This is a genomic window from Yimella sp. RIT 621, from assembly GCF_004146205.1.
In the GTDB taxonomy this organism is placed as follows: domain Bacteria; phylum Actinomycetota; class Actinomycetes; order Actinomycetales; family Dermatophilaceae; genus Yimella; species Yimella lutea.
Genome location: NZ_SEIP01000004.1, coordinates 1 through 57671 on the forward strand (window position 1 = coordinate 1; position 57671 = coordinate 57671).

The following is a 57671-nucleotide window of genomic DNA, read 5'->3' on the forward strand; positions in this document are numbered from 1 at the left end:
ACGGCGGAGCAGAGGTAGACGGCGGTGGTGTCGTCCTGCAGCGCGCAGAAGGCGTGACCGAGTCCTTCGGACAGGTAGACGGCTTTGCGGGAGTCGCTGTCGAGCAGGACGCAGTCCCATTCGCCGTAAGTGGGGGAGCCGACGCGGATGTCGATGATGTAGTCGATGAGGGCGCCGGAGGCGGCGGTGATGTATTTGGCTTGTGAGGGTGGTACGTCGGCGTAGTGGATGCCGCGGACGGTGCCGGCGCTGGAGACGGAGATGTTGGTCTGCAGGACCTGCATCTGGTGGCCGAGGTGTTCGGCGAGTTTGTCGGCGCGGAAGCCTTCCATGAATACGCCGCGGTCGTCGGGGAACTGGCGCGGGGTGATGACGTAGGCGCCTTCGATGGCGAGGGGTTCGATGTTCATCGGGCGAGTCGTCCTTCGCGTCGGGGTTCGGCGAGGATGCGGTGTAGGTAGAGGCCGTATCCGCTTTTGGTGAGGTCGTCGGCGTGTTGTCGCAGAGTGTCGTCGTCGAGCCAACCGTTGTGCCAGGCGATTTCTTCGATGCACCCGATTTTGAGTCCTTGTTGTTCTTCGACGACGTGAACGAATTGGGAGGCGGACATGAGGCCGTCGAAGGTGCCCGTGTCGAACCAGGCGGTGCCGCGGGGTAGGACGGTGACTTGCAGGGTGCCTTGTTGGAGGTAGGCGTCGTTGATGCCGGTGATCTCGAGTTCGCCGCGGGTGCTGGGTTGTAGGTTGCGGGCGATGTCGATGACGTTGTTGTCGTAGAAGTAGAGACCGGGGACGGCGTAGTTCGATTTGGGGTAGGTGGGTTTTTCCTCGATGGACACGGCGCGCATGTGTTCGTCGAATTCCACGACCCCGTAGGCGGTGGGGTTGGGGACGTGGTAGGCGAAGATGAGCCCGCCGGTGAGGTTGTTGTGGTCGCGTAGGCGGGTGCCGAGTCCAGTGCCGTGAAAAATGTTGTCGCCGAGGACGAAGGCGACGTTGTCCTTGCCGATGAAGTCGGCGCCGATGATGAAGGCTTGGGCGAGGCCGTCGGGTGAGGGTTGTACGGCGTAGGTCAGCTCGATGCCCCATTGGGATCCGTTGCCGAGCAGGCGTTGGAATTGCTCGGCGTCGTGGGGTGTGGTGATGATCAGGATTTCGCGGATGCCGGCCATCATCAGGGTTGACAGCGGGTAGTAGATCATCGGTTTGTCGTAGATCGGCATGAGTTGTTTGCTGATGCCGCGAGTGATCGGGTGCAGTCGTGTGCCTGACCCGCCAGCGAGAATGATTCCCTTCACCCGCGGCAGTCTATGGGTTGGCCGGTAGGCTTGCGCGGGCGTCTGTTCCGGCGTCGAGTCGAGCGTGGAGTGGGGCTTTTTTCGTGCGGATCGTGGTGACCGGTGGGGCGGGGTTCATCGGCAGCAATTTCGTTCAGCTGACGCGGCGGACGCGGCCGGATGTGCGGGTCACGGTGTTGGACAAGTTGACCTATGCGGGGTCGAAGGCGTCCCTGGACGGCGTGCTGGATGAGGTCGAGTTCGTCCAGGGCGATATCGCGGATGCTGACCTGGTGAACGGTGTGGTGGCGGGTGCGGATGCGGTGGTGCATTTCGCGGCGGAGTCGCACAACGACAATTCGTTGGCTGACCCGCGCCCGTTTCTGGATACGAATGTGATCGGCACGTACACGTTGTTGGAAGCGGTCCGTGCGCATGGGGTGAGGTATCACCACATTTCGACCGATGAGGTGTACGGCGATCTGGAGTTGGAGGACCCGGGCCGGTTCACCGAGGCCACGGCGTACAACCCCTCCTCGCCGTATTCGTCGACCAAGGGTGCGTCGGATTTGTTGGTGCGGGCGTGGGTTCGGTCGTTCGGGGTGCAGGCCACGATCTCGAACTGTTCGAACAATTACGGTCCGCGTCAGCATGTGGAGAAGTTCATTCCGCGGCAGATCACGAACCTGATCGATGGGGTGCGCCCGAAGCTGTACGGGCAGGGTTTGAATGTGCGCGACTGGATCCATGTCGATGATCACAACAGTGCGGTGTGGGCGATCTTGGATCGTGGCCGGATCGGTGCGACGTATCTGATCGGTGCTGATGGTGAGGTCAACAACCTGGACGTGGTGCGCAAACTGTTGGTGCTGTTCGGGCAAGAGCCGGACGCGTTCGATCAGGTGACCGACCGGGCCGGGCACGACCTGCGGTACGCGATCGATTCCACCCTGCTGCGCACCGAACTGGGGTGGGAACCGACCTACCGTAGCTTCGATGAGGGTTTGGCCGCGACGGTCGAGTGGTACCAGGCCAACGAAGCCTGGTGGCGTCCGGTGAAGCAAGCGGTCGAGGACAAGTACGCCCGCACCCAACAGGTCCTGTCCACCGGCACTTCGACCGGCACTTCCCCGGGTCCCATGGGTGCTGATCGATGAGGTGGGTGTTGCTGGGCGGGCACGGGATGCTCGGTCAGGACCTGCAGTCGGTGTTGGCGCAGGCGGGAGAGCATTTTTGGGCTCTGGGCAGTGCGGACTGCGATATCCGGGTTCCGGGAGCGGTGACGCACGCGGTGCGGGACGCTGACATGGTGGTGAACTGTGCGGCATGGACCGCGGTCGACAAGGCCGAGGAGCACGAGGGCGAGGCGTTTATGATCAACGCGGTCGGCGCTCACAACGTCGCGGTCGCGTGCGCGGCTGCCGGTGTCCGACTGGTGCATGTCTCGACCGACTACGTGATGCCCGGTGACGGTGACCAGCCGTGGCCCGAGGACGCTCCGCAAGCACCTGCTTCGGCGTACGGTCGTACGAAGGCCGCGGGCGAATGGGCTGTGCGGCAAGCAAGTCCGGACGCCTATGTGGTCCGGACGGCATGGTTGTACGGCGCCGGTGGGGGCAACTTCGTCAAGACCATGCTGCGGCTGGCCGGTGAACGCGACACGTTGACCGTCGTCGCGGACCAGGTCGGGCAGCCTACCTGGACCCGTGACCTGGCCGAACTCATCGTCCGACTCGTGAACTCCGGGGCCCCGGGTGGCTATTACCACGGCACCAGTTCCGGCTCGACCTCCTGGCACCGGTTCGCGCAGGAGATCTTCACCCTGTCCGGCCTCGAGGCCCGACGAGTCGCTCCGATCACCACCGATCAGTTTCCGGTACCGGCACCCCGTCCCGCGAACAGCGTCCTGGGCCACGACGCGTTCGACTCGAACGGGATCGAGCCCATCGGCCCCTGGAACGAACGCCTGGCCGCCGCACTGCCGGTCGTGACACGGGGCACGTGAGGGATGAACGGCCCCGTATGACGACCTTGGGCGAGCGAACGGTCACCGGTTCCACGCACATCAACTGGCGCCGGTCCCTTCAAGCACGCCTGCTGGCCGGCGACGTGCTCGGGATCGCCCTGGCGATGTGGTTGGCAGTCGTCATGCGCTTCGGCGATCCGCGCGGTGCGAAGGTCGCCGGGCTCGGCGACCTGTCGTACAGCCAGACCGGTATCGCGCTCGGCTTGGCGTGGTTGATCGCGATCGCAGCGTTCGGCGGTTACAGCATGAAGGTCGTGGCCGTCGGCTCGACCGAATACCGCGACCTGGCCCGTGCGACGTGGGCGTTGTTCGGCGGTGTGGCGATCTTCGCGACGCTGTTCAAGGTCGCGTTCGCTCGCGGATTCCTTGCTGTGGCCTTCCCGCTCGGTCTGATCCTGTTGTTGATCGGACGGGTCGTGCAGCGCCGGGTGCTGGTCCGGCGTCGGGGGCGTGGGGAGTGGGTCGAGCGGGCGCTCGTGGTCGGTTCACCGGTCGAGGTCCGCTACGTCGTCGACACCGTGCGGCGGACCCCGATCGCGGGTTATGAGGTCGTGGCGGTCGCGACCGCAGGTCAGTCCCGTGAGTTCCGGTTGGCCGACGGCAGCGTCCTGCCCGAGGTCGGCCGGCCGGAGGACGCCGCGAGGGCGGCGATGGTGGTCGGTGCCGATGTCGTGGTGGTCGCCGGTCAAAGTTCCACCGGTCCGACCTTCCTGCGTGATCTCGGCTGGGATCTCGAAGAAACCGAGTGCAATCTGGTGCTCGCCAGCCGCATGACCGATATCGCCGGTCCGCGAATCCACTGGAAGCCGGTCGAGGGTCTGCCGTTGATCAGCGTGGAGATGCCGCGCTACACCGGGATGAAGTACGTCGGAAAGCGAGCGTTCGACCTCGTCGTCGCGCTCTGCATGCTGCTGTTGGCGGCTCCGATCATGATCGTGACCGCACTTGCGGTGAAGCTCGAGGACCACGGTCCCGCGTTCTACCGGCAGGAGCGCGTGGGGGTCAACGGCTCCCGTTTCCGGATGACGAAGTTCCGCTCGATGGTCACCGATGCCGATGCCGAGGCCCGCCTGCAGTCGTTGCGCGAGGACCATGACGGCAACGAGATCCTGTTCAAGATGAAGGACGACCCGCGTGTCACGCGCACCGGCAGGTTCATCCGCCGCTACTCCATCGACGAACTGCCGCAGCTGTTCGACGTGATCCGTGGGCACATGTCGTTGGTCGGCCCCCGTCCGCCGTTACCCGCCGAAGTCGAGACCTACGACCAGCACGTGCATCGACGGCTGTACGTGAAGCCCGGCATCACCGGGCCGTGGCAGGTGGGTGGACGCTCCAACCTGACCTGGGACGAGAGTGTGCGCAAGGACCTGTACTACGTGGAGAACTGGTCGATGACCGGTGACCTGCTCATCCTCGTCAAGACAGTACGCGCCGTCCTGGCGAAGGACGGCGCGTACTGATCGAGCGTGATCGGGCGGGTCAGGCTCAGAGGTCGAGCCAGGACTGCCAGGCGGCGTGCAGCACGAGCCAGGCGATGAGGCCGTAACCGGCCTGCCCGGGCAGGCCGTCGGGTGATGCAGCAAGATCGGACTGCCACTGGTCGTGCCCGAGCAACGGGCGGAAGCAGTCGACGTAGGTGACGCCGCGGCGTGAACAGACGTCCGCCTGCGCATCGACCAGCACCTGCAGGCGCTCGTTGAACTCGTTGTCCTGGGTGGGCGCCGGCCCGACGACGAAGGTCGCGATGGCCGCGGACGACGCGTCGTCCAGGATGTTGGCGAGGTTCAGGCGCGAGCGTGCCGTCGAGAGGTCCTGCTCGATGTCGCCCGCACCGAAACCGATGACCAGGCGCCGCTCGTTCGCGGTGCGCCATCGCGGCTCGGACTCCTGTTGCCACCGGGCGAGAACCTCGGTCGAACTGTCGCCACGGACGCCCAGGTTGTACGCGGCTAGGTCGACCCCGGCGTGCGGGGTGCGGGCCATGACCCGCGAAACCCAACCGAGCGCCTTGGGGTCGCCGAGTCCTGCTACGTACTCGTCGCCGACGAAGCACACGCCGACCCGGCGTGGACCCTCGACCACCTGGAACTCGGCGCTCGGGTTGAACTCCGGCTGACGCCGTTCGTCGTTCTGGGTCACTCGATCCTCACTCGTCATTCGTCGTCATCCAGGCGAGCCAACCATGTTGCCAGCCGTTCGACCGGCACTTCGAACTCCGGGTTGAGGTCGACGAAAGCGCGCAGCTGATCGGCCAACCATTCCAGGCTGACCTCTTCCTCGCCACGCCGACTCGCCAATTCTTCGATTCCGCGGTCGGTGAAGTACATCCGTACTCGGCCGTTCCGGTCAGCGGTCGAACGCCGAAGCGACCAACTCGGCCAGCTGGGCCGCGTGACGCTTGGGCGATCCGGTCGCCGGCGATGCCGCGGCAGCACGTGACACGACGCGCAGTCCGCGGGTCTCGCCGAACTCGGCCAGAGCCTCCGGCAGGTTGAGCGCCATGAACGGCCACGCACCTTGGTTCTTGGGCTCGTCCTGCACCCACACCAGCTCGGCGTTCGGGTACTGGCCGATGATCTCGGCGATCTCCTTGGCGGGAATGGGGGCCAACTGCTCGACCCGGACGATCGCGGTCTTGGTGTCGCCACGCTTCTCGCGCTCGGCTTCCAGGTCGTACACGACACGCGCCGATGCCAGCAGCACCCGGTCGACCTGCGAGGCCTCGGGCTTGGTGGCGTCCGGCAGCACCGGCTGGAACACACCGCTGGTGAACTCCTCGGGTCTGCTGGTCGCCGCCTTCAGGCGAAGCAGTTGCTTGGGCGTGAACACGATCAGCGGACGGCGCGGACGCGCGTACGCCTGGCGACGCAGGAGGTGGAAGTAGCTCGCCGGCGTGCTCGGGTATGCGATCGTCATGTTGTCCTCGGCGAACATCTGCAGGAACCGCTCGATGCGGGCCGAGCTGTGGTCGGGACCCTGACCCTCGTAGCCGTGCGGCAGCAGCAGCACGACAGACGAGCGCTGCGCCCACTTCTGCTCCGAGGAGGAGATGAACTCGTCCATGATCGTCTGGGCGCCGTTGGCGAAGTCACCGAACTGAGCCTCCCAGAGCACCAGCGCATCCGGACGCTCGACGGAGTAGCCGTACTCGAACCCGAGTGCGGCGTACTCCGACAGCAGGGAGTCATACACCCAGAACCAGGCCTGGTCGGGGGACAGGTAACGCAGCGGCGTCCATTCGTTGCCGTTGACCTTGTCGATGAGGACGGCGTGACGCTGCACGAAGGTGCCGCGGCGGCTGTCCTGGCCGGCCAGGCGCACGGGGATGCCTTCCATCATCAACGAGCCGAAGGCGGCCAATTCGCCCATGGCCCAGTCGATCCCGCCCTTGTGGACCATCTCGTTGCGGCGGTCCATGAGCTTGGCGAGCTTCGGGTGGACGGTGAAGCCCTCCGGCGGCTTGACCCAGGTCTCACCGATCTTGTGCAGGTCGGACTCGCTGATCGCCGTCGAGCGGTTGCGGCCGTCGACCGTCGCGTCGTCGGCCGTCTGCGCGGACGGACGCTCCAGGCCACCGTGGCCCTCGGCGTCGGTGCCGGTCGAGGCGTCGGGGGTTGAGGGGGCGGCGGCCTGCTTCTTGGCCTCCTTGGTCTCCACGAACACCCGCTCCAGCTGCTGCTGGTAGTCGCGCAGGGCGGCCTCGGCCTCGTCCGGGGTGATGTCACCGCGGCCGATGAGGGCCTCGGTGTACAGCTTGCGGACGCTGCGCTTGGCCTCGATGAGGTTGTACATCAGCGGCTGTGTCATCGAAGGGTCGTCGCCCTCGTTGTGGCCACGGCGGCGGTAGCACACCATGTCGATGACGACGTCCTTGTGGAAGCGCTGACGGAACTCGTAGGCCAGCTCGGCGACGCGCACGCACGCCTCCGGGTCGTCGCCGTTGACGTGGAAGATCGGCGCCTGGATCATCCGGGCGACGTCGGTCGAGTAGGTCGACGAACGCGACTGCGACGGCGCGGTGGTGAAACCGACCTGGTTGTTGATCACGACGTGGATCGTGCCGCCGGTGCGGTACCCGCGCAGCTGGCTCAGGTTCAGCGTCTCGGCCACCACACCCTGACCGGCGAACGCAGCGTCACCGTGCAGCAGGATCGGCAACACGGTGAACGCGGTGCCGGCAAGGTTGATGCGGTCCTGCTTGGCGCGCGCGATGCCTTCCAGCACCGGGTTGACGGCCTCCAAGTGGGAGGGGTTGGCGGCGAGGTAGACCTTGGTCTTGTTGCCGGCGTCGGAGACGAACTCGCCCTCGGTGCCCAGGTGGTACTTCACGTCGCCCGACCCCTGCACCGAGTTGGGGTCCTGGGTGCCCTCGAACTCACGGAAGATCTGGCCGTAGGACTTGCCGGCGATGTTGGCCAGCACGTTCAGGCGTCCGCGGTGCGGCATACCGATGCAGATCTCGTCGAGACCCTCGTCGGCGGCCTCGCACATGATCCGGTCCATCAGCGCGATGACCGACTCGCCGCCCTCGAGGCTGAAGCGCTTCTGGCCGACGAACTTGGTCTGCAGAAAGGTCTCGAACGCCTCTGCGGCGTTGAGCTTGCGCAGGATGCGCAGCTGCTCGGCCGAGGTCTGCTTCTCGTAGGGCACCTCGACCTTGCCCTGGATCCACTGGCGTTGCTCGGGGTCCTGGATGTGCATGTACTCGATACCGACGCCGCGGCAGTACGAGTCGCGCAGGATGCCCAGCACCTTGCGCAGCTTCAGGAACGGCTCGCCGCCGAACCCTCCCGTGGGGAAGGTGCGGTCGAGGTCCCACAGCGTCAGGCCGTGGTTGGTGATGTCGAGGTCGGGGTGACGACGCTGCTTGTACTCCAGCGGGTCGGTGTCGGCCATCAGGTGCCCGCGCACCCGATAGGCATGGATCAACTCGTGCACACGGGCGACCTTGTTGATGTCGTCGTCGTGGCTGGTGTCGATGTCACGCACCCAACGGACCGGCTCGTACGGGATCCGCATCGCCTGGAAGATGTCGTCGTAGAACCCGTCCTCGCCCAGCAGCAGCTGGTGGACGACCTTCAGGAACTCACCCGAGACCGCACCCTGGATGATGCGGTGGTCGTAGGTGCTGGTCAGCGTCATGACCTTGCTGACCGCGTTCTTGTTCAGCGTGTTGAGGCTGGCGCCCTGCCACTCGGCGGGGTACTCCAGCGCACCGGCTCCGATGATCGCGCCGGCACCCTTCATCAGGCGCGGCACCGAGTGCACGGTGCCGATGCCGCCCGGGTTGGTCAGGGTGATCGTGGTGCCCTGGTAGTCCTCGAGTGTCAGGGTGTTGGTGCGCGCCTTACGCACCATGTCCTCGTACGCCGTCCAGAACTGCACGAAGTCCATCGCTTCGGCGTTCTTGATGTTCGGGACGACCAACGTGCGGGTGCCGTCGTCCTTCGCCAGGTCGATCGCCAGGCCGAAGTTGACGTGGCCCGGGCGCACCAGCACCGGCTTGCCCTTGTCGTCGGTGGCCAGCGCGTTGTTCATGTCGGGAACGAGCTTGAGCGCCTTGACGATCGCGTACCCGAGCAGATGGGTGAAGCTCACCTTCCCGCCGCGGCTGCGGGCGAGATGGTTGTTGATGACGATGCGGTTGTCGATGAGCAGCTTCGCCGGCACCGAGCGGACGCTGGTCGCGGTCGGCACCTCCAGGCTCTGCTCCATGTTGGTGACGATGCGGGCGGCGACACCCTTCAACGGCACCTTCTCGTCCTCGGCGTCGACGGACTGGACCGGAGCAACGCCACCGTCACGGGAGATCGGGCGGGCGTTGGACAGCTCGTGCTGCTTGGGGTCGAGGGTCGGCACCCGGCCGGGGTTGCGGTCGGAGCGGGACTTCTCCGTCTTGGCCTGCGGAGCGGCGGACGGGTCGGCGTCGGCGGCCTTGGAATCGCCCGGCTGGACGTTTTCGGCGTTGCCCTCGGCGGACCGAGCCTTGTCACTCTCGGAGCTGTTCGCGGAAGCGTCCTTCGACGACTTCGCAGCGGCCTTCTCACCGTTCTTGTCCGCAGTGTTCTCGGCGGTCTTCTCGGCGCTGCCGTTCGAGGAGCTCTTGGACGAGCCGTTGCTCGAGCCGGACTCGGTACTCGGTTCGTAGTCGGCGAAGAAACTCCACCAGGCCTTGTCGACCGAGTTCTTGTCCTGCAGGTACTGCTCGTAGAGCTCGTCGACCAACCACTCGTTGGGGCCGAAGCTTGCGAGCGGCTCGGAAGGCTGGGACACGCTGATGCGCCTCTTTCGTTTGTGTCGCCGATCGAATCGCCCGTGTGGGGTGACACACAGACGAACCCCAGCCTACGCCTGCAGGCTGGGGTTCGCCCGTGTGGGTCGAGTGCTGTTGCGATGTGTCTCAGGTGACATCGCGGCGGTTGGTCAACCACGTCCCGATGGCCACGAAGACGGCCGCGTAGAGCAGCAACATCAGCGTGCCCTGCCACCAGTTCAGCATCACGCTCTCGGGGTCGCCGTTGTACCCACCGAGGACCGCATTGGTGGCCTGACTCGGGAAGAACTTCACCACGTCGCGGCCACCGTCGATCAGTGTGCCGACCACCGACAGGATCGGTTCGAGGATGAACGCGATGCCGACGCCGACCAGGATCGCGGCGACCTGGTTGGGGATCATCACGCCCAGGCCGAGGCCGATGAGCGCCCAGAGGCCGAGTACGAGCAGCACCAGCAGGAGCGAACGGGTGAGCGTGCCTGCTTCGGGGAACGCCTGCATCCCACGCGCCGACAGGATCGTCGCGCCGGTGATGACCGATCCGGCGAGGAACACCAGGCCGTACAGCACACCGAAACCGAGCAGCGCGATCACCTTCGAGGCGATCATGACCGGACGTCGCGGTTCGGCCAACAGCGTGCCGGTGATCGTCTTGTGCCGATACTCCGAGCCGATCGTCATGATGCCGATGACCATCAGGAACACGTATCCGAAGCCGACACCGGTGGTGTAGGTGTTGATCGCGATCTGCAGGGGTGTGAACGTCGGCACCGGACAGCAGGTGGCTGGAGACCAGGATGGTCTTGCCCTCGGCCGCCAGGTGGCGCAGGAACCCGCGCAGCCAGCGGATGCCCTCGGGGTCCAGACCGTTCGCCGGCTCGTCCAGCACCAGGATGTCCGGGTCGCCGAGCAGTGCGCCGGCCAGTCCGAGCCGCTGACGCATACCCATCGAGTAGCCGCCGGCGCGTTTCTTCGCAGCCGCTGGGATGCCGACGAGTTCGAGCAGTTCGTCGGCGCGGCTCGTCGGCAGGCCGGCGGACGTGGCGAGCACACGTAGGTGATCGCGTCCGGTGCGTCCGGGGTGGAAGTTCGTGGCCTCGAGTGCCGAGCCGACGGTGCGCAGCGGGTCGGCGAGCTTGACGTACGGGACGCCGCCGATGGTGGAGCCGCCGGACGTCGGCCGGATGAGCCCCAGGATCATGCGGAGCGTGGTGGTCTTGCCGGCGCCGTTCGGCCCGAGGAAGCCGGTGATCCGGCCCGGTTCGACGTTGAAGGACAGGTCGTCAACGGCCCGGAAGCCCTTGAACGACTTGGTGAGGTTGTGCACCTCGATGCGTCCGCGTCCGCGTCCGGCTTTCGGCGCAGCGCTGGCTGGTGGAGCTGACACGTGGGGACCCCTGTCGACGCGTACCTGAACAGGACCCATCCCATCATCCGCTCGGGTGAGTCCGACCAACGGCCCCGCGGCCGTCCCGCGACGGCACTTCGACGGCACTTCGACGGCACTGCGACGGCACTGCGACGGCCCGGGCGGCGAGGCGGCGAACGCCCCACGTCCGAGGGGACGTGGGGCGTTCGATCGCAGACTTCAGCCCTTGGCCATGCCGTCCTTGATCAGGTTCATCACCGAGGAGTCGGCGAGCGTGGTGACGTCGCCCACCTCGCGGTTCTCGGCGACGTCCTTGAGCAGACGGCGCATGATCTTGCCCGAGCGGGTCTTCGGCAGTTCGGGAACGACCAGGATCTGCCGAGGCTTGGCGATCGGACCGATCTCCTTGGCGACATGGTTGCGCAGTTCCTGCACGGTGTCGTCGCCGTCGTCCTCGAAGCCTTCGCGCAGGATGACGAATGCGCAGACGGCCTGGCCGGTGGTCTCGTCCGTGGCTCCCACCACCGCGGCTTCGGCCACGGATTCGTGTGACACCAGGGCGGATTCGATCTCCGCGGTCGACAGTCGGTGACCCGAGACGTTCATGACGTCGTCGACGCGGCCGAGCAGCCAGATGTTGCCGTCGGCGTCGTACTTGGCGCCGTCACCGGCGAAGTAGTACTTCTCACCGAACCGGCTCCAGTAGGTGTCGCGGTAGCGCTGGTCGTCGCCCCAGATGGTGCGCAGCATCGCGGGCCACGGCTTGGTGAGCACCAGGTAGCCGACCTTCTCCGGTTCGGTGAACGGCTCACCCATGTCGTCCAGGATCTCGGCCGCGATGCCGGGAATCGGCCTCTGTGCCGAACCCGGCTCCAGAGTGGTCAGTCCGGGCAACGGCGAGATCATGATGCCGCCGGTCTCGGTCTGCCACCAGGTATCGACGATCGGCGCCTTGCCGCCACCGATGTTCTCGCGGTACCACCGCCACGCCTCGGGGTTGATCGGCTCGCCGACCGAACCCAGCAGGCGGATGGACGACAGGTCGAACTTCGCCGGGATGTCGTTGCCCCACTTCATGAACGTGCGGATCGCGGTGGGCGCCGTGTAGAGGATCGTGACGCCGTACTTCTGCACGATCTCCCACCAGCGGCCCTGGTGCGGAGTGTCGGGTGTGCCCTCGTAGAGCACCTGCGTCGCGCCGTTCGCGAGCGGTCCGTAGACGATGTAGGAGTGGCCGGTGACCCAGCCGACATCGGCGGTGCACCAGTACACGTCGGTCTCGGGGTGCACGTCGTGCACGATCGAGTTCGTGTACGCGGCCTGCGTCAGGTAACCGCCGGACGTGTGCAGGATGCCCTTCGGCTTACCGGTCGTGCCCGAGGTGTACAGGATGAACAGCGGGTGTTCGGCGTCCATCGGCTCGGCGGCGTGCTGGTCGGACTGGCGGTCGACCACGTCGTGCCACCACAGGTCGAGGTCGTCGTTCCAGGCCACCTCACCCTTGGTCCGCTGCACGACGAGGACGTGCTTGACCGGGTGATCGCCCTTGGTGAGCGACTCATCGACGGCAGCCTTGAGCGGTGCGGGTTTGCCGCGGCGCCACTGACCGTCGGTGGTGACCACGACGGACGCGTCCGCGTCGACGATGCGGGTGTACAGAGCATCGGCCGAGAAGCCACCGAAGATCACCGAGTGCGGAGCGCCGAGTCGAGCGCACGCGAGCATCGTGAAGATCGTCTCGGGGATCATCGGCATGTAGATCGCGACCCGATCGCCCTTGTTGATCCCCAACTCCTGCAACGCATTTGCTGCCTTGGAGACCTCACGCTGCAGGTCGGCGTAGGTGATCGTGCGGGTGTCGCCCTGGTCACCCTCGAAGTGGATCGCGACGCGTTCGCCGTTGCCCGCCTCGACGTGGCGGTCGACGCAGTTGTGGGCGACGTTGAGCTGGCCGTCGGCGAACCACTTGGCGAACGGAGCGTTGCTCCAGTCGAGGGTCTGTGTGAAGGGCTTGGCCCAGGTGATGCGCTCGCGGGCCTGGTCGGCCCAGAAACCCTCGAAGTCGGCGTCGGCCTGCTCGAACAGTTCTGCCTTGCCGTTGGCCGCAGCAGCGAAGTCCGGGTCGGGTGCGTAGCTGGTCTCGCTCAAAATCCTCATCCTCATCGACGAATCGGGCGGTGGGGGTGGTGTGGCCGCCCGGGTGCTGTGCGGGGTGTGGGGTGCGCCGTGACGCACCCCACACCCAGCTTCCTAGTGATCGATCGCCTCGGCAACCCCGTGTCCGGTCAGGGAACGGACCTCCATCTCGGCGTACTTGGCAGCGTTGAACTCCTTGCTGGTGACGCTGCCGAGCCAGCCGAGGAAGAACCCGACCGGGATCGAGACGATGCCCGGGTTGTCCAGCGGGAACCAGTGGAAGTCGATGTCCGCCGGGAGCATGGACAGCGTCTTGCCCGTCTTCGGATCCGCGCCCTTACCGCTGACGACCGGGCTGAAGATGATCAGGCCGATCGCGGTGATCAGACCGCCGTAGATGCTCCACACCGCGCCGCGGGTGTTGAACCGCTTCCAGAAGAGCGAGTAGAGGATCGTCGGCAGATTCGCGCTGGCCGCGACGGCGAACGCGAGGGCCACCAGGAACGCGATGTTCTGGTCCTTGGCGAGCATGCCACCGCCGATCGCGATGACGCCACCGACGACCGCGGCGATGCGGGCGACCTTGACCTCCGACTCCTGCGTCGCCTTGCCGTGCTTGATCACCTGGTTGTAGATGTCGTGCGCGAAGGTGGCGCTGGTGGTGATCGTCAGGCCGGCGACCACGGCGAGGATCGTCGCGAACGCGATGCCGGACACGATGCCCAGCAGCGGGGAGCCGCCGAGTTCGAATGCGAGCAGGGGGGCCGCTGCGTTGGCCTTTCCGGGAGCCGCGTTGATCTTGTCCGGTCCGACGAGGGCGCCGGCGCCGTAGCCGATGACCAGGGTCAGCAGGTAGAAGGCACCGATGAGCCAGATGGCCCACTCGACCGACTTGCGTGCCTGCTTGCTGGTGGGCACCGTGTAGAAGCGTTGCAGCACGTGCGGCAGACCCGCGGTGCCGAGCACCAGAGCCAGGGCGAGCGAGACGAAGTCGAGCTTGGTCGTGGAGTCCTTGCCGTACTTCAGGCCCGGCGACAGGAGTTTCTCCCCGGCCTTCGGGTTCTCGTTGACCGCGGCCTCGAAGAGCTTGCTGATGTTGAAGCCGTACTTGCCGAGCACCCAGACCGTCATGATGAAGGTCGCCGCGATGAGCAGGACGGCCTTGATCATCTGCACCCAGGTGGTGCCCTTCATGCCGCCGATCATCACGTAGAGCACCATGATGACGCCGACGACGGCGATGACGAGGTTCTGCGCGGTCTCGCCGCTCACACCGAGCAGCAGCGACACCAGGCCACCGGCTCCGGCCATCTGGGCGAGCAGGTAGAAGAACGACACGGCCAGCGCGGACGTCGCAGCGGCCATGCGTACCGGGCGCTGCTTCAGGCGGTACGACAGCACGTCGGCCATCGTGAAGCGTCCGGTGTTGCGCATCAGTTCGGCGACCAGCAGCAGGGCGACGAGCCAGGCGACCAGGAAGCCGATCGAGTACAGGAAGCCGTCGTAGCCCTGCAACGCGATGGCGCCGGCGATACCGAGGAACGAGGCCGCCGAGAGGTAGTCACCGGCGATCGCGATGCCGTTCTGCTTGCCGGAGAACGAGGCGCCACCGGTGTACATCTGGCCCGCGGTCTTGGTGCCGGACGCGACCTTGACCACGATCGTCAACGTGACCAGGACGAAGACGGCGAAGATCGCGATGTTCAGGACGGGGCTGCCGACCTGGTCGGCCGCGGCGAGACTGATCAGTTGAGTGCCCATCAGAAGTCCTTGTCGCCGGCGAGGCGGGCACCGATGGCGTCGGCGCGCGGGTCGAACTCACGGTTGGCCCAGCGGGCGTACATGAACGTGATGGCGAACGTCGTCACGAACTGTCCCAGGCCCATCAGGATGCCGATGTTGATGTTGCCGATCACCTTCGTGCCCATGAATCCGGGCGCGTAGATCGACAGCAGGACGAACAGGAAGTACCACGCCAGGAAGAAGGCCGTGACGGGGAAGACGAATGCGCGGAACTTCTTGCGAAGTTCGGCGAACTCGGGGGACTGCTGGACCGCGATGAAGCGATCGTCGACCTTCGGAGCACCGTCGTTGCTCACCGAGTCACCTCCGGTTTCGGGTATGGACTGCCACACGGGGAGCCGTGTGATCGGTGTCACATACCTTCTTCCTGCCGGTTCCGGTTCGCCACCGCTTCCGGGCGTGCTGCGCCGGACGGGTCGCACGGTTCGGCGTGCGGAACCGAAACGTGCGGCGAGCGGTTCGGGTGCTGCGGCGAACGGCGGGACGCTTTCGTCAGTCGGCGACGGCTTCGGGCACGTGCAACCTGGCCATGATGCGTCCGGTCGAGGCCGGGACGCTGTTCGGCGTGGCGAGCGAGACGACGACCATCACGAACACCGCGAGGGGCGTCGTCCAGGCCGCCGGTGCGGTCAGCAACTGTCGCGCGAGACCCTCGGTCCCGACGCCTCCGGCCAGGACCACTGCGGCGCAGGCGCCCGTCGTGAAGCCGCCGGTGAGCACTCCGGCGATCGCGCCGGCGCGGGAGAGGCTGCGCCACCACACACCGAGCACCACCAGCGGCGCGAAGGTGGCGGCCGCGATCGCGAATGCGTAACCGACGACCATCGAGATGCCGAACGGGCTACGCAGGACCGCGGCGGTGAACGGCACGAGCATCGCGAACATCACTGCGAAACGGAAGGATTGACTCGGCTTCACGCTGGGGTGACGGCGACGCACCAACGGTCGGACGATGTCCTGATCGAGGACGCCGGCGACCGCCATCAGCAGGCCGCTCGCGGTGGACAGGAATGCAGCGAACGCTCCCGCGGCAAGCAGGGCCGACAACAGATCGCCGACGCCACCGGGCAGGACGGCGCCGGGCAGCCGGAGCACCATCGTGTCCCGCATCCCAGGTGCGTCGCCAGGCAGGTAGATGCGTCCGAGCCAGCCGTAGATCGGCGGCCAGACGTAGAACATGCCCAGCAGGGCAAGCACCGCTACGGTCGTTCGGCGGGCCTCCCGGCCGGTCGGATTGGTGTAGAAGCGCACGACGACGTGGGGCAGACCCATGCTGCCCAGGCACAACGCGATCAGCAGGCTGTAGGTCGCGTAGAGGTTGTCGGTGTTCGCGGACGCGGTGAGCGGGTCCCACCAGTCGGTGCCGGCAGGCGCCGAGGGACGGTCGTCGCGCAGCCACACGCCGAGCATCACGAACGCGGGGACGACAAGCGCAGTCAGTTTGAGCCAGTACTGAGCCGCCTGGACGAGCGTGACCGACCGCATCCCGGCGAGCGCGACATTGAACGTGACGAGCACGGTGACCAGGGTGCTGCCGACCCAGCGGGGCCATCCGGTGACGTGGTTGAGCACCAGGCCCGCGCCCTGGAGTTGGGGGATGAGGTAGAGCCAGCCGATGCCGAGCACGAACACTGAGCAGACCCTGCGCGCGGCCTTCGACTCCAGTCGCAGCTGAGCGAAGTCGGGCAGTGTGTACGCCCCACTGCGACGCAGCGGTGCAGCGACGAGGACGAGCAGGACGAGGTAGCCGATGGTGTAACCGACGGGGAGCCACAGCGTGTCCAGGCCGTTGTCGTACATCAGCGCTGCGACACCGAGGAAGCTTGCCGCAGAAAGGTATTCACCACCGATGGCACTCGCGTTGCGCCAGGGGGAGACCGTTCGCCCGGCGACGTAGAAGTCGCTGGTGCCGCGGGTGAACCGCAATCCGACCAGGCCGAGACCGGAGGTGAGTACGCAGACCGTCGCGATCGCGACGAGCGACCAGGTGGAGGTCACCGCCTGCTCACCGGTCGGGTCACCATCGTCGTGAACTCCAGCTCCAACCGCTCCGATGCGCGGACGTACTGGCGGGCGATCAGCACCGCCGCGGGGTAGACGAGCACACCGAGCACCCACCAGGCGAACGGCACCCCGGCGAACGTGACGTGCCGGGTTGCCGGCACGAAGTGGAACAGCAACGGCAGGCCGCCGAGACTGACGATTCCCACGGCGAGGACCCGCAATGCGAGCCGCAGTTGGGCACGCATCAAGCCCTCGACGTACACCTCACCGAGTTCGGTCTGCGAGTTGATCTCGTCGCGCAGGCTCTGGCCGGCCGGGTTGCCGGTCGGCGCGCGGGAACTGGTGATGCGGACGCGTGGCGCCGCGTGCTCCATCAGATCTCTCCACGCTGCAACAGGTGCTGCCGCAGTTCGCGGGTGTGCCGGCGGCTGACCTGCAGTGAGGTGCCGTCGACGGTGACCGAGCAGCGCCCGTCGTCCATGTGCAGCTCGGACACGAAGCGGGTACAGACGAGCGTGGAGCGGTGGATACGGACGAATCCTGCTGCGGCCCAACGCTCCTCGAGTGTGTTCAGCGGGATCCGGACGAGGTGGGTGCCGTCCGGTGTGTGCAGTTCGGCGTAGTCGCCCATCGCCTGGACGTACCGGACGTCGGAACGCAGGATGAAACGCGTGACACCGCCGCGTTCGACGGGGATGCGTTCGTCCTCGGGTTCGGCCTGAGCTGCGGTGGCTCCGACGCATTTGCCGACCGCCTGTGCGAGACGTTCAGGTCTGACCGGTTTCATCACGTAGTCGACGACGTCGATCGCGAAGGCGTCGACGGCGTACTCGTCGTAGGCGGTCACCAGGACCACCTGCGGGCGCTGCGGCAGCCGGGCGATGACGCGGGCCAGTTGCATGCCGTCCAGGCCCGGCATGTTGATGTCGCTGAACACGACGTCCACGGGGGTGAAGTCGAGCAGGTCGAGTACTTCGCCGCCGCTGGCCGCCTGCAGGACCGTGCCGATGCGCTCGTCCTGGTCGAGCAGCCAGGCGAGTTCCGACCGGGTAGGTGCTTCGTCGTCGACGACGAGCACGGACAGGGGTGCTGCGGACATGGGGTAAACCTAGGCCTCGGGCGCGAATTTGGGCACCCTGAAACTCACCTTCATGCCCGAGCCGCGAGCTGTCTCGATGACGAGGCCATGGTCGTCCCCGTAGGTCTGTCGCAGGCGCGCGTCGACGTTGCCCAGTCCGACCGACCCGCCGCGCCCGTGCCCGTCGAGCACCTGCCTGATGCGTTCGGGTTCGGCTCCGACACCGTCGTCCTCGACGCTGATCTCTGCTTCGGGCCCGATGTCCCGAACGGTGAGCGTGACCGTGCCGGTGCCCGCCTTCGGGGCCAGGCCGTGCCGGACGGCGTTCTCGACCAGCGGTTGGATGGCCAGGTAGGGCACACGGACCGCGAGCACCTCGGGCGCGACCTTCATCCTCAGTTGCAGACGCTCGCCGAAGCGAGCTTGTTCGAGCACGAGGTAGCGCTCGACGTTGCGCATCTCCTCGGCGAGCGTGGCGGTCGCGCCGCCCTGGCGCAGGGCGTAGCGGGTGAAGTCGGCGAACTCCAGCAGCAGCTCGCGGGCGCGGTCGGGGTCGGTGCGCACGAACGAGGCGATCGCGCCGAGGCTGTTGTAGATGAAGTGGGGGCTGATCTGGGCCCGGAGGGCTCGCAGTTCGGCTTCCATGGCGCGGGTGCGGTCGGCCGAGAGGTCGGCGAGCTCGACCTGGGTCGCGATCCAGCCGGCGACCTCCTCGGTGGCCCGGGCCAGCCCGGCGCTCGGCTGTTCGCCGCACGCGACCAACTGCCCGACGACGGTGTCGCGCACCCGGATCGGGGCCAGAACCGCCGTTCGCACCGGACAGTCCGGGTCGTCGCAGTCGAGGGTCGTGATGACCGCGACCTTGCCATCACCGAGGTGCTCGGCTGCGGCTTCGTGCACCTCGGCCCGGTGGTGGTCGCCGACACCGTCCCACGCCAGGACCTCTCGGCTGCCGCTGAGCGCGAGGGCGGGCGTGGCCAGGAGTTCGCGCAGGTGAGGGAGTGCCCGTCGGGCCGTCTCCTGGTCGAGTCCGTCACCGAGGTGCCGTCCGGCGAGGGACGCCGTGTGCAGGGTTTCGTACGTCGCCCGGTCGCGTTCGCTGACGAAACCTCGTTGCAGGTTGCGGCGGCGCAGCACCTGCCACAGCAACAGGATCACCAGCGCAGCACCGATCGCGAGGACGATCGTCACGGGCTCGGGGCTGGTCATTCGGCGAGCGTAGGCGCCGGGCAGCGTCCGAGGGCGGACATCCCCGGCGACATGCGAACGGCCACCGCCTGCGGTGCAGTCGGTGGCCGTTCGAGAAAGCGCCCCCTGCAGGATTCGAACCTGCGCTCCCGCCTCCGGAGGGCGGTGCTCTATCCCCTGAGCTAAGGGGGCCCAGCAGCCGCCAACCGTATCAGCAGCAACGAGAATCCCTCGCATCGGTGCCGTTCCGAAGAGAGCCGGCGGCGGATCATGGCGATGTTCGGTGGTGAGGTCCTGGACGACACGGAAGACGCCGTCCGGCCACACGAATCATTGACCTGCATGAACCTGCCCAAGGGCATGGTCCGGTTGCTCGCGGACCTGTCACCATCACAAGAACGCCTCGGCTGCTTGACGGATCCGATGTCATCGGCCGGCGTAGCGGTCGATGACGATTGCGGCCCAACGCAATTGCCCGGTCGGTTCGCACCGTCCACTTTCTGAGTGATCCGGCGAGCCGGCCGCGCCCATCGGTAGCGTTGGCGCCGATGAACGCAGCTCAGACTCCGGTCTTCTCCCGCAACACCACCCGCACCAAGGACGGGTCGTTCGCCGTCGCCGGACACGACGTCCGTGACCTCGCGCGAGACTTCGGCACACCCGCGTACCTCGTCGATGTCGACGACGCGCGCTCGCGCGCTCGGGAGTACCGGGACGAGTTCGCCCGAGCCTTCCGCGGCATCGGCACCGAATGCGACGTGTACTACGCCGGCAAGGCGTTCCTCTCGGTCGCCATGGCGAAGTTGGTGCACGTGGAAGGTCTGCGACTGGACGTGTGCAGCGGCGGCGAACTCGCGGTCGCGGTCCGGGCAGGAGTGCCCGGTGAGTTGATCGGCGTGCACGGCAACAACAAGTCGGTGCACGAGATCGACGCAGCCCTGGCGTACGGCGTCGGACGCATCGTCGTCGATTCCTTCGAGGAGATCGAACGGGTCGCGGACGCGGCCGCCCGAATCGGCGTGATCGCGAAGGTGATGCTGCGGGTGAAGACCGGCGTCGAAGCCCACACCCACGAGTTCATCGCCACAGCTCACGAGGACCAGAAGTTCGGGTTCAGCATCGACGGCCAAGTGGCCGAGGCGGTCCGGAAAGTTCTGGCACGTAACGAGCTGCGACTGCTCGGTTTCCACTCCCACATCGGCTCCCAGATCTTCGAATCGGACGGTTTCGCGGTGGCCGCCGAACGGCTGATCGGGCTGCAGCTTGCGGTCGCGAAAGAGCACGGCGTCACGCTTCCCGAACTCGACCTCGGCGGCGGGTTCGGCATCGCCTACCTGCCGAGCGATGTTCCGCTCGCGCCGTCGGTCATGGCCGACCAATTGGCTTCCATCGTCCAGAAAGCTTGTGTCGCAGCCGGAACCGAGGTTCCGCGCATCTCGATCGAGCCGGGCCGGTCGATCATCGGTCCGGCCGGTATGACGCTGTACACGGTCGGCACCGTGAAGCAGGTCGTCGTCGACGACCAACTCACCCGCACCTACGTCGCTGTCGACGGCGGCATGAGCGACAACGCACGTCCGGTGCTCTACGACGCCGAGTACCACTGCGAGATCGCCGGCCGGCATGCCGAAGCGACTGCTCAGAGCCGGGTGGTCGGCAAGCACTGCGAGTCGGGCGACATCGTCGTGCGAGATGTGTTGCTGCCGAGCGATATTCGCGCGGACGACCTGGTGCTGGTGGCTGCGACCGGCGCCTACTGCCGTTCGCTGGCGAGCACCTATAACCACGTGCCGCGTCCGCCGGTCATTGCGGTCGATGAGGCGGGTGCGCGGCCGTGGGTGCGCCGCGAGACCATTGAGGACCTGTTGTTGCTGGAGAGTGAGTAGTCAGATGTCGGAGTCGGTGCGGATCGCGCTGCTCGGTTGTGGAGTCGTCGGGGGAGCAGTCGCCCGCCGGTTGTCGGAGGCGAAGGACGAGTTCGCTGCTCGAGTGGGTCGCCCGTTGGAGATCATCGGGGTCGCCGTGCGCGACACCGGAAAGGACCGTTCCGAAACCGGCCTGGACGCCTCCTTGTTCACCACCGACGCCGAGACGTTGGTGACCGAGGCCGACCTGGTGATCGAGCTCATGGGTGGCATGGAGCCGGCAAAATCGCTGCTGCAGAAGGCGATCGAGTCGGGTGCGAGTGTCATCACCGCGAACAAGGCGTTGCTGGGCCAGCACGGCGCCGAGCTCTACGAGCTCGCCGAGGAACACGGTGTCGACCTCTACTACGAAGCCGCCGTCGCAGGCGCGATCCCGCTGATCCGACCGCTGCGCGTTTCGCTCGCGGGGGACAGCGTCCACCGCGTGATGGGCATCGTCAACGGCACCACGAATTTCATCCTGGACAAGATGGACCGCACCGGTGCACAGCTCGCCGACGTGCTCGCCGAGGCCCAGGAACTCGGGTACGCCGAGGCCGACCCGACCGCCGACGTTGAGGGTCACGACGCCCAGGCGAAGGCTGCGATCCTGGCCTCGCTGGCGTTCCACACCCGCGTCCGCACCTGCGACGTCCACGTCGAGGGGATCATGGGCGTCACCGCCGACGACATTCGCGCGGCCCGACGGATCGGCTGTGTCATCAAGCTGCTCGCGATCGCCGAACTGGTCGACAAGGGCGGTTCGCAGGCTGTGAACGTCCGGGTGCATCCGACGCTGATCGATCGCAGCCACCCGCTCGCGTCGGTGCGCGAGGCGTTCAATGCTGTCTTCGTCGAGACCCAGATGGCCGGTGAGCTGATGTTCTACGGTCCGGGTGCCGGTGGCGACCCGACCGCTTCCGCAGTACTCGGCGATGTCGTGCAGGCGGCCCGTCACAAGGTGACCGGCGGCCGCGGGCCCGGTGAGTTGTCGTACGCGAACCTGCCGATCGAGCAGATCGGCGCATCGAAGACCGCCTACTTCATCCGACTGGACGTCGAGGACAAGCCTGGTGTCCTGGCGAACATCGCGAAAACCATTGGCGAGCAAGGCGTTTCGATCGAGTCGATGCGGCAGGGAGTTCGCCGTTCGCAGGACGGTCTGGCGACCTTGCACCTGATCACACACCGCTCGAGCGAGGCCGACCTGGCCGACGTCGTCGAGCGACTCAAGGCATCCGAGGACGTACGCGAGGTCGGCTCGGTCCTTCGCGTCGAGGGGGAGTAGGACGACATGGCACATCTGTGGCGCGGGGTCATCCGCGAGTACGCCGACCGGCTGCCGATGCTCGACGGCGCGCCCGTCATCACGCTCGGGGAGGGCGGCACACCGCTGATCCACGCCGAAGGGTTGACTGAGCTCACCGGTGCGGACGTCTGGGTCAAGTACGAGGGCATGAATCCCACCGGTTCGTTCAAGGACCGCGGGATGACGACGGCGATCTCGATGGCTGCCAAGGCCGGAGCGAAGGCCGTCGTGTGCGCCTCGACCGGCAACACCAGTGCGTCCGCGGCCGCGTACGCGACCAAGGCGGGCATGACCTGCGCGGTGCTGGTGCCCGACGGCAAGATCGCGATGGGCAAGCTGTCCCAGGCGATCGCGCACGGTGCCACGTTGCTGCAGGTCGACGGCAACTTCGACGATTGCCTCGGCGTCGCCCGCAAGCTCGGTGAGGCGTACCCCGTCGAACTCGTCAACTCGGTCAATCCGGCCCGTATCGAGGGTCAGAAGACGGCATCCTTCGAGGTCATCGATGTGCTCGGCGACGCCCCTGACATCCACGTGCTGCCGGTCGGCAACGCCGGCAACATCACGGCGTACTGGAAGGGCTACAGCGAAGCCGTCGATTCCGCGCACGGCACTCCCGTCGCCACCAAGCGACCGATGATGTGGGGGTTCCAGGCCGAAGGCGCAGCACCGATCGTGCGCGGTTATCCGGTCGACGATCCCGAGACCGTCGCGACAGCGATCCGCATCGGTAAACCGGCGTCGTGGAAGCAGGCCGAAGCCGCGCGCGATGAGTCCGGTGGCGTCATCGACATGGTCAGCGACGACGAGATCCTGCACGCGCACCGCTTGCTGTCCAGCACCGAGAGCATCTTCGTCGAGCCGGGCTCTGCCGCGAGCATCGCCGGACTGCTGAAGATGCACGAGGCCGGACGGATCCCGCCCGGTGCTCGCATCGTCTGCACGGTCACCGGCCACGGCCTGAAGGACCCGCAGTGGGCGCTTCGGACCGCGGACGGTTCCGATGTGCAGCCCACCCGCGTATCGGTCGACGTCGTGTCGGTCGCGCGGGCGCTCGGCCTCGAATCCTGATGAGCCGCAACGTGATCGAGCCTGGACGTCACGTCCGGGTGGACGTTCCGGCGAGTTCGGCGAACCTCGGACCGGGCTTCGATTCGCTCGGTCTGGGGATCGAGATCAGGGATGTCGTCGAAGCGAGCGTCGAAGGTGACCGGCTGATCATCGAGGTCGAAGGCGCCGGCGCGGGTGAAGTGCCGCTCGATGATCGTCACCTGGTCCACCGGTCCATGCTTGCACTCTGGGAGCGCCTTGAGGTCGAACCTCCCGCCGGACTGAAATTGTTGTGTCGCAACGAGATTCCGCACTCGAGGGGCCTCGGCTCATCCGCCTCGGCAATCGTCGCAGGCGTTGCAGCCGCCTGCGCACTCGTCCGCGGCGAACTCGACGACGACTCGATCACACTGGTCAACGACGTCGCGAGTGCGCTCGAAGGCCACCCCGACAACGCGTCCGCGAGTGTGTACGGCGGGTTCACCTCGTCCTGGTTCGACGAGCAGGATCAGGCCTGGCGCACCGCTCGGCCCGGGCTGCACCCGGACGTCGACGTCGCGGTGTTCGTGCCCGGATTCACGCTCTCCACAGACAAGGCGCGTGCCGCGCTTCCGGCTCAGGTGACGCTGGCCGACGCCGCCCGGAACGCAGGCCGTGCAGCGCTTCTGGTGCACGCATTGACGACGGACCCCGGTCGACTGCTGCCGGCAACGGCCGACTGGTTGCACCAGGAGAACCGGCGGCCGGCCTATCCCGCAAGCATGGCGCTGGTCGATTCGTTGCGCGGCCACGGTCACGCGGCCTTCATCTCCGGTGCCGGGCCGACCGTGCTGGTGCTCGGCGTTGGCGAGTCCCTGCGCGATCTCTCGGCGCCGAACGACGACTGGATATTGCTGCGTCCGGGAATCGCCACGCACGGTGTGCGGGTCGTGTCACACAACTCACGGTGAGCGTGTAGATTGGTGAGCGCACCGAGTGAGGTTCCGGATCTCCGGCACGCCCCAGGTGTATTCACTCTCGCGATTGCGACATCGATCTTTGATGCGCAGCCGAGTTCAACACAGAGCCTCTTCGAGGCAGAACCCCGATCGATCGTCAGATCGAGATTGACGAGGGGGAAGGAACCTTCGTGACTGAAACCACCGAGTCGGCGACGACGGCAGCTGCCGCGTCGGGCTCTCGCGGATCCCTGGGCACGCTGAAGCTGGACGAGTTGAAGCGACTCGCTGGCTCGATGGGGATCAGCGGCACTTCCAAGATGCGCAAGAGCGACCTGCTCGCGGCGATCCAGAGCCGCGGCGGATCCTCGGACGGTGCCTCCGCGCCGGCTGAGCGAGCTCCGTGGGCCGCCAAGGCGCGGGCCGGGGCACCGCAGCAGGCCGAGGTGCCGGCTGCACAGCCCGCGGCTGAGCCGAAGCTCGAGTCCGCGCGCGAAGATCGCACCGAGCAGGGCCGCGACGACCGCTCCGGTCAGCAGGTCGACCAGCAGGTCGACCAGCAGGTCGACCAGCAGGGCGACCAGCAGGGTGAGCGCCGCAACCGGCGTGCCCGGGCGCCCCGCCAGGGCGTGGACGAGCAGGCCCCGCAGCAGGGTGCTGACCACGACTCCAAGCGCGACACCAGGTACGACAGCGAGCAGAACACTGCGGGTCAGTCGGATCGTCGCCAGGACCGTGATGACAACCGCTCTGACGATCGTTCGGACAACCGCGGTGACGACAACCGTGGCGAGAGCCGTGGGGACAACCGGGGTGGCGGCCAGAACCGCGACAACAACCGCGACAACCGCCAGGATGGCGACCGCGACCGCAACCAGGGCGGCAACAACCAGGACGGTGGCAACCGCAACCAGCGCGGAAACCAGGACCGTAACCAGGACCGTAACCAGGGCGGCAACGACCGCCGCGGTAACCAGAACAACAACCAGAACCAGCAGGGCGGCAACCAGTCGAACCAGCAGTCCAACCAGCAGTCGAACCAGCAGGGCCAGGGTGGCGGCGGCAACCGCGACGACTGGGACGACCGTGGCGGCAACCGCCGCCGTCAGCGCGGACGTGACCGCAAGCGCGGCCGCAACCGCGCCGAGGAGTTCGGCGACGTCGACACCCAGGTGCGCGAGGACGACGTCCTGGTGCCGGTAGCCGGCATTCTGGACGTGCTCGACAACTACGCGTTCGTGCGCACCAGCGGTTACCTGCCGGGGCCGAACGACGTGTACGTGCCGCTCGGCATGGTCAAGAAGAACAACCTGCGCAAGGGCGACGCCGTCGTCGGTGCGGTGCGTGCGCTGCGCGAGGGCGAGCAGATTCCGGCTCGTCAGAAGTTCAACGCGCTCGTGCGTCTGGACTCCGTCAACGGGATGACCTCCGAGCAGGCCGGCCAGCGTGTCGAGTTCGGCAAGCTGACTCCGCTGTACCCGCAGGAACGCCTGCGCCTGGAGACCACGCAGAATCAGCTCACCACCCGCATCATCGACCTCGTCGCGCCGATCGGTAAGGGCCAGCGTGGCCTGATCGTCGCTCCGGCGAAGGCCGGTAAGACGATGGTGATGCAGTCGCTGGCGAACGCGATCAGCACCAACAATCCCGAGTGCCACCTGATGGTCGTCCTGGTCGACGAGCGTCCGGAGGAAGTCACCGACATGCAGCGTGCGGTGAAGGGTGAGGTCATCGCCTCCACCTTCGACCGCCCGGCCGATGACCACACGACCGTCGCCGAGCTCGCCATCGAGCGGGCGAAGCGTCTGGTCGAGCTCGGTCATGACGTCGTCGTGCTGCTCGACTCGATCACCAAGCTGGGCCGTGCCTACAACCTGGCGGCACCCGCGTCCGGACGCATCATGTCCGGTGGTGTCGACTCCGCGGCGCTCTACCCGCCGAAGAAGTTCTTCGGTGCCGCGCGCAACATCGAGGACGGCGGCTCGCTGACCATCCTCGCCACCGCGCTGGTGGAGACCGGCTCGAGGATGGACGAGGTCATCTTCGAGGAGTTCAAGGGCACCGGCAACATGGAGCTCAAGCTCGACCGTCAGCTGGCCAACCGCCGCATTTTCCCGGCGGTCGACATCAACAACTCCGGCACGCGCCGCGAGGAGATCCTCCTCGGCCAGGACGAACTGAAGATCATGTGGAAATTGCGTCGTGTGCTGGCCGCACTCGACCAGCAGCAGGGCATCGAACTGCTGCTCGACCGGCTGAAGAAGACCAAGAGCAATGTCGAGTTCCTGATGCAGGTGCAGCAGACCTCGTCCATCAAGCTCGACGACGAGGACTGAGGCTTTTCAGCTCAGCGCCGAAAAAGCCCGGCCACTCCCATGGGGTGGCCGGGCTTCTTCGCGAAAGTCCGCAGAACTCGCGAGTCGACGGCGAGTTCTGCGGACTTCCGGGATGAACTAGCTGATCTCGACGTCGGCCGCCTGCACGAACGCGACGCGGTGTCCGAGGTTCACCTGGTAGTACTTCGTGCGGCCCACGGTGTTGACGTGGTCGTCGGGGGTCTCCAACGAGAACGTCTTCGCCTTGTAGTAGTCGGTCGGCACCGAGTCGTCGGACAGCACGTAGGTCTGCCCGGCCTTCATCGTGTAGATGAGCGGTGAGATCGGCTGCGCCTCAGCGGGATTCGCGTAGGCACTGGCCTCCGGGTAAGCCGATCCGTAGACCGGTGCGGTGGCACCCTTCGGTGTCACCGTGCGTCCGCCCTTGACCACGCGCGCAGTGGGCGCGTCGGCCGGGTTGTGGAACCACGCGATCGCGCCGAGGTACCAGACCGCGGTCCAGTCGCCACGCACCTCGGCGACCGCGTACTCGGTGCCGGCGGCCGCGCGGGCGCCGATGTCCGAGACCTGCGTGGTCGACGGGCTCGCTTTCAGGCCGGGGTCGACGACCAGAGGCGCGGACGCGTCCGGGGCCGACCGCAACGGCACGAAGTTGGTGCCGTGGTCGGTGCCCTCGACGCAGACGCCGCTGCAGCCCTGCACGACCTGCACGTTGTCCTCGAACCCGGGCAGGATGCGGACGACGTCCCCGCTCTTCGGTGCGCGTCCCACGGTGCCCTTGGACAGCGGTGCACCCATGAGTTCGAAGTAACGCTCCCAGTCCCAGAAGGGGCCCGGATCCCAGTGCATGCCGCGGATCCGAGAGGTTGTCAGAGCGGGCACCTGGTCGTGACCGATGATGTGTGCGCGGTCCATCGGGATGCCGTAGGTGCGGCACACGTGCCGGGTGAGCCGGGCGCTGCGGCGATACATGACCTCGGAGTACCAGTTGTAGCCCTGGGCGGCGAAGCCCTCGTGCTCCAGCCCGACCGAGTGCATGTTCATGTACCAGTTGCCGGCGTGCCAGCCGATGTCCTTGGTCTGCAGGTGCTGGGCGATGTGACCGTCGGACGAACGGATCAAGTAGTTCCACGCCATGTACGTCGGGTCGGTGACCAGCTTGATGCCGACTTCGTAACTGCACTCGGTGTCGTGAATGACGACATGCGTGAGCTCCGGCGAGCGCGGTCGGAACGCCAGGTCGTGGTTGCCGTAGTCGACCTCGGTCGGTCCGTACAGCTCGTACGGCGCCGGCACCCATTCGACGCCGAGACCGTTCGGAGCGTCGACCGGACCGGTGGGGCGTCGCCCGGACTTGGCGCGGGCAACCACCCGGTCACGGCCCTTGCCGGGGGAGCCGACGGGCTGAGCGCCCACCGAGTAGCGGGTACGCCCGTCGCTCACCGACATACCGGACCGCAGATCGGCCAGGACGTCGTCGGCGTACTGCACCTGTGCGGCGGGGGTACTCAGGCCGCTCGTCGTGGCGACGGCTTCGTACCAGGACGAGGGATCGGTGGATGCACCGACGACGCCACCGTTCGCGCGCTGGCGTGCGGCGAGCAGCGCTGCAGCGGCACGGATGTTGCTCGCGGCGTCCGTGCGGAGCGTGTCGGCGGAGATGCCGGACGCTGCGGCCGCGGCGCCCAAGGTGTCGATCGCGGCGCTGTCGTCCTTGCCCTCGGCGGCGCGCTGCTGCGCGACCGCCGCGCCGTCGACCAGATGCATGGGGCCGTATCCGAGGCTGCGGCTGGGGCGTCCGGCGTGGTCGGACCAGCGGGTCTGTCCGTAGCTGATCGCCGCGAGGAGGGCCGGCGGAACGGCGAACTCGCGGCCGGCATCGGCGAAGACGGAGGTCTCGTCGACGGCGAGTGCCTTCGGCATGGCAGCGATGGCGCCTGCGACGACGGTGGCGGACAGGAACGAACGGCGGGAGAGGGATGACATGGATCCTCCAGGGCGGGGGTGGGGAAGTGCTCACCATGGCACCGCGTTGGTCAAGGGAGGGTAAAACTTCCAACTTGTCCCAGTACGTGGCGAAATCAAGCCCCCGCCTGGGCTTCGGGAATGAACACCACGAGTCCGACGTTTTGGAGGAGGTCCGCCTACTCTGGCAGACTTGTCCCTTGGCCCCGGTTCACGTCGCGCATCCCGCCCGACGACCCGGGAAACAGCCTGAAGACTTAGGAGAAGCCGTGAAGAAGAACCTTCACCCGAACTACGCCGAGACCACGGTCACCTGCACCTGCGGCAACACGTTCACCACCCGCAGCACCGCCGAGTCCGGCCGCATCAGCGCCGAAGTGTGCTCCAACTGCCACCCGTTCTACACCGGTAAGCAGAAGATCCTCGACACCGGTGGTCGCGTGGCCCGCTTCCAGCAGCGCTACGGCAACAAGTCCAAGTAGCTTCTTCGATTCGCCGGTTCCGTCCTTCGACGGAACCGGCGTTTCGCGTTTCACCCCATCCCCGAAGCACTCCGAGAGCACCTGAAGCTAGGACGCACATGCTGGATTCCGCCGCGGCGATCGTCGCCGAGCACGCCGAACTCGAACGTCGCATGACCGATCCCGAGGTGCTGGCCGACCCGGTCCTGATGCGCAAGGTCAACAAGCGGTACGCCGCCCTTGGGCCGACCGTCGCCGCCGTCAATGCATGGCAGGCCGCGCAGGACGACCTGGAGACGGCCCAGGAACTCGCCGCCGACGACGCCGGTTTCGCCGAGGAACTACCCGCTCTGACCCAGCAGGTCGAACGCTCGGAGGCCAAGCTGCGCACGTTGCTGCTGCCGCGCGACGAGGACGACGACCGCGATGTCATCCTCGAGGTCAAGGCCGGGGCGGGCGGCGCCGAGGCCGCATTGTTCGCGGCCGATCTGGTGCGGATGTACCTGCGCTATGCCGAACAGGCCGGCTGGCGAGCGTCGGTCACCGACGGCACCGAGTCCGATCTCGGCGGGTACACCGACGTGCGGCTGCAGATCCAGGCGAAGGGCGTCATGGAGCCGGGTACGGCGCCATGGGCGCGCCTGAAGTACGAGGGCGGTGTGCACCGTGTCCAGCGTGTGCCGGCCACCGAGTCGCAGGGACGCATCCACACCTCGGCCGTGGGGGTCCTGGTGATGCCCGATCTGGACGAGGGTGACGACGACGAGATCGTCTTCGGTCCGAATGACCTGAAGATCGACGTCTACCGCAGCTCCGGTCCCGGTGGTCAGTCGGTCAACACCACGGACTCCGCGGTCCGCATCACCCACCTGCCGACCGGTGTCGTCGTGTCCTGCCAGAACGAGAAATCGCAGTTGCAGAACAAGGAGTCCGCGATGCGCGTGCTCAAGGCTCGGCTGCGCCAGCTGGAGCAGGAGAAGAAGGACGCCGAGGCATCCGCGGCCCGCAAGTCCCAGGTACGCAACATGGATCGTTCGGAGCGGATCCGCACCTACAACTACCCCGAGAATCGCATCGCCGACCACCGCACCGGGTACAAGTCGTACAACCTCGACTCCGTGCTCGACGGAGATCTCGCCGCGGTGATCGACTCCGCGGTCCAGGCCGACGAAGCGGCACGGATGGCCGCCGTGGCTGCGGGCAGCAGCGAGTGAGCGAACTGCGGTCGATCCTGCGCGCCGCCGCAGAACGCTTGGCCGGCAGCGGAATTGCGTCGCCGAGTGCTGACGCGTGCCTGCTGCTGGAGCATGCATGGGGCAAGACCGGCGAGCAACTTCGTCGAGCTGCACTGATGGGCGACGTGCTCCCCGACGAGGTGGCGACTCGCTACGAAGCGCTCGTCGACGAAAGGGCGGCGCGTGTGCCCTTGCAGCACCTCACCGGTCGAGCTCATTTCCGCCACCTCGAACTCCGTGTCGGGCCAGGGGTTTTCGTGCCGCGTCCGGAGACGGAGCTCATCGTCGACCTCGGACTGGCCCACGCGCCGCACGGCGGAGTTCTGGTCGACCTGTGCACCGGCGCCGCGCCGATCCCGCTCGCGGTCAAGCAGGAACGCCCCGACCTGTCGGTGCACGCGATCGAGCTCTCCGAGCACGCGTACGCATGGGCCGCCGCGAACCGGGACCGGCTCGCGCTCGATGTGGAGATCGTGAACGGCCCTGCCCAACACGCCTTTCCGGACCTGCTCGGCCAGGTGGACGTGGTGCTCAGCAACCCGCCGTACATCCCGGTGGGGATGGTGCCGATCGATCCCGAAGTGCGTGATCACGACCCGGAGATCGCACTGTACGGCGGCAGCCACGACGGGCTGCGCATCCCCTTGGAAGTGGCGGATCGCGCCTTCGATCTGTTGCGTCCCGGTGGCGTCCTGATCATGGAACATGCTGAGACACAGGGTGACTCGCTGCCAGGGGCGCTGAGTCGCAGAGGCTGGGTCGAGACAAGGGACGAGGCCGACCTCACCGGTCGGCCCCGTTTCGCGATGGCCCGTCGGCCCGCGTGAACCTCAGCGACCGTCCAGCGGACGGTCGGTCACCACGTTGCGTTCGACGACGGTGGTCTTGCGGCGGCGGGTCGCCAGCAGTGAAGGCACCAGCAGCACGCCGGCGGCCAACAGGATCCATCCGAGGGTCTCGGGTGCGAGGTTGTTGGCGATGCTGTCCGGCAGCGCAACCGCACCGGTGATGAAAATGACGCCGGCGACGGCGACGATGACGCCGAGAACGACGCCCATGACAACTCCTTGGTGCGGGGCGCCGATCGAGGCCCGGACATGCCGAAATGTTGTGACTCGCTGGGCGGAAACGATTTGCGGCGCAGCGAGTTCGGCGAGCGTCCGCCGGGCGGCGTCAGTCGCCGATGGGGACGATCTGTGCTCCCGTGAGATCGGCGACGATGTCGCTCGCCTGATTCGGGGTGAGGATCGCGCCCTTCAGCGCACGCAGCCGGTCGAGATCGCACTCACCGAGGCGAGCGCCCCGAAGGTCGGCGTCGCTCAGGTTCGCTGCGTGCAGATCGGCCTCGGTGAGGTCGCACTCGTCGAACACGGACGCGTGCAGATCCGCGCTGCGCAGGACAGCCTCGGTGAACCGGCAGCCGGTGAGGTCGGCGTTGGCCAGCACGGCACCGATGAGGTTGGCGGCGAAGAGGTTGGAGCGGCGGATCTCGAACCCCAGCCCACGCGTGCGTTCCATCGAGACACCGGTCATCCGGCAACCCGTGAAGATCACCCCACCCAGCGCAGCCCCGTCCAACAACGCGCCGTCGAGCGCGCACTCGTCGAACGTGACCTCGGTCAGATCGAGGTCGCGCAGGTTGGCACCGCTCAGGTCGCAACGCACCAGCGCAACCGGCTCACGAGCTTGGTCCAGGATCCGTTCGAGCTCGGTGCGATCCAGCGGGCGGTCGGCGATCTCCATGGTGCAACCTTCCCATCTCACCCCGACAGGCAAATGGGTTGCATCGGAGGATGGTGGCAACCAGGCTGGCAATCATGGAGATTCGCGAACTGAACACCGACGATCGTGCCGAGATCCGCGCGTGGCACGACGTGCTGTTCGAGGGTTACACCGGCGGTCGTCCACCGGTCTGGTGGTCGGGGATCCACGAGGCGTTCTACAGGTTCGAGAACCCGTCCACGTACTCCGACCGGATCGCGTTGGTCGGGCTGGTCGACGGCGAGATCGTCGCTGCTGCGGACGCCACACTCCCGAACCGGGAGAACACCGACTCCGCGTCCATCGAGCTGGCCGTACAGGGCGACCGCACCGGCCGTGGGCACGGGCGAGCGCTCGCGGAGGATCTGCGGAACCGGTTGGTCGAGCGCGGTCGGACGACGGTCGACACCGAGGTGTACGGACTGCCCGGGCAGGACTTCTCCGAGACTCGCGGCGGCCGGTTCGCCGCGGCGCACGGACTCGAGGTCGCGAACGTCGAGACCAGATACCTGCTCGAACTCCCGGTCGCCTCGATGGACGCTCCGCTCGACGCACCGCTCGACACGGACGTCGAGATCGTGGGGTGGGTCGGTCCGTGTCCGCTGCAGTACGAGGCGCAGTTGCTCCTGCTGCAGCAGCAGATGGAGCAGGACGTGCCGCGCGGCGAGCTCAGTCGCCGACCACTCGACCTCGACCTCGAACGGCAACGTGACAGTCAGCGGCGTTTGGCCGAGCGCGGTTGGACATCGGTCACCGCGCTCGCGATGGTGAACGGCGAATCGGCCGGTTACACAGAGGTATTGGTGCAGGACAGGGATCGAGTCATGGTGCAGGAGGACACGCTCGTCCTGCCCGCACACCGCGGACGACGGATCGGGCAGGCGCTCAAGGCCGACAACCTGCGCCGACTCGACGGGGTACGCGACGGTCGCACGATGCTGCAGACCTTCATCGCCGACTCCAACGTGGCGATGCGCGCCACCAACGCGAAGTTCGGTTTCGAAGCGGCCGACGTGCTGTACGAGTGCGAAGGACGGATCTGAGCGTTACCGCCGGGTTGCGGCCACGGTGTGAGCCGTGACTCACCCGGGGCCTACGATCGCAGTCATGCCGGGAACCTTCGACGTCACACAGTGCTGCGACGACGAACGTGCCTGGCTCTCCTGGGCGATCCGTCAGGTGGAGGCCGATGCCAACCGTTCCGCGGACACCCACCTCATCCCGTTGCACATGCCCCACGGGTTCGGTGTCGACATCTACCTCAAGGACGAGTCGACCCACCCCACCGGAAGCCTCAAGCATCGTCTGGCCCGCAGCCTGTTCATGTACGCCTTGTGCAACGGCTGGATCCGTCAGGGGTCCGTGGTGGTCGAGGCGAGCAGCGGGTCGACCGCGGTCAGTGAGGCGTACTTCGCCCGTCTGCTCGGTCTGCCGTTCATCGCGGTGATGCCGCGCATGACCAGTCGGCGCAAAATCGAACTCATCGAGCGGTACGGCGGCACCTGCGACTTCGTCGACACCGGCGCGCAGGTGTACGAGCGCGCTCAGCAGATCGCCGACGAGACCGGCGGTCACTATCTGGATCAGTTCACGTACGCCGAGCGAGCCACCGACTGGCGAGGCAACAACAACATCGCCGAGTCGATCTTCGACCAGATGGAGCGCGAGCCCCATCCCGTCCCCAGTTGGATCGTGGTCGGTGCCGGCACCGGCGGCACGAGCGCGACGATAGGTCGCTACCTGCGCTACCAGGGGCACGACACCAAGCTGTGCGTCGTCGACCCCGAGAACTCCGTCTTCTTCGACGGCTGGGTCGACCACGACGCCGGCCGCACGATCTGCGGCGGGTCACGCATCGAGGGCATCGGACGCCCGCGCACCGAACCATCGTTCGCGCCGGGCGTGGTCGACCGGATGATCAAGGTGCCGGACGCTGCGTCCATCGCGGCCGTGCACCTGTTGCGTGAGCACACCGGACTGTTCGCCGGCGGCTCGACGGGCACCAACCTCGTCGGCACGCTGCGACTGGCCTGCGAGATGCAGGCGCGCGGGGAGAGGGGCAGCATCGTCACCCTGCTGTGTGACGGCGGCGGTCGCTACGAACAGACCTACTACGACTCGACCTGGTTGCGGGACAACGGGATCGACATGGATGCCTACCGGGAGAAGCTCATCGGTGCGTTCCGTCGCGGGGAGTGGGCAGACCTGGATGCGGTCGTCGCCGCAGATGCGGGAGACTCGTCCGGAACGAGTCCGACCCCGTCAAGGAGTGTGCAGTGAGTCCGGTCTTCGACCTCGCCACCGAGCAGGGCCGCAGCGAAGGCATCGCGGCAGCTGTCGAGGCGGCCCGCCTGGGCCAGTGCGTCGTGCTGCCGACCGACACCGTCTACGGCATCGGCACGGACGCGTTCAGTGCGTCCGGCGTCGACGCGTTGCTGAACGCCAAGGGACGCGGACGCGAGATGCCTCCGCCGGTGCTGATCGCCGACCCGGCCGCGGTCGACGGCCTCGCCACCGCCGTGCCGTCGTACGCACGCCGGCTGATCGAAGCCTTCTGGCCCGGCGGACTCACGCTCGTCTTGCGTGCCCAGCCGTCCCTCGCCTGGGACCTCGGTGACACCAACGGCACTGTGGCACTTCGAATCCCGGACGACGAGTTCGCCAAGGAACTTCTTTCGCAGGTAGGGCCGATGGCCGTCAGCTCCGCCAATCGCACCGGTCAGCCGACGATCACCACCATCACCGAGGCCGGGTTCGCGTTCGGCCCGTCCGTCGAGGTCTACCTGGACGCGGGCCTGCGCGAGGGCGGCACACCGTCGACGATTCTCGACTGCACCAAGGCCGACCCCGAGTTGCTGCGCGAAGGAGCGATCAGCGCGGAGCAGTTGCGCGAGGTGCTCGGTTCGGTCGAGCTGGTCGACCCGAACGCCGGCTTCAGCGAGGAGCCCGACCCGTCGGTCGATCCCGAGACCGGCGAGCGCATGCCGGAGCACACCGACGACCGTCCGGTCGACCTCGCCAAGCACGACGACGACGCAGAACGTGAGCAACCCGAAGATCTCCGAGAACTCCCTGACGACCGTCCGCAAGACCCGACCACGAGGTGAATACACAGATGACCACGCCCTTCTACGGCTCCGACTACGACTCGCTCGAACAGTTCGACCCCGAGATCGCCGACGTGCTGGTGGCCGAGGTCGACCGCATCCGCAGCGGCCTGCAGTTGATCGCCAGTGAGAACCTCTCCAGCCCGGCCGTCATCACGGCGCTGGGATCGACGCTCACCAACAAGTACGCCGAGGGATACCCCGGACGTCGCTACTACGGTGGCTGCTCGGTGGTCGACCGCGCCGAGAACCTCGCGATCGAGCGTGCCAAGGAGCTGTTCGGGGCCGAGCACGCGAACGTGCAGCCGCACTCCGGTGCGAGCGCCAACCAGGCCGTCTACGGGGCGTTCATGCAGCCGGGCGACACGATCCTGGGTATGGCGCTGCCGATGGGTGGCCACCTGACCCACGGCACCAAGGTCAGCTTCTCCGGCAAGTGGTTCAACGCCGTCCACTACGGCGTCGACAAGGAGACCGAGGACATCGACTACGCCGAGGTCGAGCGCCTCGCCATGGAACACAAGCCGAAGGTCATCCTGGCCGGCGGCTCCGCGATCCCGCGGTTGATCGACTTCGAGTTCTTCCGGGGACTCGCCGATGAGATCGGTGCGATCTTCTGGGTCGACGCCGCGCACTTCATCGGACTGGTCGCCGGTAAGGCGATCCCGAGCCCGGTGCCCTACGCCGACGTCGTCACCTTCACCACGCACAAGGTGCTGCGTGGGCCGCGCTCCGGTGCGCTGGTCTGCAAGGAGGAGCACGCGAAGGCACTCGACAAGGCCGTGTTCCCGATGATGCAGGGCGGCCCGCAGATGCACACGATCGCGGCGAAGGCGGTCAACTTCAAGGAGTGCGCGACCCCGGAGTACGCGCAGTACGCGAAGGACGTCATCGCCAACGCCCAGCAACTGGCGACCTCGTTGGGGGAGAAGGGCATTCGCCCGACCACCGGGGGCACCGACACCCACCTGTCGCTGCACGACCTGCAGGGTGTGGGCGTCACCGGAGCCGACGCCGAGAAGCGTGCCGACGCAGCCGGCATCGTGCTCAACAAGAACGCGATCCCGTTCGACCCGCAGAAGCCGAACATCGCGTCCGGCATCCGCGTCGGCACGCCGTCGGTCACCACGCAGGGCATGGGTGTGGAGGAGATGAAGGTCATCGCCGAGCTCATCCACAAGGCGATCACCGAGGGCGACGGCAACCCCGAGAGCGCGATCTCCGAAGAGGTGCGCGGCGGCGTCGAGGACCTCTGCAAGCGATTCCCGGCTTACCCTCGTAGCTGAGCATTTCGGGCAGCCCCGCCGGTCGTGCGGGGCTGTCTGCACGACGACCGAGAGAAGTTCGCTGACCGACCGTGCGTGAATATCTGCTGATCTGTGTGGTCGCCGCGGCCATCACGTTCCTGGCGACCCCGGCGATCCGGTGGGCGGCAGTTCGTTTCGGTGCGGTCACCCCGGTGCGGGGCCGCGACGTGCACTCGATCCCGGTGCCCAGGCTGGGCGGTGTGGCCATGCTCGTCGGCTTCCTCGCCGCGGCCGCGGTTGCGTCCCAGTTGCCATATCTGTCAGGGCTTTACGATGAAGGCGAACTGTTCGGCGTGCTCCTCGGCGCGGTGCTCATCACCGCGCTCGGGGCGGTCGATGACTTCATCGAGATCGACGCGATCACCAAGTTCGCCGGGCAGATGATCGCCGCGGGGGTGATGGCGTTCGCCGGCATCCAGCTCTATCTCGTGCCGTACGGCGGCGCGCAGACGATCCTGCCGCAGCCGGTGATGCTCGCCCTCACGATCTTCGTGGTCATCGCGACGACGAACGCGGTGAACTTCGCCGACGGCCTGGACGGACTCGCTGCAGGGATGGTCGCGATCGCGGCAGCCGCCTTCTTCATCTGGGCCTATTCATCCCTGCCGCCGGAACTCAATGTGGAGTCGGTGTTCTCCACCTCGGCGTTCCTGTCGGCGGCCGTGGTCGGGTGCTGCCTGGGCTTCCTGCCGCACAACTTCCACCCGGCGAAGCTGTTCATGGGTGACGCGGGCGCGCTGTTGCTGGGTCTGCTGCTCGCGGCCGCCACGATCTCCTTCACCGGCAATTTCGACCCGAGCATCGCGCCGCAGCGCAGTTCGGCACTGGTGGCCTTCTGGCTACCGATCGCGTTGCCGTTGTCGATCCTCGCGGTGCCGATCCTGGACGTCCTGCTCGCCATCCGCCGCCGCGGGTTGAAGTTCTGGAAGCCGGACGCCAAGCACCTGCACCACAAGATGCTCGGCATCGGTCACCCACACCGGCAGGCAGTGCTGCTGTTCTACGCGTGGTCGATGGTGGTGAGCGGGGGAGCGTTGCTGTTCGCGTTCGTGCGGGCCAAGTACGCCGCAGTGTTCCTGGTCGTCGGCCTGCTCGTGTGCCTGGCGCTCACCCTGGGGCTGCCGAAATTGGGCCGTAGGAGGTCCTTGTGATAACTTTCACAAGCACCTGGACCACCCGATGCGATGCCGCCTACCCGGCGACGATTCCGCGGCACGCCAGAGTTTCTGACCCCCGCCACCACCAGTTCTGAGGGCCGAGCAATGACCGCGAAGCGAGTGCGCGCTGCGAACAGCAGCCCCGCGTCCGCAGACCGTTCTGCCGTCCCGATGATGTTCCGCGGGGGAGTCCTCGCAGCTGCCGCCCTGCTCCCTTTCGCAGCCGTGGTCGGCTACCTCGCGCGAGGCGTCGAGGGCCTGCTCGGAGCGAGCGCGGGTGTCGCCGTCAGCGCATTGATCTTCCTCATGGGTTACGTCGGCATCCGCTGGGTGCTGGAGTCACTGCACCCGAACTCCTCGATGGCCGGCGCGCTCGGCATCTACTGCCTCCAGGTCAGCCTGATGTTCCCCGCGCTGCTGTTCCTGACCAACGTGCCTGCACTCGACTCGCGCAGCGTGGCGCTCGGCGCTCTCGTGGCCGCGCTGGTCTGGCTCGGGGGACAACTGTGGGGCTTCATGCGCTCGCGCACACCGATGTTCGATGTCGCGCTTCCGGGAGCGAGCCGATGAGTTCCTCCCGTATCACACGTCCGACCCATGCGAAATCCGATCAGCTCGCGTCCAACGTCACCGCGATCCTGATTTCCGGGCCGTTGCTCTATACCGCCCTGGGATGGTTCGCCGACCGCTGGCTCGACACGAAGCCGTGGTTGACGCTGCTCGGACTGCTGCTGGGGATGGCCCTGTCGATGTACCTGGTGTGGATCCGATACGGTAACCCCGGTAACAGTCCGGGTGACGCCGACAGCTCCGCAGCCCCCAAGACCCCTGAAGGTAACGCGTGATGCATCGGCCGACGGTTGTGCCCCGAAATCTTCTTGAGCCCCTGACCACCACCGTGAACGAGGAGAACGCGTGAGCCTCACCGCGCTGAGCGTGCCGACAGCTGTGTCGGCCGAAGGCGGATTCCCCCCGAAGCCCGAGGACTTCTGGCAGCCGCTGGTCAAGTTCGGCACCGTCGACCTGGGCGGATACGAGTTCACCCTCGCCATCACCCGTCCGATGATCGTGATGCTGGTGGCGACCGCACTGCTGCTCTGGTGGCTGCTGGCCACCACCCGTAAGGCGTCCGTCGTCCCGGGTAAGGGGCAGTACCTGACCGAGCAGGTCTACCACGCGATCCGCGGCGGGGTCGCCGAGGACTCGATCGGCTCCAAGGACTTCATGCGGTTCGTCCCGCTGCTGTTCAGCCTGTTCGTCTTCATCCTGCTGAACAACTGGATGGGCATCATCCCGCCGTTCCAGAACCCCACGATGGCCCGCGTCGGCTTCCCGATCGCGCTGACGCTGTTCGTCTACGTCGTCTACCACTACGTCGGCATCAAGAAGCACGGCGGATTCGGCAAGTACATCAAGTGGATGATCCCGCCGGGCGTTCCGGGCTGGCTGCTTCCGCTGATCGTGCCGCTGGAGCTGCTCACGTTCTTCATCACCCGCCCGGTGACGCTCTCCCTGCGTCTGTTCGGCAACATGTTCGCCGGGCACATGCTGCTCGTGGTGTTCATCCTCGGCGGCTGGGAACTGTTCAACCAGGATGCGATCGGGCTGAAGTTCGTCGCGATCCCCGCCTGGATCATGGCAGCGATCATGACCGCGTTCGAGGCCCTGGTGCAGTTCCTGCAGGCGTACGTCTTCGTCCTTCTGGCCGCCTCGTACATCGGTGGCGCCCTCGCGGACGACCACTGATCAACAACTGAACACAAACCCCACAATCGCCCAGAGCGAACAGTTCGTTCTGGTCCATCCCACACAATGTGAGAGGCACTACCCAAAATGACTGGTGAACTCAGCGGAAACCTCAGCACCATCGGCTACGGCCTGGCCGCCATCGGCCCGGCGATCGCCATCGGTCTGATCTTCGCCGCCTACATCTCCGGCGTTGCCCGTAACCCGGAGAGCGGCAACCTGCTGCGCCCGATCGCCATCCTCGGCTTCGCGCTGGCTGAGGCCCTTGCCATCTTCGGTCTGGTCCTCTTCTTCCTGTAAGACCCGCGCAGGACGGGCGGACTGATCAACGCCGCCATGTCCTGGTGATACCGAGGAGCACAACGTGATCAATTCCAGCGCAGCGGCTCAGGCCGCGGCCCTGCTGGCGGAGGGTGCAGACCCCGAGCACAGCCAGGCGCCGATCCTGCCGCACATTCCTGAGCTGGTCTTCGGCCTCATCGTCTTCGGTCTGTTCCTGTGGATCGTCAAGACGAAGGTCGTGCCGAAGCTGGAGCAGGCCCACGCCGAGCGCACCGCCGCCATCGAAGGCGGTATGGAGCAGGCGCAGGAGGCTCAGAAGCAGGCCGAGGCTGCCAAGGCGCAGTACGAAGCACAGCTGAGCCACGCCCGGGACGAGGCCGCGAAGATCCGTGAGGACGCGCGTGCCCAGGGTGCACAGATCGTCGCGGACATGCGCGAGCAGGCGAACGCCGAGGCAGCTCGCATCGTCGACTCCGCCAAGAAGCAGACCGAGGCCGACCGCCAGCAGGCAGCCGTCTCGCTGCGGTCCGACATCGGCGCGCTGTCGACGACGCTTGCCAGCAAGATCGTCGGAGAGTCGCTGGAGGACGAGGCGCGTCAGCGCGGCATCGTCGACCGGTTCCTCGCCGAGCTCGAGTCCGGTGACGTGAAGCCGACGAAGATCGGTTCCGAGGCAGGCAACTGATGCAGGGAGCCTCCCGGAGCGCACTCGCCCACGTCCGGTCCGAGCTCGGACGCCGACTCAGCGAGGGAGCGGACGCGGCCGACACGTCGCGCGAGCTCTTCGCCGCCGTCGACGTGCTGGACGGCAATGCCGGCTTGCGCCGGGCCCTCACCGACTCGACGCATGACGCGTCCAGCCGCGCCGGGCTGGTCGACACGGTGTTCGGCGGCAAGGTCGGCGACCCGGTTCTGGCTCTGCTGCGCGAGGTCTCCTCGCAGCGGTGGACCAAGGACCGAGATGCCTCCGACGCCGTCGAGGAACTCGCCGTCGCATCGGCCTTCGCCGCCGCCGACCGTCGTGGCCGGATCGACGAGGTCGAGGAGCAGCTGTTCCGCTTCGAGCGCACCGTCGCCGGTAGTGCGGACCTGCGTGACGCCTTCATGGACCGGCAGCGTGCCGGCGCCGACAAGGCCTCGCTGGTGCACGCACTGCTCGATGGCAAGGCCGAGCCGGAGACCGCGTTCCTCGCAGCCCGTGGTGCCGAGCACCCGCGCGGCCGCCGGTACGAGCGCGTGCTGGAGGACTACCTGCGCGTCGCCGCGTCGGTGCGTCAGCAGCTCACCGCGATCGTCACCGTGGCCACACCGCTCACCCCCGAGCAGCGCGACCGGTTGGCTCGTGCCCTGCACAACCTCTACGGGCGCGAGGTCATGACCAACGTCGTCGTCGACCCCGAGGTCGTCGGAGGCGTCCGCGTCCAGGTCGGTGACGAGGTCATCGACGGCACCATCCTGAGCCGACTGGAGAACGTCCGCCGCGACATGGCGGGCTGACCGCAGCTCGGTACCACCTCGAACCACCTGACAGCTTGACCCGCGGGCCACGGCCCATATGAAGGAGAAGATGATGACGGAGCTCTCCATCCGTCCGGAAGACATTCGGGCTGCTCTGGACGGTTATGTCCAGTCCTACGAGCCGGGCGCGGCTTCGCGCGACGAGGTCGGCCGCGTCACCGACGCCGCCGATGGCATCGCCCACGTCGAGGGCCTGCCGACCTGCATGACCAACGAGCTGCTGCAGTTCGAGGACGGCACGCTGGGCATCGCCCTGAACCTCGACGTCCACGAGATCGGTGTCGTCGTCCTCGGTGAGTTCGGTGGCATCGAAGAGGGCCAGGAAGTCAAGCGCACGGGCGAGGTCCTCTCGGTTCCCGTCGGTGACGCCTACCTCGGTCGCGTCGTCGACCCGATGGGCACCCCGATCGACGGCCTCGGCGAGATCAAGACCGACGAGCGTCGTGAGCTGGAGCTGCAGGCTCCCAACGTCGTCTCGCGTAAGTCGGTGCACGAGCCGCTGATGACCGGCATCAAGGCGATCGACTCGATGACCCCGATCGGCCGTGGCCAGCGCCAGCTGATCATCGGCGACCGCAAGACCGGCAAGACCGCGATCGCCACCGACACGATCATCAACCAGAAGGAGTACTGGGAGACCGGCGACCCGGAGAAGCAGGTCCGCTGCATCTACGTCGCCATCGGCCAGAAGAACTCCACCGTCGCCGAGGTGCGCACCACCCTCGAGGAGGCGGGCGCTCTGGAGTACACGACGATCGTCAACGCTCCCGCGGGTGACCCGGCCGGCTTCAAGTACCTGGCCCCGTTCACCGGTTCGGCCATCGGTCAGCACTGGATGTACCAGGGCAAGCACGTCCTCATCGTCTTCGACGACCTGACCAAGCAGGCCGACGCCTACCGCGCGATGTCGCTGCTGCTGCGCCGCCCGCCGGGCCGTGAGGCCTACCCGGGCGATGTGTTCTACCTGCACAGCCGTCTGCTCGAGCGTTGCGCGAAGCTGTCCGACGAGCTCGGTGCCGGTTCGATGACCGGTCTGCCGATCATCGAGACCAAGGGTGGCGACGTCTCGGCGTTCATTCCGACCAATGTCATCTCGATCACAGACGGTCAGATCTTCCTGCAGTCCGACCTGTTCAACTCCAACCAGCGTCCGGCCGTCGACGTCGGTATCTCCGTCTCCCGAGTCGGTGGTGCCGCGATGACCAAGGCCATGAAGGGTGTGACGGGTTCGATCAAGGTCGACCTGGCGCAGTTCCGCGAGATGCAGGCCTTCGCCATGTTCGCCTCGGACCTCGACGCCGCGTCGCGTCGTCAGCTGGCCCGTGGTGAGCGTCTGATGGCGATGTTCAAGCAGCCGCAGAACTCCCCGTACTCCCTCGAGGAGCAGGTCGCCTCCATCTGGGCCGGTACCACCGGACAGCTGGACGAGGTGCCGACCGAGGACGTCGCCCGTTTCGAGTCCGACTGGCTGGACTACCTGCGGCGCAACCACGGCGACTTCCTGTCGAGCGTCCGGGAGACCACCAAGCTCGACGACGACGGCAAGAAGACGCTCGAGAACGCCATGGCCGACTTCAAGAAGGAGTTCCGCTCCACGCCCGATCACGGCGGTGAGGGCTCGGAGCGCTTCGACGAGCTGACCGAGGACCAGATCAACCAGCAGCAGATCGTGAAGCAGAAGCGCTGACGCGCTTGCTCACGACCTACTGACGGTTCGACAGCGACAAGGAAGGAACGCCTATGGGAGCGCAGATGCGGGTCTACCGCCAGCGCATCCGGTCGGTCCAGGCCACCAAGAAGATCACGCGCGCGATGGAGCTCATCGCTGCATCCCGGGTGGTCAAGGCCCGGCAGGCAGTCGAGCGGTCGACGCCCTACGCGACCGCCCTCACCCGCGCCGTTTCGGCTCTCGCGACCTACTCGGACGTCGAGCACGTGCTCACGACCGAGCGCGAGCAGCCTAAGCGCGCGGCCGTGCTGATCCTCACCAGCGACCGCGGTCTGGCCGGGTCGTACTCGGTCAACGCGATCAAGCGCAGCCAGGAGCTCATCGAGCACCTGCGCGGCGAGGGCATGGAGGTCGTGCCCTTCCTGGTCGGTCGCAAGGCGGTGAGCTACTACAAGTTCCGCCGGCGTGAATTCGCTGCGGAGTGGAGCGGCTTCACCGACAGCCCGACCCCGGACGTGGCCCGCGAGATCGGTCAGCGCCTGACCGAGGAGTTCGTCAAGGGCTCCGAGGACGGCGGCGTCGATGAGGTGCACGTGGTCTACACCCGCTTCAAGAGCATGGTGGTCCAGGAACCGTTGGCGCTTCGCCTGCTGCCGTTGGAGGTCGTCGAGGGCGAGGTCGACGCCGACGCCGACGGTAAGCCCGACGACCTGCTGCCGCTCTACGAGTTCGAGCCGGACGCGTCCGGCGTGCTGGATGCGCTCCTGCCGAAGTACGTGGAGTCGCGGATCTTCAACGCGATGTTGCAGGCGGCTGCGTCCGAGCTGGCCGCGCGTCAGCGCGCGATGAAGTCGGCCACGGACAACGCCGAGGAACTCATCAAGACCTACACCCGACTGGCCAACCAGGCACGTCAGGCCGAAATCACCCAAGAGATCAGCGAGATCGTTGGTGGCGCCAGCGCACTCGCCGACGCCAGCTGATGACGAGAAGGAAAAATCAATGAGCACCATTACTACCGAGCACGAGGCCGACCAGGCCCAGCAGCCCGGCGGTGTCGGTCGCATCTCGCGTGTGATCGGCCCGGTCGTCGACGTGGAGTTCAGCGTCGACTCGATGCCCGAGATCTACGCCCTGCTCACGACCCAGGTCGAGCTCGGGGGAGAGACCAAGAACGTCAACCTCGAGGTCGCCCAGCACATCGGCGACAACATGGTTCGTGCGATCTCGCTCCAGCCGACCGACGGCCTCGTCCGCGGTTCGCAGGTGCAGGACACCGGCGGCCCTATCTCGGTTCCGGTCGGCGACGTCACCCTCGGCAAGGTCTTCAACGCCACCGGTGACTGCCTGAACCTCGAAGAGGGCGAAACCCTCGAGGTCAACGAGCGTTGGGGCATCCACCGCAAGGCTCCGGCCTTCGACCAGCTCGAGTCCAAGACCCAGATGTTCCAGACGGGTATCAAGGTCATCGACCTGCTCACCCCGTACGTGCAGGGTGGAAAGATCGGTCTGTTCGGTGGTGCCGGTGTCGGCAAGACCGTTCTGATCCAGGAAATGATCGCCCGTGTGGCCCGTGATCACGGTGGTGTGTCCGTGTTCGCCGGTGTCGGTGAGCGCACCCGTGAGGGTAACGACCTGATGGTCGAGATGGAGGAGGCCGGCGTTCTCGGTCAGACCGCCCTCGTCTTCGGTCAGATGGACGAGCCGCCGGGCACGCGTCTGCGCGTCGCCCTGTCGGCTCTGACCATGGCGGAGTACTTCCGCGATGTGCAGAAGCAGGACGTGCTGCTGTTCATCGACAACATCTTCCGCTTCACCCAGGCCGGTTCCGAGGTCTCCACGCTGCTGGGCCGCATGCCCTCCGCCGTGGGTTACCAGCCGACCCTGGCCGACGAGATGGGTGTGCTCCAGGAGCGCATCACCTCGACGCGTGGTCACTCGATCACCTCGATGCAGGCGATCTACGTGCCGGCCGACGACTACACCGACCCGGCACCGGCGACCACCTTCGCCCACCTCGATGCGACCACCGAGCTCTCGCGTGACATCGCCTCGATGGGTATCTACCCGGCCGTGGATCCGCTGACCTCGACGTCGCGCATCCTCGACCCGCGGTACATCTCGGCGGAGCACTACAACACCGCCGTCCGGATCAAGGGAATCCTGCAGCGCAACAAGGAGCTTCAGGACATCATCGCGATCCTCGGTATCGACGAGCTCTCCGAAGAGGACAAGATCCTCGTCAACCGGGCCCGTCGTATCCAGCGCTTCCTGTCGCAGAACACCTACGTCGCCAAGCAGTTCACCGGCATCGAGGGTTCGACGGTTCCGCTGGAGGACACCATCGAGGCGTTCACCAAGATCGCCGACGGCGACTACGACCACCTCCCGGAGCAGGCATTCTTCATGTGCGGTGGCCTGGACGACGTCGAGAAGAAGGCCAAGGAACTGGAGGGCTGAGTCCTCACAGTTTCGCGAAGCACGCGGCTCCCACCTCGGTGGGGCCGCGTTCTTCGTTCTCGCCGGCGGGGCCGGGGACATCCGCGTCATCCGGGAGCCGCGCTCGGCTCTAGACTGACTGCTCGTGAATGGACTCGGCTGGACGCTGCACGGTGACGGACGCTCGATCGATCCGGGGCAGGTGGTGGCGCCGGACGAGCGGCTGAGTTGGCCACTCACGATCGGTATCGGCGCACAGCACGTCGTCGCGATGTTCGGTGCGACCTTCCTGGTGCCGCTGATCACCGGTTTCCCGCCCGCCACGACCCTGCTGTTCTCGGGTCTCGGCACGATGCTCTTCCTGCTGCTCACCGCCGGCCGGGTGCCGAGTTACCTGGGCTCGTCGTTCGCGTTCATCGCTCCGATCCAGGCGTCCATGACCAGCCACGGAATGGGCGCGGCGCTGGGCGGAGTGGTGGTCACCGGCCTGTTGCTGTTCGGTGTCGGACTGCTGGTGCAGACGGTCGGTGCCGGCTGGCTGCGTGTGCTGATGCCGCCGGCAGTGACCGGAGCGATCGTCGCGCTCATCGGACTCAACCTCGCCGGGCCCGCCAAGAACAACTTCCTGGTCTCCCCGGTGAGCGCGTTGGTCACGCTGTTGGTCATCGCGATCGTCACGGTCGTCGGCCCCGGGCTGATCGGGCGCCTCGGCATCCTGATCGGCGTCATCGCCGGCTACCTCACCGCAACCGCTCGTGGCGAGGTCGACTTCACCAAGGTCCAGAACGCGTCCTGGCTCGGCCTACCGCCCTTCCACGCTCCGTCGTTCCAGCTGTCCGCGATCCTGCTCTTCCTGCCGGTCGTCCTGGTGTTGGTCGCCGAGAACATCGGCCACGTGAAGTCGGTGGCGCAGATGACCGGGCGTGACCTGGACGACGTGTCGGGCCGCGCCTTGATGGCCGACGGTCTCGCCACCACGCTCGCCGGATCCGCGGGTGGATCGGGCACGACCACGTACGCGGAGAACATCGGTGTCATGGCGGCCACCAAGGTCTACTCCACCGCGGCCTACTGGGTCGCGGCCTGCTTCGCGGTGTTGCTGAGCTTCTGCCCGAAGTTCGGTGAGGCGATCGCCACCGTTCCGACGGGTGTGCTCGGCGGGGCGGGGGTGATGCTGTACGGCATGATCGGCCTGCTCGGTGCACGGATCTGGATCGAGAACGACGTCGACTTCGGCAACCCGATCAACCTCATGCCGGCGGCCGCCGGACTGATCATCGCGATCGCGGACCTGCAGTGGAAAATCGGCAACCAGACCTTCACCGGCATTGCGCTGGGCACGGTCACGGTGCTGCTCGGCTACCACCTGATGAACGTGCTCAACCGCGTCTCCGGCAATCTGCCCGACCCCGAGAGTCGACGTTCGGACTTGCTGGACGCCGAGCACAGGACCCCGGAGGCCTGACCGACCAGTTGCTCGCCCCTCGCAGGTCCAGTTCGAGTACCTGCGACGGGCAGATGTGCCCATGGCGCCGCGGCAACCGGTGGAGGACTGTCTGTCTCATAGGGGCATCGGTGGACAGAGCGCGGCCGGGGGGCCGCCGCCACCGGTGCACCTCAAGGGGGACACCATGCACATCTTCGGCATCGACAAACGCACCAGGACGATCAAGCTCGCCACCGCAGCTGCGGTCACGGCGACCGCGCTCACCGCAGGCGGTGTGGCGGTCTCGGCGAATCCGGCCCAGGCAGCAGTCCGCTCGTGCTCCGCCGGTACGCCGGCCACACAGCGTCCGGTACTGAAATACCGCGACGTCGGGAGTTGCGTGACCGAGTTGCAGCGCCGGCTCATCAGCCACGGAATCTCGGTTCCCGGCGGCGCGGACGGGTCCTTCGGGCCCGGCACGGTCACGGCGGTCAAACGATTCCAACAGGTGCGCCGGCTGCACGTCGACGGCATCGTCGGTCAGGTGACGTGGTCGACATTGGTGGGTACGGCTTCGAGCGGGGCAGGCGGCACCTATCGCACGACGCGCTGCGGCAACAACGGCAACAAGGTACTGCTGGTCTTCGACGACGCCTCGCCGAGCATGCGTAGCTACCGCAACCTGGTGGCGACGGCGAAGGCGAACAACATCGGCATCGGAGTGGCACCGAACGGAAACGCCGTGCGGGCCGGCCGAGCCGACCCGGCGTACGCCCGAGCGAACGGGATGCTGGTGGTCGATCACACCTACGACCACAAGGACCTCACCCGGTTGTCGTCCTCGCAGATCCAGTGGGAGATCACTCAGCCCTATGTCCGCAGCAACTACGTGCGGCCACCGTACGGCGCGTACAACGCCCGGGTGTCGTCCGTGCTGGCCAGGAACGGCAAGTACAACTGCATGTGGAACCTCGATCCGCGCGACTGGGACGGCAAATCGGCCTGGTCGGCGGCGAATTACATCGTCCGCAATGCCTCCGCGGGCAGCACCGTGGTGGTGCATCTGAACCACATGGGCGCCACTGCAAGCACCCTGCCGTACATCAAGAAAGGACTCGCAAACCGCGGTTTGACGATGTGTGCTCCGTGGAGCGGTCCGACCCGTGAGCACATGCCGCCGACCTACTGCTGACGCCGGTGCATCCATGACGGCATACTCGCGGTCATGGATGCACCCAGCAGCGGGCCGGAAACCATCGCGGAGTTCTACGCCCGGGTCGAGGCCGCCCTCGGTCCCGACGGGCGGCTGCCGGTGGCGGTGGAGGAGATGCCCGGTTGGGACATCTTCCCGTTCGAGATCGACTCTCTTCGGATCAAGCCGCTCGCACCGCTGGCCGACTCCGAACCGGATCGTCGGGGCGAGAACGAGGACGAATGTTGGTGCGCGGGCCCGTTCGAACCGAAGAGCGACGACCGTCTGGTGTGGTGGAACGAGAACTGGAAGCTGTCCACCGATCTGACCGGTTCGGGGCTGCCGATCATGCTCTGGCTCAGTCCGATGACGCACTGCGATCTGCCGACCATGCCGCCTGAAGTTGCGGCCGGGATCGGACCGTTGATGACGACGATCTCCGCGGCCGTCGAGGATCTCCCGAGCGTCGGACGCGTCCAATTGGCCAAGTACGGCGACGGTGGCGCGCACCTCCACCTGCTGTTCATGGGCCGTCCGTCCCGGATGCTGCAGCTGCGTGGCTCGCCCATGCTCGACTGGGAGGAGAACCTTCCGCGGGTCCCCGCAGACGTCGTCCGGCGCAATTGCCGTCCGATCGCCGAGGCGTTGACATCGACCTTCGGTGGCCAGATCGGTCCGGCGGCCGGCTGAATCTTCAATTCCCAGAACCCGATTCGGAATTCGAACGCAGCACACAGAACTGATTGCCTTCCGGGTCGGCCAGGGTGACCCACCCGCTGCCGGTTCCGACTCTGCCGCTCAGGAGTTCCGCGCGCACCTCAGTTTCCGCGGCCATGGGCAGGTCTCCCCATGGCTGCGGGGGGAGCCGATGCAGTGGCTTGCGTGTCCCACCTCCGGTTCAGATCGACGGGGTCGAGGGTCCTCGTTACCACATGGGCACCGACACGAGCACGTTGCCGGCGATCAAGGAGGGTCTGAGCGATCGAGGCCTGCAGATGTGTACGCCGTGGACGAAGACGACACCCCAGCACATGCCCGACAGCTACTGCTCCTGAACCGAGTAATCGCGCGCTGTGACCGGCAACGAGCGTGGCGGGGATCGGGGCACACCCTGCGTCCGCCTAGGATTGAGCTCATGTGTGGAATCGTCGGTTACTACGGTCCGGGCGGCAGCGAAGCCGTCCTGCGCAAGATGAACGACTGCCAGGTGCACCGCGGACCGGACGGTGAGGGCAGCTTCATCGAAGGCCCCGTCGGTCTGGGCCACCGGCGGTTGTCGATCATCGACGTTGCGCACGGTCAGCAGCCGATGCAGACGGCCGACGGGCGCTACACGATCGCCTACAACGGTGAGGTCTACAACTACCTCGACCTACGCACCGAACTCGAAGCGCTCGGCCACACCTTCACCACCGACTCCGACACCGAGGTCGTCCTGCAGGCCTTCGCCGAGTGGGGCGGCGACGCGTTCGACAGGTTCAACGGCATGTGGGGCCTGGCGATCTGGGACGCCCAGGAGCAGCGGCTGACGCTGTCCCGCGACCACTTCGGCATCAAGCCGGTCTACCTGGCCCAGGTCGGCGACACCCTGCTGTTCTCCTCGGAGATCAAGTCGATTTTGGCCAGCGGCCTGTACACCAAGGCCGTCAACGAACGCTCCCTCTACCGCTACCTGCGCTTCCGCATCCACGAGGACGGCCGCGAGACCTTCTTCGCCGGCATCGAGCGCCTCGAACCGGGCGAGATGCTGACCGTGGACGCCTCTGGTGTCGAGCGCCGGATGTTCACCCGGTTGCGTGAAGAACTCGCCGAGCTGGGTAAGCAGCAGCGTCCGTACGACGACGCCGCCGCGGCCGAGTACAAGGAGCGGTTGTTCGAGGCGGTGCGCCTGCGCCTGCAGTCCGAGGTGCCGGTCGGCACGTCCCTGTCCGGTGGGCTCGACTCCTCCGCCGTCGCCGTCATCATCAACCAGTTGCTCAATCAGGGCGATGCGACCACCAAGTCGGTCGGTGCACGCCAGAACACCTTCTCGGCGGTGTTTCCAGGTTCGGCGAACGACGAGGAGAAGTACGTCGACGCGGTGCTCGACATCTGCGAGGGGCAGGTCGACTCGCACAAGATCCTGCCGACGGCCGATGAGTTCAAGCAGGATCTGCTCGACTTCATCCGTACCCAGGAGGAGCCGCTGATCTCCTCCGGGCCGTACGCGCAGTTCCAGGTGATGCGCGAGGCGACCAACCACGTCACCGTCCTGCTCGACGGTCAGGGCGCCGACGAGATGATGGCCGGTTACATCCCGTACTACTTCGTCTACCTGCGCCAGCTCAAGGCCCAGGGCAAGAAGGATGCCGCGCTCGAACTGTCCAAGAGCCTCGACGTTCTCTACCGCCTGGGTCGGTTCAAGCTGCAGGACAAGATCAAGCGCAAGAAAGTCATCCCGGCCACGGCGTTCATGAACTCGGAGTTCTCCTCGAAGTACGCGGGGGAGAAGTTCGCGACCGAAGGCAACAACCTCAAGTTGAGGTTGATCGAAGACCTGTTCCACAACTCGCTGCCCTCGTTGTTGCGCTACGAGGACAAGAACACCATGCGCTTCTCGCTCGAGGGACGCGTGCCGTTCCTGGACAAGGAGGTCGTGAAGTTCATCTTCAGCCTGTCCGACGAGGCGATCATCAAGGACGGCTGGAACAAGCGTGTCCTGCGTGACGCGACCCGCGGGCTCCTCCCGGAGATGATCAACCGCCGCCGCAACAAGATCGGTTTCACCACTCCGCAGGGCGAGTGGTTCATGCGGCTGAAGAACTACTTCTACAACATCTTCCTGTCCGAGGAGTTCGCGAACCGTCCCTATTTCGACCAGAACGAGGTGCTGCACGCCTTCGAGGGTTGGATCAAGGGCACCAACGGCGTGGACTCGATGACTTTCTGGCGTCTGCTCAACGTCGAGTTGTGGCTGCGCGAGTTCTTCGACGACAAGCCCGAGGTGATCGACGAGGGTCCGGTACGGATCAAGACCGACCTCGAGCCGAACGCCGACAAGCAGCTCGCGCTCACCACGAGCCTGGGCGAGCAGGTGACCCGCTACCCCCTGCGTAGCGAACTGGTCGACAAGGACACCGATCTCGACCCGTTCGTGATGGAGCACATCGATCGCTTCTTCGCCACGCTCGGCGCCGACGAGGAGCACTCGCAGGCGATGGTAGGCAAGCAGTGGTACTTCTTCATCTCCGAGAAGATCATCGCGATCACTCAGGGTCGCTCGTACTTCATCTGGGACATCAACGTCGGACGGCCGGCGCGGGTGCTGTCGAAGTACGTGACCCGCACGCCCGCAGGCATCGGCCTGGGCTCCCCGTTCACCATGCAGTTGGCCATCCAGGAAGCGGGCCTGCCGCGCGTCCTGTACGCCAGCGCCGGTGGCGCGGTCGGCAAGGTGCTGGGCAAGAAGGGCCTGTTCTACGAACTCGTGGGCAATGACATCCGGGCGATCGACGGACCGACGGAGTACTCCGCCTACCCCTCGAACGTCTCGGCGAAGTTGGCACCGAAGGACCCCGATGAGGTTGCCGCTCGGCTGTCCGAGCAGATCCGCTCGCGTGTGCCGCAGGCCTACCGCGACACCTTCGGCGGAACGATCGTCATGGACGCCAACGACATCGGCCGCAACGTTCTCGGGTCCGACGTCCCGGGCGACCAGGGCCGCTTCGAGGAGATGTTCGCCGACAACCCGCTCGGGCAGGGGTCTGAGCAGACTCCGATGGCGATCGTCGTCGTAGACTGACCCCGCCCCGTAGGTCACCCCGAAAGGTCACCCGGTAGGCCGGACGCCCGTCGTCGCAGTGTGCGGATGGCCGGTAGACTTCCCTCAACCCCAGCCGTACCTCCCAGGAGATCGTCCACGTGAGCACCCTCAACGTCCAGCTCGTCGCCGCCGACCGCAAGGTTTGGGAGGGCGAAGCCTCGGCGCTCTACGCGCGTACCGTCGAGGGCGAGCTCGGCATCCTGCCCGACCACACGCCGCTGTTGTCGGTTCTTGCCGAGTCCGGCGAGGTGCGGATCGAACCGGTGAGCGGTTCGCGCATGGTGGTCACCGTCGACGGCGGATTCATCTCGGTCGACCACAACTCGGTCACCGTCGTTTCCGACGCGATCGACGCCTCCGGCCTGGACGCCTGAGAAAGACGGCTTTGGGCGACGTCCTGCTCACCGCGGAGGTCGCCCTCGGTGTGCTCTTCGCGCTCCCCATAGCCTTCGTCTGTTGGGTGATCGTCCGACGTTGGTTGATCACCAAGGACCACCTGATGATCCTCATGGCTCGCCGCCGTGGGGATTTTTGGGTGATGGGCATGACGCGAACCCAGGCTGCGTCGATCGAGTGGTTCCCGGTGCTCGGGATCGGCCTCACACCCGGCTGGACGGTGCGACGTGAGGACGCCGAGTTCGGTCCGCCTCTGGCCGCGGAGAAGGTGCCGTCGGTGATCCAGGAGCCGGTGCTCGTCGACTGCACGGTCGGCGGCGAGGTGCACCGTCTTGCGATCAGCCGCGGTGACTACACCCAGCTGCGGTCGTGGTCGGAATCGTCCCCGCCCGGCTTCAACTCGGGGCGCTACTAGGCGCTACCAGCAACTGCGGGATCTCGAGCTTCGTCGCCCGGCGCGGTTCGGTCAGCGTTCGCCGCCCGGCACCCACAGCACATCCCCACCTGCATCCACGTTGGCGTACCGCGCAAGCACGAACAGTAGATCGCTGAGCCGGTTGAGATAGGCGGCGGTCAAGGGGTTCACTCCACCGCTGCCTTTCGCCGATCCGGCCGGTGCCTCGTCCGTGCCGTACGTCTCGATCGCAGCCCAGGTGGACCGCTCCGCCCGGCGGACCACCGTCCGACTCACATGCAGGTGCGCTGCACCCGCGCTGCCCCCGGGCAGGATGAACGAGCGGAGCGTCTCCAATCCCTCGTTGTAGCGATCGATGTCCTGCTCCAACTGGTCGACCCAGTCCTGCTTGACCCGCAGCGGCGGGTACTCCGGATCGGCGACCAGCGGGGAGCAGAGGTCGGCGCCCACGTCGAACAGATCGTTCTGGACGCGGAAGAGAGTCTTGTCGACATCTTCCCCGAGGTCGCCGCAGGCCACCGCGACTCCGATCGAACTGTTGGCCTCGTCGGTGTCGGCGTACGCCGCCAACCGCGGGTCGGTCTTGCTGGTGCGGCTGAAGTCGCCGAGGGCCGTTGTGCCCTTGTCGCCGGTGCGGGTGTAGATGCGGCTGAGGATGACCATGGCCCGATCGTGCCATGCCTCGCCTCGGGCGGGAGTTGCTCGGTCGTTCGACCAGGATTCGGCGCCGAACCAATATCACATACGTGATGAAACCGTGACCCCACCCTGGTGTGAATTCCACCGGAGCGGTGGCCTAATGGACGCACAGACACACCGCACCTTGGGAACTTGGGGGTTCCAATGTCGGACTTCGTGGCCCGATCCACCCGTCGTCACCGCTACAAGAGTGTGCCCGGATTCGAGGTCCATCAGGTCCTCCCGGGCACCGAACTCGCGGTCATCGGCGAGCTCAACGTCAACACCATCTCGGTCGTCCGCGACGCGCTGAGCGCCGCCATCGATTCCGGGGAGGGTGAGTTGCGGGTTCGGCTGCACGGAGCCGAGGTGATCGATGCGGCCGGACTCGGCGTGCTGGTTGGCGCGGATCGCCGGGCGGCCAAGGCTGGTCGCCATCTGGTGCTGACGGACGTGTCGCCCCGTCTCGACCGGGTCATCCGCAGCACGAAGCTCAGTCGCGTGTTGACCTGGACGACGCCTGCGGTCGCCGCAACCGCCTGACGCTCAACCGATCGCGGTTGCCGAAGCGCGTCGCGGATCGGCTGCCGCCTGCAGGTCACCGTCGGGGCGACGCTTGGCCGCGGCCACTCCGCCGAAGTACATCGCGTGGCGGGCATGCCCGACGTGCGGTGCGTCGATCCGTGCGGCGGCAGCTTCCAGCGCCTTGTCCGGTTCGGTCTCCAGTCGGATCGAGCGAGACGAGAAGTCGACGCTGACATGTGCACGCGGTGCGTTGATCGCGTCCTGCAGCGCGACATCGGACAGGCAGTGGGCAGCGAGTACCTGCATGAGGGCGGTCGTGATGCGGTCGGCGCCCGGACTCCCGATGGCGAGCATCGCGCCGTCGTCGTCCTGCCCGGTGGTCGGCGCCATGTTGGATGCGAGCCGGGTGCCGGGAGCCACCGCATGAATCCCTCGGCGGTTCAGTTCCGGCTCGCCCAGGCAGTTGTTCAGCACGAGTCCGGTGCCGGGCACGGTGACGCCGGAGGAGTACCCGGCGGACGACGTCAGTGCGCACGCGTTGCCGCGACTGTCGACCGCACTCACGTGAGCGGTGTCCGTCGAGGTGGGCAAGGTGGCCAGATCATTGCCTTCCAAGGCGCGCAACAGGTCGGCCCCGGCGATCTCGAGATCCGCGGCGGCATCCAGGCTGCCGGCCCGATAGGTCAACACCTCGCGCTGCACCTGCAGCACGTCGTCCGCGGTGGCCCCGCGTCGCTGGATCAGGCGAAGCATGGTGGCCAGTACCGGCCCGCCGATCGAGGGTGGGGGATTGGTAGCGAGCCGCCACGGTCCGACCCGGTCGACCGTCGCCGGACGCACCCGCGCCTCGTAAGCCGAGAGGTCCTCCAGCGTGATGAGCCCGTCGTTCGCCTGGAGATGATCGGCCACCCGGCGTCCGAGATCCCCGCCGTAGAGCAGCGAAAACCCTTCTGAAGCAAGCAGATCCAGGGTGTCGGCGAGTTCCGGCACAGTGAGCATCGTGCCCACGGTCGCCGGGTGATCGCCGACGAAATGTGCCTTCCGGGTCTGCGGGTCGAATCCGTAGAGCGCCTGGCCGACGATTCCGAGGTAGCTCGCCGCAGCGGCGCCGAGCCGGAAACCGCGGCGTCCGATCTCGATCGCCGGAGCCATGATGTCGGCCCACGATGCACGCCCGTGCCGGGCATGGGCCTCCTCGAAGGCCTTGAACGATCCTGGGGTCGCTGCGGAGCCGGCGCCCGCGTAGATCGTGATGCCGCCTCCGTAGTCGAGATCGACCTCGCGCAGGCCACCGCCGAAGCGGGTGCTCGGCAGGCCGCGCCCGGGCATCTCGCAGTTGCCGTCAACGACGATCGGGTCGCCGCCGTCCGGCCAGATGTTCACGAACGCTCCACCCAGCGCAGAGACGATTCCGGGTTCGCTCACGTAGGTGACAAGCATCGCCGCGATGGCAGCGTCCACGGCCGTGCCGCCGAGGTGGATGAGATCGAGACCGGCCTGCGCCGCCAATGCATTGGGTGCGGCCACGGCGCCGCCGCGGCCCCGGAAGAGCTCGTCCTCGGCCATCAGAACAACCGGGAGTCGGCGTCGTCGATACCGCGCAGCGCATCGTAATCCAGTGTCACGCAACGGATTCCACGATCCTGAGCGAGCGTACGAGCCTGCGGCTTGATGAGCTGCGCCGCGAAAACACCCTCGACGGGCGCCAGCACCGGATCACGGTTCAGCAGTTCGAGGTAGCGGGTCAACTGCTCGACGCCGTCGATGTCGCCCCGACGCTTGATCTCGACGGCCACGGTTGCGCCGTCGGCATTGCGGCACATGATGTCGACCGGGCCGATCGCGGTCATGTACTCGCGTCGGATCAGGGTGTATCCGTCGCCGAGAGTGGTGATGTGCTGAGCCAGCAGTTCCTGCAGCTGCGCCTCCACACCGTCCTTCTGCAGGCCCGGGTCGATGCCCAGGTCGTGGCTGGTGTCGTGCAGCACCTCGTACAGGCGCACGCGCAGGTTGTCCTCGCTCTTGGCGTGCTGGACGAACCACACCTTGTCGACACCTTCGGTGCGCTCGTCGTCCGTCGGATCGAGTTCGACCAACGAGCACGGGGGAGTCATCCAGTTCAACGGCTTGTAGGAGCCACCGTCGCTGTGCACCAGCACGGAGCCGTCAGCCTTGACCATCAGCAGGCGGGTGGCCATCGGCAGGTGGGCGGTCAGGCGTCCGCCGTAATCGACGCTGCATCGGGCAATCACAACTCGCACCGGGGCAGCCTAATGCGGACGGTGACCGGCTCGATCGGGCAGACCGCGGTCTGGGAGACTTCGGGGCATGACGCAGCAGATCAAGTCGGTGGGTGTGATCGGCCTCGGCACCATGGGTGCGGGCATCGTCGAAGTCTTCGTGAAGGCGGGCATTCCCGTCGTCGCGGTCGACGGCACGAAGGAACTCGCGCAGCGGGGCAAGGGCTTCCTGACCGGCTCGCTTGATCGCCAGATCAAACGCGGCAAGCTGGACGAGGCGGGGCGGGACGAGATCGTCTCGCGTGCAACCTTCAGCGATCGACTGAGCGACCTGGCCGACGTCGATCTGGTCATCGAGGCGGTGCCGGAGCGCCTGGAGATCAAGACCTCGATCTTCACCGAGCTCGACGGGATCGTCCGGCCCGATGCGGTGCTGGCGACCAATACCTCGAGTCTGTCGATCACGCAGATCGCTGCTGCGACCGAGCACCCCGAGCGCGTCATCGGCATGCACTTCTTCAACCCCGCGCCGGTGCTTGCTCTGGTCGAGGTGATCACCACGATCCTGGTCGACCAGAAGTTGGTCGAGGCCGTCCGTGACCTCGCCGTCACCCTCGGCAAGAAGCCCGTCGTCGTCGGTGACCGGGCAGGGTTCGTGGCCAACGCGCTGCTGATCACCTACCTGGCCCGTGCGATTCGCACCTACGAGACCGGTCACGTCAGGCGCGAGGACCTCGACGACGCCGCCCGGATCGGCATCGGTTTCCCGATGGGCCCGCTCACCCTTTCCGACCTCATCGGCCTCGACGTCGTCAAGGAGGTCTGCGACGTCCTGTACGACGCCACCAAGGAGCCGTCCGCCGCCCCGCCCGCTCTGCTGCAGCAGATGGTCGCCGCAGGTCGCCTCGGTCGCAAGACCGGCCATGGGTTCTACCAGTACGAGAAGGCCGGCTCGGGCGCTGTCGTCGACGCGCCCGAGCCCGTTTCCGCGCCGAAGGGTGCCTCTCAGGTCGCGGTCATCGGCGAGGGCGCCGTCGCCGACGAACTGGTGCGCGTGCTCGACGAGGGTGGCGTGCAGGCTCTCGCCTACGGGTCGTCCTCGGACGAGCTGCCCGAATCGGTCGACCTGGCGTTCCTGGTCGGCAGTGGCTTGACCGACTGCGCGTGCGGCCCGGAGGGCTGTGCCGACGGGGAGTGCGAGTCGCACGAGGAAGGCGCGGCCTGGTTCGGGGATCTCGTCGAGGGACTGTCGGAGGGCACCGTGGTCGCCGTGCTCGACGAGGACGCCGAGTTCCACGCGGCCGGGAGCATCGCGCAGGACGTGCGCCCGGTCGTCGTCCGACTGCACGCAGCCACCAAGGCCGGTCAGGTCGTCGAGATCGGGCGGTCGGGTGAGCAGAGTGCCGTGGACCTGGTCCACGGCACCCTCGCTGCTGCCGGCCTGCGCACGATGGTCGCCCGCGACCGTGCCGGCCTGGTCGTCGACGCGCTGCTGTTGCCGCATCTGAACGACGCGGTCAAGATGGTCGACTCCGGTTACGCGAGCGTCGCCGATGTCGACACCGCGATGACCGCAGGGTGCGGCTACCCGCAGGGCCCGTTCGCCTACATCGACCAGATGGGCGCGGACGCGGTGCTCTTGGGACTGCTGCGGAT

The 57671-nt window shown here is 66.7% G+C and carries 53 protein-coding genes, 1 tRNA gene and 1 pseudogene (1 of these 55 running past the window's edge); 34 read left to right on the forward strand and 21 right to left on the reverse strand.

Features of this window, described 5'->3' with window-relative positions; all coding sequences use genetic code 11:
- Positions 1 to 410, reverse strand: a 410-nt coding sequence (locus EU513_RS04705) for a dTDP-4-dehydrorhamnose 3,5-epimerase family protein (protein ID WP_129624749.1), incomplete at its 3' end; no start/stop codon positions are given.
- Positions 407 to 1297 (reverse strand): glucose-1-phosphate thymidylyltransferase RfbA, encoded by an 891-nt coding sequence (gene rfbA, locus EU513_RS04710; protein ID WP_129624750.1) that lies wholly within the window; start codon positions 1295 to 1297, stop codon positions 407 to 409. The genes EU513_RS04705 and rfbA, both read right to left, overlap by 4 nt.
- 83 nt (positions 1298 to 1380) lie before the next feature.
- Between rfbA and rfbB the strand changes: the two genes are divergently transcribed.
- Genes rfbB through EU513_RS04725 form a run of 3 tightly spaced genes read left to right on the forward strand, consistent with a single transcriptional unit; the run spans position 1381 to position 4765 of the window.
- Positions 1381 to 2433, forward strand: a complete 1053-nt coding sequence (rfbB, locus tag EU513_RS04715) for a dTDP-glucose 4,6-dehydratase (RefSeq protein WP_129624751.1) — start codon at positions 1381 to 1383, stop codon at positions 2431 to 2433.
- The gene (gene rfbD, locus EU513_RS04720; protein ID WP_129624752.1) at positions 2430 to 3281 is read left to right on the forward strand and encodes a dTDP-4-dehydrorhamnose reductase; all 852 of its coding nucleotides are present in this window, start codon (positions 2430 to 2432) and stop codon (positions 3279 to 3281) included. Before rfbB ends, rfbD begins: the two co-directional genes overlap by 4 nt.
- 17 nt (positions 3282 to 3298) lie before the next feature.
- Positions 3299 to 4765, forward strand: coding sequence for a sugar transferase (locus EU513_RS04725; RefSeq protein WP_129624753.1), 1467 nt, complete (start codon positions 3299 to 3301; stop codon positions 4763 to 4765).
- A gap of 25 nt (positions 4766 to 4790) precedes the next feature.
- On the opposite strand, the gene EU513_RS04730 is transcribed toward EU513_RS04725, so the two are convergent.
- The 13 genes and pseudogenes from EU513_RS04730 to EU513_RS04785 form a co-directional block, all read right to left on the reverse strand.
- The gene (locus EU513_RS04730) at positions 4791 to 5462 is read right to left on the reverse strand and encodes a GDSL-type esterase/lipase family protein (RefSeq protein WP_129624754.1); all 672 of its coding nucleotides are present in this window, start codon (positions 5460 to 5462) and stop codon (positions 4791 to 4793) included.
- Positions 5459 to 5632 carry a DUF6104 family protein gene (locus EU513_RS15745; RefSeq protein ID WP_168990149.1) on the reverse strand — a complete coding sequence of 58 codons (174 nt, stop codon included), beginning with the start codon at positions 5630 to 5632 and terminating at the stop codon, positions 5459 to 5461. The genes EU513_RS04730 and EU513_RS15745 overlap by 4 nt, the downstream gene beginning before the upstream one ends.
- A 19-nt stretch (positions 5633 to 5651) precedes the next feature.
- Positions 5652 to 9578 carry a multifunctional oxoglutarate decarboxylase/oxoglutarate dehydrogenase thiamine pyrophosphate-binding subunit/dihydrolipoyllysine-residue succinyltransferase subunit gene (locus EU513_RS04735; protein WP_240795925.1) on the reverse strand — a complete coding sequence of 1309 codons (3927 nt, stop codon included), beginning with the start codon at positions 9576 to 9578 and terminating at the stop codon, positions 5652 to 5654.
- Positions 9579 to 9705: 127 nt separating this feature from the next.
- Positions 9706 to 10350, reverse strand: a complete 645-nt coding sequence (locus tag EU513_RS04740; protein ID WP_129624756.1) for an ABC transporter permease — start codon at positions 10348 to 10350, stop codon at positions 9706 to 9708.
- A gap of 1 nt (position 10351) precedes the next feature.
- A pseudogene (locus EU513_RS04745) lies at positions 10352 to 11005 on the reverse strand (ABC transporter ATP-binding protein); the annotation flags it as partial.
- Between the two features lie 162 nt (positions 11006 to 11167).
- Positions 11168 to 13105, reverse strand: a complete 1938-nt coding sequence (acs, locus tag EU513_RS04750; protein ID WP_239702203.1) for an acetate--CoA ligase — start codon at positions 13103 to 13105, stop codon at positions 11168 to 11170.
- Positions 13106 to 13198: 93 nt separating this feature from the next.
- A complete protein-coding gene (locus EU513_RS04755) occupies positions 13199 to 14845 on the reverse strand; it encodes a cation acetate symporter (RefSeq protein WP_129624758.1) in 1647 nt (548 codons plus the stop codon).
- Complete coding sequence (locus EU513_RS04760; RefSeq protein WP_129624759.1) at positions 14845 to 15183, reverse strand: DUF485 domain-containing protein; 339 nt, start codon at positions 15181 to 15183, stop codon at positions 14845 to 14847. The genes EU513_RS04755 and EU513_RS04760 overlap by 1 nt, the downstream gene beginning before the upstream one ends.
- A gap of 196 nt (positions 15184 to 15379) precedes the next feature.
- On the reverse strand, positions 15380 to 16885 hold the full coding sequence (locus EU513_RS04765; protein ID WP_129624760.1) for a cation acetate symporter: 1506 nt from the start codon (positions 16883 to 16885) through the stop codon (positions 15380 to 15382).
- Positions 16882 to 17265 carry a hypothetical protein gene (locus EU513_RS04770; protein WP_129624761.1) on the reverse strand — a complete coding sequence of 128 codons (384 nt, stop codon included), beginning with the start codon at positions 17263 to 17265 and terminating at the stop codon, positions 16882 to 16884. The genes EU513_RS04765 and EU513_RS04770 overlap by 4 nt, the downstream gene beginning before the upstream one ends.
- Positions 17265 to 17990, reverse strand: a complete 726-nt coding sequence (locus EU513_RS04775; protein WP_129624762.1) for a LytTR family DNA-binding domain-containing protein — start codon at positions 17988 to 17990, stop codon at positions 17265 to 17267. Before EU513_RS04775 ends, EU513_RS04770 begins: the two co-directional genes overlap by 1 nt.
- A 9-nt stretch (positions 17991 to 17999) precedes the next feature.
- On the reverse strand, positions 18000 to 19178 hold the full coding sequence (locus EU513_RS04780) for a sensor histidine kinase (RefSeq protein ID WP_129624763.1): 1179 nt from the start codon (positions 19176 to 19178) through the stop codon (positions 18000 to 18002).
- A gap of 99 nt (positions 19179 to 19277) precedes the next feature.
- Positions 19278 to 19349, reverse strand: a tRNA-Arg gene (locus tag EU513_RS04785).
- A gap of 356 nt (positions 19350 to 19705) precedes the next feature.
- On the opposite strand from EU513_RS04785, the gene lysA reads away from it, so the two are divergent.
- The 5 genes from lysA to rho all read left to right on the forward strand — a co-directional run bounded on the left by lysA (position 19706) and on the right by rho (position 26694).
- Positions 19706 to 21043, forward strand: a complete 1338-nt coding sequence (gene lysA, locus EU513_RS04790) for a diaminopimelate decarboxylase (protein WP_129624764.1) — start codon at positions 19706 to 19708, stop codon at positions 21041 to 21043.
- 4 nt (positions 21044 to 21047) lie between these two features.
- Positions 21048 to 22349 carry a homoserine dehydrogenase gene (locus EU513_RS04795; RefSeq protein WP_129624765.1) on the forward strand — a complete coding sequence of 434 codons (1302 nt, stop codon included), beginning with the start codon at positions 21048 to 21050 and terminating at the stop codon, positions 22347 to 22349.
- Positions 22350 to 22355: 6 nt separating this feature from the next.
- A complete protein-coding gene (gene thrC, locus EU513_RS04800) occupies positions 22356 to 23441 on the forward strand; it encodes a threonine synthase (RefSeq protein WP_129624766.1) in 1086 nt (361 codons plus the stop codon).
- On the forward strand, positions 23441 to 24370 hold the full coding sequence (gene thrB / locus EU513_RS04805; protein ID WP_129624767.1) for a homoserine kinase: 930 nt from the start codon (positions 23441 to 23443) through the stop codon (positions 24368 to 24370). Before thrC ends, thrB begins: the two co-directional genes overlap by 1 nt.
- 179 nt (positions 24371 to 24549) lie before the next feature.
- Positions 24550 to 26694: a transcription termination factor Rho gene (gene rho / locus EU513_RS04810; RefSeq protein ID WP_129624768.1), complete on the forward strand. Its 2145-nt coding sequence runs from the start codon at positions 24550 to 24552 to the stop codon at positions 26692 to 26694.
- 117 nt (positions 26695 to 26811) lie between these two features.
- Here rho and EU513_RS04815 read toward each other — a convergent pair whose 3' ends face one another.
- Complete coding sequence (locus EU513_RS04815) at positions 26812 to 28680, reverse strand: N-acetylmuramoyl-L-alanine amidase (protein ID WP_129624769.1); 1869 nt, start codon at positions 28678 to 28680, stop codon at positions 26812 to 26814.
- A gap of 248 nt (positions 28681 to 28928) precedes the next feature.
- Here EU513_RS04815 and rpmE point away from each other — a divergent pair, with 248 nt between their 5' ends.
- The 3 genes from rpmE (at position 28929) to prmC (ending at position 31182) form a co-directional block, all read left to right on the forward strand.
- Positions 28929 to 29141, forward strand: a complete 213-nt coding sequence (gene rpmE, locus EU513_RS04820) for a 50S ribosomal protein L31 (protein WP_129624770.1) — start codon at positions 28929 to 28931, stop codon at positions 29139 to 29141.
- 98 nt (positions 29142 to 29239) lie between these two features.
- Positions 29240 to 30334 (forward strand): peptide chain release factor 1, encoded by a 1095-nt coding sequence (gene prfA / locus EU513_RS04825; protein ID WP_129624771.1) that lies wholly within the window; start codon positions 29240 to 29242, stop codon positions 30332 to 30334.
- Positions 30331 to 31182 carry a peptide chain release factor N(5)-glutamine methyltransferase gene (prmC, locus tag EU513_RS04830; protein ID WP_129624772.1) on the forward strand — a complete coding sequence of 284 codons (852 nt, stop codon included), beginning with the start codon at positions 30331 to 30333 and terminating at the stop codon, positions 31180 to 31182. The genes prfA and prmC overlap by 4 nt, the downstream gene beginning before the upstream one ends.
- A gap of 3 nt (positions 31183 to 31185) precedes the next feature.
- On the opposite strand, the gene EU513_RS04835 is transcribed toward prmC, so the two are convergent.
- On the reverse strand, positions 31186 to 31413 hold the full coding sequence (locus EU513_RS04835; protein ID WP_129624773.1) for a hypothetical protein: 228 nt from the start codon (positions 31411 to 31413) through the stop codon (positions 31186 to 31188).
- Positions 31414 to 31528: 115 nt separating this feature from the next.
- The gene (locus tag EU513_RS04840; protein WP_129624774.1) at positions 31529 to 32098 is read right to left on the reverse strand and encodes a pentapeptide repeat-containing protein; all 570 of its coding nucleotides are present in this window, start codon (positions 32096 to 32098) and stop codon (positions 31529 to 31531) included.
- Positions 32099 to 32172: 74 nt separating this feature from the next.
- Between EU513_RS04840 and EU513_RS04845 the strand changes: the two genes are divergently transcribed.
- The 21 genes from EU513_RS04845 (at position 32173) to EU513_RS15760 (ending at position 52572) form a co-directional block, all read left to right on the forward strand.
- On the forward strand, positions 32173 to 33159 hold the full coding sequence (locus EU513_RS04845) for a hypothetical protein (protein WP_129624775.1): 987 nt from the start codon (positions 32173 to 32175) through the stop codon (positions 33157 to 33159).
- Between the two features lie 64 nt (positions 33160 to 33223).
- Positions 33224 to 34396 (forward strand): PLP-dependent cysteine synthase family protein, encoded by a 1173-nt coding sequence (locus EU513_RS04850; protein ID WP_129624776.1) that lies wholly within the window; start codon positions 33224 to 33226, stop codon positions 34394 to 34396.
- Positions 34393 to 35223: an L-threonylcarbamoyladenylate synthase gene (locus tag EU513_RS04855; RefSeq protein WP_129624777.1), complete on the forward strand. Its 831-nt coding sequence runs from the start codon at positions 34393 to 34395 to the stop codon at positions 35221 to 35223. The genes EU513_RS04850 and EU513_RS04855 overlap by 4 nt, the downstream gene beginning before the upstream one ends.
- A gap of 8 nt (positions 35224 to 35231) precedes the next feature.
- Positions 35232 to 36509, forward strand: coding sequence for a serine hydroxymethyltransferase (glyA, locus tag EU513_RS04860; RefSeq protein ID WP_129624778.1), 1278 nt, complete (start codon positions 35232 to 35234; stop codon positions 36507 to 36509).
- Between the two features lie 71 nt (positions 36510 to 36580).
- Entirely contained in the window at positions 36581 to 37681 is a 1101-nt protein-coding gene (locus tag EU513_RS04865; protein ID WP_129624779.1) for a glycosyltransferase family 4 protein, read from the forward strand.
- Positions 37682 to 37792: 111 nt separating this feature from the next.
- Complete coding sequence (locus EU513_RS04870) at positions 37793 to 38257, forward strand: hypothetical protein (protein ID WP_129624780.1); 465 nt, start codon at positions 37793 to 37795, stop codon at positions 38255 to 38257.
- Positions 38254 to 38532, forward strand: coding sequence for an AtpZ/AtpI family protein (locus EU513_RS04875; protein WP_129624781.1), 279 nt, complete (start codon positions 38254 to 38256; stop codon positions 38530 to 38532). The genes EU513_RS04870 and EU513_RS04875 overlap by 4 nt, the downstream gene beginning before the upstream one ends.
- Before the next feature lie 70 nt (positions 38533 to 38602).
- Positions 38603 to 39433, forward strand: a complete 831-nt coding sequence (gene atpB, locus EU513_RS04880; RefSeq protein WP_129624782.1) for a F0F1 ATP synthase subunit A — start codon at positions 38603 to 38605, stop codon at positions 39431 to 39433.
- Between the two features lie 87 nt (positions 39434 to 39520).
- Positions 39521 to 39733 carry an ATP synthase F0 subunit C gene (locus EU513_RS04885; RefSeq protein WP_115923601.1) on the forward strand — a complete coding sequence of 71 codons (213 nt, stop codon included), beginning with the start codon at positions 39521 to 39523 and terminating at the stop codon, positions 39731 to 39733.
- Between the two features lie 67 nt (positions 39734 to 39800).
- Positions 39801 to 40400, forward strand: coding sequence for a F0F1 ATP synthase subunit B (locus tag EU513_RS04890; protein WP_370447343.1), 600 nt, complete (start codon positions 39801 to 39803; stop codon positions 40398 to 40400).
- Complete coding sequence (locus EU513_RS04895) at positions 40400 to 41212, forward strand: F0F1 ATP synthase subunit delta (RefSeq protein ID WP_129624783.1); 813 nt, start codon at positions 40400 to 40402, stop codon at positions 41210 to 41212. Before EU513_RS04890 ends, EU513_RS04895 begins: the two co-directional genes overlap by 1 nt.
- 73 nt (positions 41213 to 41285) lie before the next feature.
- On the forward strand, positions 41286 to 42920 hold the full coding sequence (gene atpA / locus EU513_RS04900) for a F0F1 ATP synthase subunit alpha (protein ID WP_129624784.1): 1635 nt from the start codon (positions 41286 to 41288) through the stop codon (positions 42918 to 42920).
- A 53-nt stretch (positions 42921 to 42973) separates the two neighbouring features.
- A complete protein-coding gene (locus EU513_RS04905; protein WP_129624785.1) occupies positions 42974 to 43885 on the forward strand; it encodes a F0F1 ATP synthase subunit gamma in 912 nt (303 codons plus the stop codon).
- A gap of 19 nt (positions 43886 to 43904) precedes the next feature.
- Entirely contained in the window at positions 43905 to 45362 is a 1458-nt protein-coding gene (atpD, locus tag EU513_RS04910) for a F0F1 ATP synthase subunit beta (protein ID WP_129624786.1), read from the forward strand.
- Positions 45363 to 45480: 118 nt separating this feature from the next.
- Positions 45481 to 46806: a uracil-xanthine permease family protein gene (locus EU513_RS04915; RefSeq protein WP_129624787.1), complete on the forward strand. Its 1326-nt coding sequence runs from the start codon at positions 45481 to 45483 to the stop codon at positions 46804 to 46806.
- Positions 46807 to 46972: 166 nt separating this feature from the next.
- A complete protein-coding gene (locus EU513_RS04920) occupies positions 46973 to 47959 on the forward strand; it encodes a peptidoglycan-binding protein (protein ID WP_168990150.1) in 987 nt (328 codons plus the stop codon).
- A gap of 33 nt (positions 47960 to 47992) precedes the next feature.
- A complete protein-coding gene (locus EU513_RS04925) occupies positions 47993 to 48649 on the forward strand; it encodes a hypothetical protein (RefSeq protein ID WP_129624789.1) in 657 nt (218 codons plus the stop codon).
- A 242-nt stretch (positions 48650 to 48891) separates the two neighbouring features.
- Positions 48892 to 49014, forward strand: a complete 123-nt coding sequence (locus EU513_RS16535; RefSeq protein ID WP_255407415.1) for a hypothetical protein — start codon at positions 48892 to 48894, stop codon at positions 49012 to 49014.
- 80 nt (positions 49015 to 49094) lie between these two features.
- Positions 49095 to 51740 carry an asparagine synthase (glutamine-hydrolyzing) gene (gene asnB, locus EU513_RS04935; RefSeq protein ID WP_129624790.1) on the forward strand — a complete coding sequence of 882 codons (2646 nt, stop codon included), beginning with the start codon at positions 49095 to 49097 and terminating at the stop codon, positions 51738 to 51740.
- Between the two features lie 119 nt (positions 51741 to 51859).
- Complete coding sequence (locus EU513_RS15755; protein WP_141927884.1) at positions 51860 to 52135, forward strand: F0F1 ATP synthase subunit epsilon; 276 nt, start codon at positions 51860 to 51862, stop codon at positions 52133 to 52135.
- A gap of 11 nt (positions 52136 to 52146) precedes the next feature.
- Entirely contained in the window at positions 52147 to 52572 is a 426-nt protein-coding gene (locus EU513_RS15760) for a DUF2550 family protein (RefSeq protein ID WP_168990151.1), read from the forward strand.
- A 51-nt stretch (positions 52573 to 52623) separates the two neighbouring features.
- Here EU513_RS15760 and EU513_RS04945 read toward each other — a convergent pair whose 3' ends face one another.
- Positions 52624 to 53235, reverse strand: coding sequence for a cob(I)yrinic acid a,c-diamide adenosyltransferase (locus tag EU513_RS04945; protein ID WP_129624792.1), 612 nt, complete (start codon positions 53233 to 53235; stop codon positions 52624 to 52626).
- Positions 53236 to 53427: 192 nt separating this feature from the next.
- On the opposite strand from EU513_RS04945, the gene EU513_RS04950 reads away from it, so the two are divergent.
- Positions 53428 to 53793, forward strand: coding sequence for an STAS domain-containing protein (locus EU513_RS04950; RefSeq protein ID WP_205744676.1), 366 nt, complete (start codon positions 53428 to 53430; stop codon positions 53791 to 53793).
- Positions 53794 to 53796: 3 nt separating this feature from the next.
- Here the strand turns inward: EU513_RS04950 and EU513_RS04955 are convergent, their stop codons facing one another.
- Complete coding sequence (locus EU513_RS04955) at positions 53797 to 55341, reverse strand: gamma-glutamyltransferase (RefSeq protein ID WP_129624794.1); 1545 nt, start codon at positions 55339 to 55341, stop codon at positions 53797 to 53799.
- A complete protein-coding gene (gene nucS / locus EU513_RS04960) occupies positions 55341 to 56036 on the reverse strand; it encodes an endonuclease NucS (RefSeq protein ID WP_129624795.1) in 696 nt (231 codons plus the stop codon). Before nucS ends, EU513_RS04955 begins: the two co-directional genes overlap by 1 nt.
- 67 nt (positions 56037 to 56103) lie before the next feature.
- Here nucS and EU513_RS04965 point away from each other — a divergent pair, with 67 nt between their 5' ends.
- Positions 56104 to 57671, forward strand: partial view of a 3-hydroxyacyl-CoA dehydrogenase gene (locus tag EU513_RS04965; protein ID WP_129624796.1) — the 5' portion only. It continues 94 nt past the right edge of the window; 1568 of the gene's 1662 nt are visible here — the first part of the coding sequence; its start codon is at positions 56104 to 56106; the stop codon falls past the right edge of the window.

Excerpts from the sequence above, each read along its gene's own strand:
- EU513_RS04945 (WP_129624792.1), bottom strand. The coding sequence starts at position 53,235 with ATGGTCATCCTCAGCCGCATCTACACCCGCACCGGCGACAAGGGCACA.
- EU513_RS04885 (WP_115923601.1), top strand. The coding sequence starts at position 39,521 with ATGACTGGTGAACTCAGCGGAAACCTCAGCACCATCGGCTACGGCCTG.
- EU513_RS04905 (WP_129624785.1), top strand. The coding sequence starts at position 42,974 with ATGGGAGCGCAGATGCGGGTCTACCGCCAGCGCATCCGGTCGGTCCAG.
- lysA (WP_129624764.1), top strand. The coding sequence starts at position 19,706 with ATGAACGCAGCTCAGACTCCGGTCTTCTCCCGCAACACCACCCGCACC.
- EU513_RS04840 (WP_129624774.1), bottom strand. The coding sequence starts at position 32,098 with ATGGAGATCGCCGACCGCCCGCTGGATCGCACCGAGCTCGAACGGATC.
- EU513_RS04755 (WP_129624758.1), bottom strand. The coding sequence starts at position 14,845 with ATGGGCACTCAACTGATCAGTCTCGCCGCGGCCGACCAGGTCGGCAGC.
- prfA (WP_129624771.1), top strand. The coding sequence starts at position 29,240 with ATGCTGGATTCCGCCGCGGCGATCGTCGCCGAGCACGCCGAACTCGAA.
- EU513_RS04870 (WP_129624780.1), top strand. The coding sequence starts at position 37,793 with ATGACCGCGAAGCGAGTGCGCGCTGCGAACAGCAGCCCCGCGTCCGCA.
- EU513_RS15745 (WP_168990149.1), bottom strand. The coding sequence starts at position 5,632 with ATGTACTTCACCGACCGCGGAATCGAAGAATTGGCGAGTCGGCGTGGC.
- acs (WP_239702203.1), bottom strand. The coding sequence starts at position 13,105 with ATGAGGATTTTGAGCGAGACCAGCTACGCACCCGACCCGGACTTCGCT.
- EU513_RS04850 (WP_129624776.1), top strand. The coding sequence starts at position 33,224 with ATGCCGGGAACCTTCGACGTCACACAGTGCTGCGACGACGAACGTGCC.
- glyA (WP_129624778.1), top strand. The coding sequence starts at position 35,232 with ATGACCACGCCCTTCTACGGCTCCGACTACGACTCGCTCGAACAGTTC.
- asnB (WP_129624790.1), top strand. The coding sequence starts at position 49,095 with ATGTGTGGAATCGTCGGTTACTACGGTCCGGGCGGCAGCGAAGCCGTC.
- EU513_RS04895 (WP_129624783.1), top strand. The coding sequence starts at position 40,400 with ATGCAGGGAGCCTCCCGGAGCGCACTCGCCCACGTCCGGTCCGAGCTC.
- atpA (WP_129624784.1), top strand. The coding sequence starts at position 41,286 with ATGACGGAGCTCTCCATCCGTCCGGAAGACATTCGGGCTGCTCTGGAC.
- EU513_RS16535 (WP_255407415.1), top strand. The coding sequence starts at position 48,892 with ATGGGCACCGACACGAGCACGTTGCCGGCGATCAAGGAGGGTCTGAGC.
- EU513_RS04920 (WP_168990150.1), top strand. The coding sequence starts at position 46,973 with ATGCACATCTTCGGCATCGACAAACGCACCAGGACGATCAAGCTCGCC.
- thrC (WP_129624766.1), top strand. The coding sequence starts at position 22,356 with ATGGCACATCTGTGGCGCGGGGTCATCCGCGAGTACGCCGACCGGCTG.
- EU513_RS04795 (WP_129624765.1), top strand. The coding sequence starts at position 21,048 with ATGTCGGAGTCGGTGCGGATCGCGCTGCTCGGTTGTGGAGTCGTCGGG.
- EU513_RS04725 (WP_129624753.1), top strand. The coding sequence starts at position 3,299 with ATGACGACCTTGGGCGAGCGAACGGTCACCGGTTCCACGCACATCAAC.
- EU513_RS04775 (WP_129624762.1), bottom strand. The coding sequence starts at position 17,990 with ATGTCCGCAGCACCCCTGTCCGTGCTCGTCGTCGACGACGAAGCACCT.
- atpD (WP_129624786.1), top strand. The coding sequence starts at position 43,905 with ATGAGCACCATTACTACCGAGCACGAGGCCGACCAGGCCCAGCAGCCC.
- EU513_RS04815 (WP_129624769.1), bottom strand. The coding sequence starts at position 28,680 with ATGTCATCCCTCTCCCGCCGTTCGTTCCTGTCCGCCACCGTCGTCGCA.
- EU513_RS04845 (WP_129624775.1), top strand. The coding sequence starts at position 32,173 with ATGGAGATTCGCGAACTGAACACCGACGATCGTGCCGAGATCCGCGCG.
- EU513_RS04925 (WP_129624789.1), top strand. The coding sequence starts at position 47,993 with ATGGATGCACCCAGCAGCGGGCCGGAAACCATCGCGGAGTTCTACGCC.
- EU513_RS04875 (WP_129624781.1), top strand. The coding sequence starts at position 38,254 with ATGAGTTCCTCCCGTATCACACGTCCGACCCATGCGAAATCCGATCAG.
- EU513_RS04955 (WP_129624794.1), bottom strand. The coding sequence starts at position 55,341 with ATGGCCGAGGACGAGCTCTTCCGGGGCCGCGGCGGCGCCGTGGCCGCA.
- EU513_RS04730 (WP_129624754.1), bottom strand. The coding sequence starts at position 5,462 with ATGACGAGTGAGGATCGAGTGACCCAGAACGACGAACGGCGTCAGCCG.
- EU513_RS04835 (WP_129624773.1), bottom strand. The coding sequence starts at position 31,413 with ATGGGCGTCGTTCTCGGCGTCATCGTCGCCGTCGCCGGCGTCATTTTC.
- thrB (WP_129624767.1), top strand. The coding sequence starts at position 23,441 with ATGAGCCGCAACGTGATCGAGCCTGGACGTCACGTCCGGGTGGACGTT.
- EU513_RS04780 (WP_129624763.1), bottom strand. The coding sequence starts at position 19,178 with ATGACCAGCCCCGAGCCCGTGACGATCGTCCTCGCGATCGGTGCTGCG.
- rfbD (WP_129624752.1), top strand. The coding sequence starts at position 2,430 with ATGAGGTGGGTGTTGCTGGGCGGGCACGGGATGCTCGGTCAGGACCTG.
- EU513_RS04770 (WP_129624761.1), bottom strand. The coding sequence starts at position 17,265 with ATGGAGCACGCGGCGCCACGCGTCCGCATCACCAGTTCCCGCGCGCCG.